This is a genomic window from Canibacter zhoujuaniae (assembly GCF_011752005.1).
GTDB classification, from domain to species: Bacteria; Actinomycetota; Actinomycetes; order Actinomycetales; family Microbacteriaceae; genus Canibacter; species Canibacter zhoujuaniae.
The window spans coordinates 1-57671 of the sequence record NZ_JAAIJZ010000004.1; the positions used below are offsets into that span (position 1 = coordinate 1).

General features: G+C 54.3%; 55 protein-coding genes and 3 tRNA genes (1 of these 58 running past the window's edge). 37 read left to right on the forward strand and 21 right to left on the reverse strand.

Going from position 1 to position 57671, the window contains the following annotated elements; all coding sequences use genetic code 11:
* From HCR00_RS06300 to dnaA, 12 genes are all read right to left on the reverse strand, one after another.
* On the reverse strand, positions 1-3772 hold a 3772-nt coding region (locus HCR00_RS06300; RefSeq protein ID WP_208317315.1), incomplete at its 3' end, for an SdrD B-like domain-containing protein.
* Positions 3773-3953: 181 nt separating this feature from the next.
* A tRNA-Ala gene (locus HCR00_RS06305) sits at positions 3954-4026 on the reverse strand.
* Between the two features lie 82 nt (positions 4027-4108).
* Positions 4109-4501, reverse strand: coding sequence for a cupin domain-containing protein (locus HCR00_RS06310; protein WP_167143786.1), 393 nt, complete (start codon positions 4499-4501; stop codon positions 4109-4111).
* Complete coding sequence (locus HCR00_RS06315; protein ID WP_167143789.1) at positions 4498-5940, reverse strand: NAD(P)/FAD-dependent oxidoreductase; 1443 nt, start codon at positions 5938-5940, stop codon at positions 4498-4500. The genes HCR00_RS06310 and HCR00_RS06315 overlap by 4 nt, the downstream gene beginning before the upstream one ends.
* A 53-nt stretch (positions 5941-5993) precedes the next feature.
* Positions 5994-6070: transfer RNA gene (locus HCR00_RS06320), tRNA-Ile, on the reverse strand.
* 143 nt (positions 6071-6213) lie between these two features.
* Positions 6214-6621, reverse strand: coding sequence for a DUF3566 domain-containing protein (locus tag HCR00_RS06325; protein ID WP_166987848.1), 408 nt, complete (start codon positions 6619-6621; stop codon positions 6214-6216).
* A gap of 15 nt (positions 6622-6636) precedes the next feature.
* Positions 6637-9216, reverse strand: coding sequence for a DNA gyrase subunit A (gene gyrA, locus HCR00_RS06330; RefSeq protein WP_167143791.1), 2580 nt, complete (start codon positions 9214-9216; stop codon positions 6637-6639).
* Positions 9194-11194, reverse strand: coding sequence for a DNA topoisomerase (ATP-hydrolyzing) subunit B (gyrB, locus tag HCR00_RS06335; protein ID WP_166987843.1), 2001 nt, complete (start codon positions 11192-11194; stop codon positions 9194-9196). Before gyrB ends, gyrA begins: the two co-directional genes overlap by 23 nt.
* 149 nt (positions 11195-11343) lie before the next feature.
* Positions 11344-11838 carry a DciA family protein gene (locus tag HCR00_RS06340; protein WP_167143794.1) on the reverse strand — a complete coding sequence of 165 codons (495 nt, stop codon included), beginning with the start codon at positions 11836-11838 and terminating at the stop codon, positions 11344-11346.
* Positions 11835-13067 (reverse strand): DNA replication/repair protein RecF, encoded by a 1233-nt coding sequence (gene recF, locus HCR00_RS06345; RefSeq protein WP_167143797.1) that lies wholly within the window; start codon positions 13065-13067, stop codon positions 11835-11837. The genes HCR00_RS06340 and recF overlap by 4 nt, the downstream gene beginning before the upstream one ends.
* A gap of 21 nt (positions 13068-13088) precedes the next feature.
* Positions 13089-14231 carry a DNA polymerase III subunit beta gene (dnaN, locus tag HCR00_RS06350; RefSeq protein WP_166987835.1) on the reverse strand — a complete coding sequence of 381 codons (1143 nt, stop codon included), beginning with the start codon at positions 14229-14231 and terminating at the stop codon, positions 13089-13091.
* Between the two features lie 419 nt (positions 14232-14650).
* Positions 14651-16144, reverse strand: coding sequence for a chromosomal replication initiator protein DnaA (dnaA, locus tag HCR00_RS06355; RefSeq protein WP_243854581.1), 1494 nt, complete (start codon positions 16142-16144; stop codon positions 14651-14653).
* Positions 16145-16479: 335 nt separating this feature from the next.
* Between dnaA and rpmH the strand changes: the two genes are divergently transcribed.
* The 9 genes from rpmH (at position 16480) to HCR00_RS06400 (ending at position 21837) form a co-directional block, all read left to right on the forward strand.
* On the forward strand, positions 16480-16617 hold the full coding sequence (gene rpmH, locus HCR00_RS06360) for a 50S ribosomal protein L34 (protein WP_166987832.1): 138 nt from the start codon (positions 16480-16482) through the stop codon (positions 16615-16617).
* 13 nt (positions 16618-16630) lie between these two features.
* Complete coding sequence (gene rnpA / locus HCR00_RS06365; protein WP_167143800.1) at positions 16631-16984, forward strand: ribonuclease P protein component; 354 nt, start codon at positions 16631-16633, stop codon at positions 16982-16984.
* Positions 16971-17276, forward strand: a complete 306-nt coding sequence (yidD, locus tag HCR00_RS06370) for a membrane protein insertion efficiency factor YidD (RefSeq protein ID WP_166987827.1) — start codon at positions 16971-16973, stop codon at positions 17274-17276. The genes rnpA and yidD overlap by 14 nt, the downstream gene beginning before the upstream one ends.
* Positions 17277-17289: 13 nt before the next feature.
* Entirely contained in the window at positions 17290-18246 is a 957-nt protein-coding gene (gene yidC, locus HCR00_RS06375) for a membrane protein insertase YidC (protein WP_166987825.1), read from the forward strand.
* Positions 18246-18725: a Jag family protein gene (locus HCR00_RS06380; protein WP_167143803.1), complete on the forward strand. Its 480-nt coding sequence runs from the start codon at positions 18246-18248 to the stop codon at positions 18723-18725. The genes yidC and HCR00_RS06380 overlap by 1 nt, the downstream gene beginning before the upstream one ends.
* A gap of 18 nt (positions 18726-18743) precedes the next feature.
* Positions 18744-19376 carry a 16S rRNA (guanine(527)-N(7))-methyltransferase RsmG gene (rsmG, locus tag HCR00_RS06385; RefSeq protein ID WP_167143807.1) on the forward strand — a complete coding sequence of 211 codons (633 nt, stop codon included), beginning with the start codon at positions 18744-18746 and terminating at the stop codon, positions 19374-19376.
* Positions 19377-19486: 110 nt separating this feature from the next.
* Complete coding sequence (locus HCR00_RS06390; protein WP_167143811.1) at positions 19487-20398, forward strand: ParA family protein; 912 nt, start codon at positions 19487-19489, stop codon at positions 20396-20398.
* Entirely contained in the window at positions 20399-21496 is a 1098-nt protein-coding gene (locus HCR00_RS06395) for a ParB/RepB/Spo0J family partition protein (protein ID WP_166987815.1), read from the forward strand.
* A gap of 17 nt (positions 21497-21513) precedes the next feature.
* Positions 21514-21837: an LPXTG cell wall anchor domain-containing protein gene (locus tag HCR00_RS06400; protein WP_167143814.1), complete on the forward strand. Its 324-nt coding sequence runs from the start codon at positions 21514-21516 to the stop codon at positions 21835-21837.
* Between the two features lie 94 nt (positions 21838-21931).
* Here HCR00_RS06400 and trxA read toward each other — a convergent pair whose 3' ends face one another.
* From trxA to HCR00_RS06415, 3 genes are all read right to left on the reverse strand, one after another.
* Positions 21932-22255 carry a thioredoxin gene (gene trxA / locus HCR00_RS06405; RefSeq protein WP_167143817.1) on the reverse strand — a complete coding sequence of 108 codons (324 nt, stop codon included), beginning with the start codon at positions 22253-22255 and terminating at the stop codon, positions 21932-21934.
* 48 nt (positions 22256-22303) lie between these two features.
* Positions 22304-23245 carry a thioredoxin-disulfide reductase gene (gene trxB / locus HCR00_RS06410; protein ID WP_167143820.1) on the reverse strand — a complete coding sequence of 314 codons (942 nt, stop codon included), beginning with the start codon at positions 23243-23245 and terminating at the stop codon, positions 22304-22306.
* Positions 23246-23335: 90 nt separating this feature from the next.
* Positions 23336-25483, reverse strand: coding sequence for a DUF6049 family protein (locus HCR00_RS06415; protein WP_167143823.1), 2148 nt, complete (start codon positions 25481-25483; stop codon positions 23336-23338).
* 59 nt (positions 25484-25542) lie between these two features.
* Here HCR00_RS06415 and HCR00_RS06420 point away from each other — a divergent pair, with 59 nt between their 5' ends.
* From HCR00_RS06420 to HCR00_RS06455, 8 genes are all read left to right on the forward strand, one after another.
* On the forward strand, positions 25543-26976 hold the full coding sequence (locus tag HCR00_RS06420; RefSeq protein WP_167143826.1) for a CCA tRNA nucleotidyltransferase: 1434 nt from the start codon (positions 25543-25545) through the stop codon (positions 26974-26976).
* A gap of 152 nt (positions 26977-27128) precedes the next feature.
* On the forward strand, positions 27129-27488 hold the full coding sequence (rpsF, locus tag HCR00_RS06425) for a 30S ribosomal protein S6 (RefSeq protein WP_243854582.1): 360 nt from the start codon (positions 27129-27131) through the stop codon (positions 27486-27488).
* A gap of 3 nt (positions 27489-27491) precedes the next feature.
* Positions 27492-28082: a single-stranded DNA-binding protein gene (gene ssb, locus HCR00_RS06430; RefSeq protein WP_166987800.1), complete on the forward strand. Its 591-nt coding sequence runs from the start codon at positions 27492-27494 to the stop codon at positions 28080-28082.
* Between the two features lie 90 nt (positions 28083-28172).
* Positions 28173-28430, forward strand: coding sequence for a 30S ribosomal protein S18 (rpsR, locus tag HCR00_RS06435; RefSeq protein ID WP_166987797.1), 258 nt, complete (start codon positions 28173-28175; stop codon positions 28428-28430).
* Between the two features lie 11 nt (positions 28431-28441).
* Positions 28442-28891 (forward strand): 50S ribosomal protein L9, encoded by a 450-nt coding sequence (gene rplI, locus HCR00_RS06440; RefSeq protein WP_166987794.1) that lies wholly within the window; start codon positions 28442-28444, stop codon positions 28889-28891.
* Positions 28892-29686: 795 nt separating this feature from the next.
* Positions 29687-30988, forward strand: a complete 1302-nt coding sequence (dnaB, locus tag HCR00_RS06445) for a replicative DNA helicase (RefSeq protein WP_243854587.1) — start codon at positions 29687-29689, stop codon at positions 30986-30988.
* Positions 30989-31101: 113 nt separating this feature from the next.
* Positions 31102-31656 (forward strand): hypothetical protein, encoded by a 555-nt coding sequence (locus tag HCR00_RS06450; protein WP_167143830.1) that lies wholly within the window; start codon positions 31102-31104, stop codon positions 31654-31656.
* A gap of 86 nt (positions 31657-31742) precedes the next feature.
* Entirely contained in the window at positions 31743-32030 is a 288-nt protein-coding gene (locus tag HCR00_RS06455; RefSeq protein ID WP_166987788.1) for an ABC transporter ATP-binding protein, read from the forward strand.
* Here HCR00_RS06455 and purB read toward each other — a convergent pair.
* Positions 32027-33406, reverse strand: coding sequence for an adenylosuccinate lyase (purB, locus tag HCR00_RS06460; protein WP_167143833.1), 1380 nt, complete (start codon positions 33404-33406; stop codon positions 32027-32029). The two genes, HCR00_RS06455 and purB, sit on opposite strands and share 4 nt — an antisense overlap.
* A gap of 162 nt (positions 33407-33568) precedes the next feature.
* Between purB and HCR00_RS06465 the strand changes: the two genes are divergently transcribed.
* The 10 genes from HCR00_RS06465 to HCR00_RS06510 all read left to right on the forward strand — a co-directional run bounded on the left by HCR00_RS06465 (position 33569) and on the right by HCR00_RS06510 (position 42957).
* Complete coding sequence (locus HCR00_RS06465) at positions 33569-34702, forward strand: aminotransferase class I/II-fold pyridoxal phosphate-dependent enzyme (RefSeq protein ID WP_167143836.1); 1134 nt, start codon at positions 33569-33571, stop codon at positions 34700-34702.
* Entirely contained in the window at positions 34695-35906 is a 1212-nt protein-coding gene (locus tag HCR00_RS06470) for a thiamine pyrophosphate-dependent enzyme (RefSeq protein ID WP_167143839.1), read from the forward strand. The genes HCR00_RS06465 and HCR00_RS06470 overlap by 8 nt, the downstream gene beginning before the upstream one ends.
* Positions 35903-36883, forward strand: a complete 981-nt coding sequence (locus tag HCR00_RS06475) for an alpha-ketoacid dehydrogenase subunit beta (RefSeq protein ID WP_167143842.1) — start codon at positions 35903-35905, stop codon at positions 36881-36883. The genes HCR00_RS06470 and HCR00_RS06475 overlap by 4 nt, the downstream gene beginning before the upstream one ends.
* Positions 36884-36898: 15 nt before the next feature.
* Positions 36899-38203, forward strand: coding sequence for a dihydrolipoamide acetyltransferase family protein (locus HCR00_RS06480; RefSeq protein ID WP_167143844.1), 1305 nt, complete (start codon positions 36899-36901; stop codon positions 38201-38203).
* Positions 38204-38363: 160 nt separating this feature from the next.
* Positions 38364-39143: an L-threonylcarbamoyladenylate synthase gene (locus HCR00_RS06485; RefSeq protein ID WP_166987770.1), complete on the forward strand. Its 780-nt coding sequence runs from the start codon at positions 38364-38366 to the stop codon at positions 39141-39143.
* Between the two features lie 137 nt (positions 39144-39280).
* Complete coding sequence (locus tag HCR00_RS06490; protein WP_167143847.1) at positions 39281-40318, forward strand: LOG family protein; 1038 nt, start codon at positions 39281-39283, stop codon at positions 40316-40318.
* Positions 40319-40328: 10 nt separating this feature from the next.
* Complete coding sequence (locus HCR00_RS06495; protein WP_166987764.1) at positions 40329-40817, forward strand: YajQ family cyclic di-GMP-binding protein; 489 nt, start codon at positions 40329-40331, stop codon at positions 40815-40817.
* 12 nt (positions 40818-40829) lie between these two features.
* Positions 40830-41309: a DUF3151 domain-containing protein gene (locus HCR00_RS06500; protein WP_166987761.1), complete on the forward strand. Its 480-nt coding sequence runs from the start codon at positions 40830-40832 to the stop codon at positions 41307-41309.
* 18 nt (positions 41310-41327) lie between these two features.
* Positions 41328-42617: an adenylosuccinate synthase gene (locus HCR00_RS06505; protein WP_167143850.1), complete on the forward strand. Its 1290-nt coding sequence runs from the start codon at positions 41328-41330 to the stop codon at positions 42615-42617.
* Between the two features lie 22 nt (positions 42618-42639).
* Positions 42640-42957 (forward strand): chorismate mutase, encoded by a 318-nt coding sequence (locus HCR00_RS06510; protein ID WP_243854583.1) that lies wholly within the window; start codon positions 42640-42642, stop codon positions 42955-42957.
* Between the two features lie 41 nt (positions 42958-42998).
* Here HCR00_RS06510 and HCR00_RS06515 read toward each other — a convergent pair whose 3' ends face one another.
* The 3 genes from HCR00_RS06515 to HCR00_RS06525 all read right to left on the reverse strand — a co-directional run bounded on the left by HCR00_RS06515 (position 42999) and on the right by HCR00_RS06525 (position 45007).
* Entirely contained in the window at positions 42999-43631 is a 633-nt protein-coding gene (locus HCR00_RS06515; RefSeq protein WP_167143853.1) for a hypothetical protein, read from the reverse strand.
* A gap of 96 nt (positions 43632-43727) precedes the next feature.
* Positions 43728-44642: a 3-methyladenine DNA glycosylase gene (locus HCR00_RS06520; RefSeq protein ID WP_167143856.1), complete on the reverse strand. Its 915-nt coding sequence runs from the start codon at positions 44640-44642 to the stop codon at positions 43728-43730.
* The gene (locus tag HCR00_RS06525; protein ID WP_167143859.1) at positions 44639-45007 is read right to left on the reverse strand and encodes an RNA-binding S4 domain-containing protein; all 369 of its coding nucleotides are present in this window, start codon (positions 45005-45007) and stop codon (positions 44639-44641) included. The genes HCR00_RS06520 and HCR00_RS06525 overlap by 4 nt, the downstream gene beginning before the upstream one ends.
* A gap of 104 nt (positions 45008-45111) precedes the next feature.
* Between HCR00_RS06525 and HCR00_RS06530 the strand changes: the two genes are divergently transcribed.
* The 9 genes from HCR00_RS06530 to HCR00_RS06570 all read left to right on the forward strand — a co-directional run bounded on the left by HCR00_RS06530 (position 45112) and on the right by HCR00_RS06570 (position 54855).
* On the forward strand, positions 45112-45744 hold the full coding sequence (locus HCR00_RS06530) for a YigZ family protein (protein ID WP_208317316.1): 633 nt from the start codon (positions 45112-45114) through the stop codon (positions 45742-45744).
* Positions 45745-45785: 41 nt separating this feature from the next.
* On the forward strand, positions 45786-46946 hold the full coding sequence (locus tag HCR00_RS06535) for a DNA polymerase III subunit delta' (RefSeq protein ID WP_167143862.1): 1161 nt from the start codon (positions 45786-45788) through the stop codon (positions 46944-46946).
* An 8-nt stretch (positions 46947-46954) separates the two neighbouring features.
* Positions 46955-48481: an alpha/beta hydrolase gene (locus HCR00_RS06540; RefSeq protein WP_167143865.1), complete on the forward strand. Its 1527-nt coding sequence runs from the start codon at positions 46955-46957 to the stop codon at positions 48479-48481.
* Between the two features lie 64 nt (positions 48482-48545).
* A tRNA-Thr gene (locus HCR00_RS06545) sits at positions 48546-48618 on the forward strand.
* 195 nt (positions 48619-48813) lie between these two features.
* The gene (locus HCR00_RS06550; protein ID WP_166987737.1) at positions 48814-49224 is read left to right on the forward strand and encodes an SRPBCC family protein; all 411 of its coding nucleotides are present in this window, start codon (positions 48814-48816) and stop codon (positions 49222-49224) included.
* On the forward strand, positions 49221-49712 hold the full coding sequence (locus tag HCR00_RS06555; protein ID WP_167143868.1) for a MarR family winged helix-turn-helix transcriptional regulator: 492 nt from the start codon (positions 49221-49223) through the stop codon (positions 49710-49712). Before HCR00_RS06550 ends, HCR00_RS06555 begins: the two co-directional genes overlap by 4 nt.
* Before the next feature lie 285 nt (positions 49713-49997).
* Positions 49998-50648, forward strand: coding sequence for an N-6 DNA methylase (locus HCR00_RS06560; RefSeq protein ID WP_167143871.1), 651 nt, complete (start codon positions 49998-50000; stop codon positions 50646-50648).
* Positions 50645-52276, forward strand: coding sequence for an Eco57I restriction-modification methylase domain-containing protein (locus tag HCR00_RS06565; protein WP_167143873.1), 1632 nt, complete (start codon positions 50645-50647; stop codon positions 52274-52276). Before HCR00_RS06560 ends, HCR00_RS06565 begins: the two co-directional genes overlap by 4 nt.
* Positions 52276-54855: a DEAD/DEAH box helicase family protein gene (locus HCR00_RS06570; protein WP_167143876.1), complete on the forward strand. Its 2580-nt coding sequence runs from the start codon at positions 52276-52278 to the stop codon at positions 54853-54855. Before HCR00_RS06565 ends, HCR00_RS06570 begins: the two co-directional genes overlap by 1 nt.
* A 149-nt stretch (positions 54856-55004) precedes the next feature.
* Here HCR00_RS06570 and HCR00_RS07035 read toward each other — a convergent pair whose 3' ends face one another.
* Positions 55005-55604, reverse strand: coding sequence for an Abi family protein (locus HCR00_RS07035; RefSeq protein ID WP_208317318.1), 600 nt, complete (start codon positions 55602-55604; stop codon positions 55005-55007).
* A gap of 372 nt (positions 55605-55976) precedes the next feature.
* Entirely contained in the window at positions 55977-57608 is a 1632-nt protein-coding gene (locus HCR00_RS06580; protein ID WP_243854584.1) for a helicase HerA-like domain-containing protein, read from the reverse strand.
* Between the two features lie 52 nt (positions 57609-57660).
* Here HCR00_RS06580 and HCR00_RS06585 point away from each other — a divergent pair, with 52 nt between their 5' ends.
* On the forward strand, positions 57661-57671 hold the beginning of the coding sequence (locus tag HCR00_RS06585) for an exodeoxyribonuclease III (protein ID WP_167143883.1). Its footprint extends 838 nt past the window's final position; 11 of the gene's 849 nt are visible here — the first part of the coding sequence; it begins with the start codon at positions 57661-57663; its stop codon lies beyond the right edge, outside the window.

The window sequence follows — 57671 nt, forward strand, 5'->3', positions numbered from 1 at the left end:
GTTCAGGCAACCGCTCAGGCGCAGGCACACCAGCAAGAGCTTCCTTCCAAGCAAGCTCAAACTTAACACCCGGCCCCGGATCAACACCCGCAACAGTCTTCAACACCTTCACAACACCAACCGTCGGGGTGAGGCCGGCATTGCGAATATCGTGACGGTGGTTAGGGGTTAGAGTGAACTTCTCAGTTGCTCCCGAGTTGCCGCGCACATCTTTCACGTGGTTGGCAATATTGGCAGCACCATCACCAAGAGTGGTGAACCTCTCACGCTCGTTCTTTGTGAAATTCACAAGGTAGTCACCACGGGCATAGACATCGAAGCTGTATTCGCCGTTGTCTCCGCTCTGCACCGCTGGAATCGGGGCGCCATCCGGATGCTTGGCGGGAGTGCCGTCAGCATTTACCAGTTCGACCGTGTATCCCGGCAGCAGAGGCTCATCAGCGTCACGATTACCGTTTTGGTTAAGGTCGTGGAACACAATGCCACTAACACTGTAGTCAACCACTTCAGAGCGCACCGAGTTGCCCTGCAGGTAGTTTACGCCGTCACGCGACATTGCAACAGTATTAACAGCCTTCACACCGCTATCAAGCGCCCGAGTTTCGGCAGTAAACGGTATTTTAGCCTGCGCCACGATGGACACATCAGTAGTCGCAGGAATAGCCGCACCCTCTTTCAGGTCGGCACGAATGCTCTTCACCTGTGCCCAAGCATCTGCGGTATCACCAAAAGCAGCGACAAACTCATCTTTGGTGTACCAGCGCGAATCTCGCACTGAGGCAAGAATATCCCCGCTCTTGGCCTGCTCAGTTACTGAATACATGAAAGTAAACAGATCGTTTGCCGAACGGTCAACACCCCGCTGCACGGTATTATTCTGTTCCACATCCTCTAGCGCACTAACAAGCGGTGTGACATATGCGGAGTGGGTAACAGTTTCTACCGTGCCATCGGCGTTCACCTTCTGCCAGGTGCGCGGTGAATAGACGCGTTCATTGGGGCTGTCGGCTGTATAACCGTCAACAATTGAATAATCCTCAAGCGACGGCACAACATCAATCAAATGCAGACTAGAGACAGGAAGCCTGTCACCATTGGATACTTCGAGACGATAGAACAAATCACCGCCTAGATCTTGCACGGGCGCGTCAAAACTCCAGTTTTTGCCGTCCACAGAAACATACTTCTTTGCAAGCACTTCAAGCGGTGGCACAAAATTCACATAACGCGTGTTGTGCAGGAAGAATTCCTCTCGATCACCGTCTCCGTCAAGATCGAGTTCGTCGCGATAGCCACCCGCGCCATTAACATCAGAAGCCCGAGGGCTGCCGTAATCGGTGTTGTTCTGCCAGGTCCAGAAGAAATCAATCTCGTTTCTGCCCTGTTTTGCATACAGTGTGGTGTCAAGCACCAGCTCAACTTTTGCAACTTCTCGATTTCCCTGCGGTTTTAACTCCTTCGGGAACTCATAGATCAAACCGGTGCGACCCGTGTTCAAATAGTTAGGCACAACCTTCGGTTCAATATAACTGTCTCCAGTTCTATGTGGATAATGAGACCACCCGTTATATTGCGTATATATCGTGTTAACGTACTCAACACCCGGCGGCAGCAGCACAACACCCTCTAACCCGGTAAAAGTTTCCTGATTGGTGAAACTAGTACTGTTAAACGGCTGGTATGAAAAATTAAACTTCTTCATGCGGCCACAGTTATCTGGAGTAAGTTGCCTTCCTGCGGGAACCTCAGCCTCACAGTTTATATAGGGCACTAGATCATAGTTGCTGTTCGCAACCATCCGAACACGCGGATCAGAGGACGACACCCTAACCGCGTTCTGGTTACTATCCGTCCTAGTCTCAACCGGAAAGTTAGTTATTGCCTTACCGTCAGTGTAGGTTACAGTGCCGTCGGTATTAACGTTCTCAATCAGTTCGTACTGCACACGCTGGAAAGTGAAATCTGCGTGGTTATCATACTGCTCTGCGGTGTAATCACCCTTTGCCCAACGCGCCCACTCAGCTTCATTCGGAAGGGCGTAGAGATTTAATTCCACGTCAAAGTTATCAAGCTGCAGCGGGCCATTTTTAAACCGCAGTTTTAGCTCATTAAACGCCCGCCCCCTGTCATTAATTGTGACAGGCTCACCCAATGAGGTAATCTCAGCGATTTCTGTTTCAGTGCCATCAGGGCCGACCCCTACGAGATAGGGGCGCGCAGTCAAAACTCTTGCCTCAGCCTCATCTCTTGTTAAATAGGTTCTTTGTGCGTTAATCGCACCAACTCTTAAGCGTGCTTCGTTAAAGTAGAGTCGCGGGTCTAGATTGTAGTCTCGAATTTCACTCAGCTCGGTAATTTGACCACCACGCGCCGGTGAGGTGTGCTCGAAGTTTGCGCCATTATTCTGATCTCTTACACTGAGCTCCCAAGTAAAACCGTCTCCAGAACGGTCAAAACTCCGATTAAGGCCTGCATAACGGTGGAAAAACTTACCGTTGCTATAAACATAATTGTTATACGGAACGTTTTTTGAAGTGTAGATAGTTTGGCTAGAGTGGAAAAAAACACGTCGCTCGGTTATGCGATACGCATGATCCCACTTCACCTCAGGCAGCACTTTTTCACTGGGTAGACCCTGATCGATAGTAGTAACTGCTCGGTTTCGGTAAATTACCGCATTGGAGTAGTCACTTCGCACCGGCTGACCATCAGTTGACACAGGCAGACCGGTATAGGTCAGCCGTATGTAATCACAGATCTCGTTCTTATCTTCTGAGAGCTGAACCGTTTTTGAGGCCGACTTACCGTCTTCGGCGAGCACCCAATCACGGTTCGTAGAATGAGTCGTATCAAGAGTTGCACCCTCAGGGAAGTAGTCCACTATGGTTGCGGTTGTGCCGCGATAGACGCCGACACCCCTATCTTCGCCGGGCAGAGGCACATTAGTCACACACAATCTGTACCGTACCGTATTACCATACAAGGAGAGATTGGCTTCACCAAAGTCTCCTGGCACCTTCGTGACATTCTCTAGTGTCTTTTCAGCAGACCACTCATCATTGTGAGTAATTGTGGGACTAAATATATAGATACCGCCCTCACCGCGGACCGTCTGCCCTGCACTATCTGGATGCCAGCTATACGCCTGCCCCTCTTTACGTGAGGTGTATTCAGAACTCGCACGCCCCGTAAAAGTAACCGACTGCTCCCGCAAAACCTCACCCGCAGCGTCACGCACAGAAGCGTTTACCGTCGCAGTGGTGCCGTCTGGGGTAACAAAATTCTTGAACTGAAACGGGAAAGGATACTCATAAGAGTTAGACCCCTCGAGCGCCTTAAAAGTGTATTCTATCCACCACTTCTCAGGGTCTTCACCACGCTCTGTTTTCTCTGCGAAAGCAGAGCTTGGAAAAGCCGGATCCGCAATATATTTATCGTCGGTGTTGGGGTTAGCCGGATCTACCGGATTGCCCTTCAACACCTCAACGCGCACAACCGCATGCGGGATGGGATCCAGATTGCTCGTCTCAAGACGCACACTCGCCGGGATGCTCTCACCCGAAGGGTATTCCAACCTCGGCTGCAAACCATCCTGAATAACACTGTCAGAGGTGCCTAACCGCATCACCAGGTCTTGTGCCTCCACTGCCTGCGCTGCGGGGATAGCAGCGGGGCCGACAACGCCAGCAGCAACCAGCACCAACCCTAAAACAGCTACCAGTAGCCGCTTTAAGACAGCAGAAAATCGTGTCTTGGAAACTTCAGTAGACATAGGGGTACCTTCATCTGGGGGACAAATAACTCAAGTATACTCCCCCCCCCCCCGGTAATCATGAAAAGGAACTTACAGCGCAGTTTTGACTGCGCTGTGGCGAGAGCAGCAAAAGGTTATTCCAGGTTCACCTTCAGAAACGAAAAACCCCCGTGATCTCAACGAAATCACGGGGTGATTGTGGACCCTGGGAGAATCGAACTCCCGACATCTTGCTTGCAAAGCAAGCGCTCTACCAACTGAGCTAAGGGCCCGCTGTCAGTGACAACTCGAATACTCTAACACGAGTTGAAAAGCGCACGCAAGCTAGTCTATCTCGCTCGGCGTGTCGCCCGACTAGACGGCAAAGTAAATTTTCCGGATGCGCTCGGTGACCGTCCACTTTGTGCGCGTGCCTGCAACAAGTCGCACAACATCACCGGCGGCCACTGTGAGCACACGGCCAGTTTCCGCCGGGTGCCCGGGCACCTCTAGCAGCTCAATAGTTGCGGCACCAGAGATGACAACAAAAATCTCATCGATTTCAGTGTCTGTCACTTCGCCGGCAGAAAGCTCCCAAATGCCAACCTCAGTTGTTGCGCCAGCTCTCGCACCGGTAGTGCCCAACTCCAAAACACCCTGGCGAGGGGACCCGCTAACCACGCTGGCCACCTCCACATCGTGCAGCTCAACACTTTCCGTCAGCGCATTAACAACCCCGTTTACGCCCTCGGGCATCGCGATGCTCATGAATCAAACCCCATCCCCACAGCATCCATGGTTTTTAAAAATAGGTTGCGCTTCCCGTCGTTGCGATCCGCCCGATCAAAAGACCAGCGGAACATGTTTACTCCGACAGCGGCGAACGGTTCCGGTGGGAACGGCAGCGGCACCTCCTTCACCATATTCAGTTCGGTGCGCTCAGTCTTGCGCCCGGCAAAACGGTCGACAATCACATCTGCGGCAAAGTGCGTGGCGCCGACACCAAGACCGGTAAAACCCGCAACATACTGAATGCGCCCACCAAAGGCCTCACCAAAGAAAGCGCAGAAACGGGTGCTTGAATCAATCACACCCGCCCACCGGTGTGTGAAGCGCAGACCCGCAAGCTGCGGGAAAGTTGTAAAGAAGTGCGAAGCCAGTTTGTTAAAGGTCTCAGCGCGATCCTCATATTTACGGCGGATCTTACCGCCAGCATGATAAACCGCATCATAGCCGCCCCACAGAATTCTGTTCTCTTTAGTGAGGCGAGAATAGTGGAACTGGTTTGCCAGATCGCTCAGGCCCTCACGACCCTCCCACCCGATAGCGGCAAGCTGCTCATCAGTCAGCGGCTCTGTCATCAACACATAGTCATAAACCGGAATAGTGTGAAAGCGATAGCGCTTTAACAGCGCAGGGAACACATTCGTGCACAGCGCCACACGGTCTGCGGCAACGCTCGCACCCTGCAACTGCAGGCGGATCGGCGCATCCCCAGATTTTGCGGTTACAAGATCTAAAACACGAGAGTTTTCATAGATCTCAACACCTATTTTCGCGGCGTGACGTGCCAGCCCGTAAGCAAGTTTTGCGGGATGCACAATAGCGTTTTCGCGTGCAGAATACATGCCGCCAAGGAAGGTCGGCGAGTTGATTCTGCTGCGCACCCCCTCAGTATCTAACAACACAGTATCGGTGGCTGCTGCATCCTCAGGATCTTCGCCCTCAAGGTATGCGAGCTGATACTCTTCGTTTGCCACCTCAAGCGCGCCGGTGCGCTCCCAATCGGCATCGATGTCGTTCTCGATCAGGAACTTTTCGATCGCATCAAGATTTTCAACGCCCAGCCGGTGCAACTGCGCAAGCTCATCCGGCCAGCGCGCCTCAGCGTTAGGCTCACCGTGCGTGATGCTCGCTTCGCAAAAACCACCGTTGCGCCCGGAGGCCGCCCACCCGATACGCTTTGCTTCAAGCAGCACAACTTTCGCATCAGGATGCTCTGTCTTTAGTTTGATAGCCGTCCAAAGCCCGGCATAGCCGCCGCCCACAACCGCGAAATCTGCGAGAATATCCTCATCGAGTTGGGCGTAGTGCGGCGCGTTCGGCTGCGCATCTTCCAGCCAAAAGCAAGAGAGTTTTGAATTCTCTAGCGAGGCATCGACAACGCTCATATCCGGCTTATTAGCTTCAAAAACAGTCTGCTTCACGTCTCTAGCTTATCGCCATAAAAATAAAAACCCGCGATCTCTCGCGGGTTTAATGGTGGGCCTACCTGGACTTGAACCAGGGACCTCTTCATTATCAGTGAAGCGCTCTAACCGCCTGAGCTATAGGCCCGTAACCAAGGATTTACTTTACACGAACAATAGCAGATTGCGCAAACTGCAAACGGAGAGTCTCGGAGTGTTGCGCCGCGACCCAAGTCTTAAGCACGGGGCGATCTTGCGGATCAGGAACGGTTACCCTGATCCGCAAGCAAATTAATTGCTGGTAAAGCCCAACTGGAACCCGCCGAGCGCGCGCACCAGTGAGTTGTAAATAACCGCTGCAAGCCCACCAAGCGCGGTGCCAACTACGGTGTTCAAAAGACCGCAGATAAGCGCAAAACCCATCACCTGCGGCAGCCCTAAGATATTCGCAATATCAAACTGTGTGCCGGCCGCATCTGATAGCAGACCAGAGATGCGATCGAATACGCCGGTCTGCAACAGAACGAGATAAATAAGCGCAGTTGCAACAACAGCCGCCACAGCCAAACACAGTGAAATCACAAAAGAGTATTTCACCGCCGACCAGAAATCAACATAAGCAAGCTTAAGTCGAACCTGTTTTGCTGGAGCACGGCGGCGTGCCTTGGTAGCAAGCTGTTCAGCTACTTCTTCATTCATTTAATTTCCCAGTTCTTAAACGGTTTCTTCGGTTTCTACGGCTGCTGTGTCTGCATCAGCCACAGCATCTAAGCCGCGCTCAGGGTTGCGGGCGATACCTATAATCTTGTCACCTTCAGGGAAGCGCGCGAAAACGACACCCATTGTGTTGCGGCCCTTTGCAGGCACTTCATTTACATTAGAGCGTACTACTTTACCGCTCTGCAGCACGACAAGCACCTCATCAGTCTCATCAACAATGCAGCCGCCCACAAGATCACCGCGTGCCTCATCAAGCTTGGCAACCTTGATACCAAAGCCGCCACGCTGCTGCACACGATATTCATCAACTGCGGTGCGCTTAGCATAGCCGCCCTCTGTGACAACAAACACATAACCGTCATCTGCCACTGTTGCCGCGCTCAGCAGCTCATCACCGGCGCGGAATTTCATGCCGCGCACACCGCTGGTCGAGCGGCCCATCGGGCGCAGGGCGTCATCGTTTGCGTTAAAACGCACGCTCATACCCTGCTTTGAGATCAACAGCACATCATCGGTGTTTGCAGCAACCAGAGCCTGCACTAGCTCGTCACCATCGCGCAGCTTAATGGCGATAATCCCGCCGGTGCGGTTGGTGTCATACTCTGGCAGCGCGGTTTTCTTCACCAGACCGTCACGCGTAGCTAACAGCAGATACTTATCTGCGTGATATGCGTCAAGCTCAAGGATCTGCGTTACCTGCTCATCCGGTGCCAGTGCGAGCATATTTGCAAGGTGCTGACCCTTCGCATCACGGCCTCCCTCAGGCGCCTCCCACGCTTTCGCACGGTAAACCCGGCCCGTGTTGGTGAAGAACAGCAGCCACTGGTGGGTGGTGGTCACGAAGAAGTGCTCAACGATATCGTCTGAGCGCAGTGCCGCGCCCTTAACGCCCTTACCGCCGCGGTGTTGCGAGCGATAGTTGTCGATCCGGGTGCGCTTAATGTAACCACCACGGGTAACGGTGACAACCATTTCCTCCTCTGGAATGAGGTCTTCCACCGACATGTCGCCGTCAAAACCGTGCATAATTTCGGTGCGTCGCTCATCACCATAGCGCTTCACAATATCGTCAAGCTCGGCAACAATAATCGCACGCTGCTTGGTCGGATCGGCGAGAATACCTTCGTATTCTTTAATCTGCGCCTCGAGCTTTGCCGCGAGATCCATAATTTTTTGACGTTCCAGCGCAGCGAGACGGCGCAGCTGCAGCGCGAGAATTGCGTCAGCCTGGATTTCGTCAACACCGAGCAGCTGCATGAGCCCCGCCCGCGCCTCGTCAACCGTCGGTGAGCGGCGGATCAGCGCAATAACCTCATCAAGGGCATCTAGCGCTTTCAGGTAGCCACGTTGAATATGCGCCTCAGCCTCTGCTTTTTGCAGGCGGAACTTTGTGCGACGCACGATCACCTGCACCTGGTGGTGCGCCCAGTTGGTGATGAAACCGTCGAGCGAGAGAGTGCGCGGCACACCGTCAACAATCGCCAGCATGTTAGCGCTGAAGTTTTCCTGCAACTGTGTGTGCTTATAAAGATTATTCAGCACCACCTTTGCTACCGCGTCGCGCTTTAACACGATAACGAGCCGCTGCCCGGTGCGACCGGATGACTCATCGCGGATATCCGCAATGCCCTGAATGCGCCCCTCTTTTACGAGATCAGCGATTTTTACTGCGAGGTTATCGGGGTTTACCTGATACGGCAGTTCGGTTACCACCAGGCAGGTGCGACCCTGAATCTCTTCAATATTGACAACCGCCCGCATAGTAATTGAACCGCGGCCGGTGCGATACGCCTCACGAATCCCTTTAGTGCCCAGAATCTGTGCGCCGGTTGGAAAGTCTGGGCCCTTCACACGCTCGATCAGCGCTTCAATTAGTTCTTCTTTGCTCGCGTCTGGGTTTTCGAGGTGCCATTTTGCTGCCTCTGATATTTCACGGAGATTGTGCGGCGGAATATTTGTTGCCATTCCCACGGCGATACCGACCGAGCCGTTCACCAGAAGGTTTGGGAAGCGCGCGGTGAGCACGGTCGGCTCCTGTGTGCGGCCGTCGTAGTTGTCCTGAAAATCGACAGTGTCTTCGTCGATGTCGCGCACCATCTCCATAGCGAGCGGCGCCATCTTAGTTTCGGTGTAACGGTGTGCGGCGGCGCCATCGTTACCGGGGGATCCGAAGTTACCCTGGCCGAGTGCGAGCGGGTAGCGCAGCGACCACGGCTGCACAAGACGCACAAGGGTGTCATAGACCGCACTGTCACCGTGCGGGTGGAACTGCCCCATCACGTCACCAATAACGCGCGTGCACTTTGAAAAAGCTTTGTCTGGGCGGTAGCCGCCGTCGTACATCGTGTAAATCACGCGGCGGTGCACCGGCTTGAGACCGTCCCTAACGTCAGGAAGCGCACGCCCCACGATCACGCTCATCGCGTAGTCGAGGTAGCTGCGCTGCATCTCGAGTTTTAGGTCGACCTGTTCAATATTGCCGTGATCGTGCTCACTGCCATTGGTTTCTGGCGTGTAGTTGTCACTCACGTTGCCACCCTCAGTTTCATTATTAGATGTCAAGGAAACGCACATCCTTCGCGTTTTGCTGGATGAAACCACGACGGGCTTCAACGTCTTCGCCCATCAAGGTTGCAAAAATTTCATCTGCGGCGGCGGCATCGTCCATGCTCACCTGCAGCAGCGTGCGAGATTCAGGGTTCATTGTGGTTTCCCACAACTCTTCGTGGTTCATTTCACCAAGACCCTTATAGCGCTGCACGCCCGACTCTTTCATAAGTCGCTTACCGGCGCCGCGCCCCGCTTCGAGAACACTGTCACGCTCTTCGTCGCTGAAAACAAACTCGTGCTCTGCGTTTGCCCATTTAATTCGATACAGTGGCGGCTGCGCCAGGTAAACATAGCCCTGCTCAATCAATGGGCGCATGTAGCGGAACAGCATTGTTAATAGCAGTGTCGTGATGTGCTGACCGTCAACGTCAGCATCGGCCATCAACACGATCTTGTGATAGCGTGCCTTCTCAATATTGAAATCTTCGCCGATACCGGCACCGAATGCCGTGATCATCGCCTGAATTTCACTGTTATTGAGTGCGCGATCGAGACGCGCCTTCTCAACATTTAGAATTTTGCCGCGCAGTGGCAGAATCGCCTGAGTTTCAGGGTTGCGGCCGGTTTTAGCCGAGCCACCGGCTGAGTCACCCTCCACAATAAAGATTTCTGAAATACTCGGATCTTTGCTGGAGCAGTCTGCAAGCTTGCCGGGCATTCCGCCAGACTCGAGCACACCCTTACGGCGGGCTGTTTCACGTGCTTTGCGTGCCGCAAGTCGCGCTGTAGCTGCGCTGATCGCCTTGCGCACAATCATTTTTGCGTCAGCCGGGTGTGAGTCGAGCCAGTCGGTGAGTTGTTCAGTCACAATGCGCTGCACAAAACCCTTTGCCTCGGTGTTGCCGAGTTTAGTTTTGGTTTGACCCTCAAACTGCGGCTCATTCAGCTTGACAGAGATAACTGCTGTGAGCCCTTCGCGAACATCGTCACCAGAAAGATTGTCGTCCTTTTCTTTCAAAAGACCTTTGTCACGCGCATAGCGATTCATAAGTGAGGTTAGCGCCGCACGGAAGCCCTCTTCGTGTGTGCCACCCTCATGCGTGTTAATGGTGTTTGCGTAGGTGTGCACACTCTCTGAATAAGCGGTGGTCCACTGCATCGCAATTTCAGCGGAGATCGTTTTATTTTTATCTTCTGATTCAAACGAAATGATCTCATCATGCACAAGCTCGGCACGCTTCGCTTTATTGAGGTGCGCGACGTAGTCTTGAATACCGTTCTCGTAATAGAATTCGTTGCGCGGTGGCTCAGGGGTTACCAGCTCACCGTCTTCATTTTCAACCGGTTCTTGCGCACGCAGGTCGGTAAGTGTGATGCGCAGACCCTTATTTAGGAACGCCATCTGCTGGAAGCGTGCCCTGAGCGTTTCATAATCGAAAATGATGGTTTCAAAAATGTCTGCGCTCGGCCAGAACCGAATCTTGGTGCCTGTTTCGTCGGTGGCTTCGCGTTTTTCAAGCGGCGCATCTGTCACGCTCTTGGTAAACGACATGCCCCATTTGTAGCCCTGCCGTTTAACCTCAACCTCCATGCGCTCAGACAGCGCGTTTACAACTGATGATCCAACACCGTGCAAACCGCCTGACACTGCATACCCACCACCGCCGAACTTACCGCCAGCGTGCAGCACGGTGAGCACAACCTCAACAGTGGATTTGCCCTCAGTTGGGTGCGTATCCACCGGAATACCGCGGCCGTTGTCGATAACCTCAACGCCGCCATCTGCCAAAATTGTGACGTGAATGGTGTCACAGTAACCGGCTAGCGCCTCATCAACGGAGTTGTCAACAATTTCATAAACCAGGTGGTGCAAACCGCGGGGACCGGTAGAACCGATGTACATACCCGGGCGCTTTCTAACAGCCTCGAGACCCTCGAGCACCTGAATTGACTGGGCTCCGTATTCAGGCTTCTGGGCTTCTTCGTTTGCGGTCGAATTCATGCAGCTAACTTCTCTTTCAGAAATGACCCTTGAGAGGCCAAACATAACCCTGGGGGCACAATTACCCTAATCCTATCAAAATTAGGGCCTCCTAGGGGCTTTTTTAAGCTGTCTAGTGGGTGATTTTTGGGATAGTGAGACTCTGATTTTTACCCGTAAGTATCGCGTGGCCCTCTGCCCGGCACAACGCGCCTGCCGTGCCGCCATGAAACGGTGCCCGGTGCCTTCACCTCAACCGTGCGCACCTGGGCATCCGGGTATTCCTCTTTCAAGCGCTTCACAATGGTGCTGCTGAGCAGCCGTAATTCAGTCGCCCACGCGGTGGAGTCACACGCAACCACTAATTTGCCGTTAACTAAACCCTGCACTTCTGTGTGGGCCGCTACATTTGAGCCGACGATTTTTTCCCAGTTCGCAACAACTGCAGCATTTGCTAACCGCACCGTGAAGCCTTCGCGCTGCATAAACGAGTCGACTATCTTCCCGATCGGTTGTGGATCCCGCCCTCGCTCAAACGGTTGCGTTTTTGCCCGCTGCTGATTTTCCACGCGGCGCATCTCATCAACTGTTTTGCGGGTGCCACCCCACACTTTGACACTCAGCAAATACTGCTCTTCCAGGCGGCGGCGAATTTTGTCGTTCATTCAACACCGGCCTTTGCAAAAACAGTTTGCGGATCAGCGCTAACCTCTGATTTAACCAACCGGCCACCGCTAATAATAAAAGTCTGCCAGGGCATGCCCGATGGAATATCTGCGGCAACAGCGGCGGTTATGATCACCTGCTCATAGTCACCGACAGCCGTCATCAAACTTTCGCGTCGTTTGGCATCAAGCTCAGCAAAAACATCGTCAAGAATCAAAACCGGGTCTTCGCTATTAAGCTCGGCACGCATAAGTTCAGCTATTGCCAGTTTCAGACTGAGTGCAACCGACCATGATTCACCATGACTTGCATACCCCTTCACAGGTAGGCCGTTTAGCTCTAACTGTAAATCATCACGGTGCGGGCCAATCAGTGTTTGACCACGCTCAATTTCAGCTCTTTCCAGGCGGTCAAGCTGAAATTTAAAATCCGCGCTCAATGTTTCACGTGAAACATTGCTCAAGTGATCAAAAACCTCAGAGCCATCTACCCCCGCGTATGCCCCCGCAACATAGGGGCGTGATTCTTTTGCTGTTGCGGTTTCATAAAGGGCTAATCCCGGTCTGTGATCCGCCCCAACAAGACCCTTATAAGCTTCTTTTAAATAAGGCAGTAAATCATCAACAAGCCGCCGCCGTTCCGCCATCACCCGTGTGCCCAAAAGCAGCAGATGAGAATTCCAAAATTCCAGATTCTCCCGAAACCCTGACTGGTGTGGATTGCCGCGAATAGCGCGCAATAGCGATGACCGTTGTTTTACAACGCGTTCGTATTCTTGTAACACCCCGGCAAAAATCGGATTGCGACTAACAATTGCAGAGTCTAGAAAACTGCGCCGCGCACTCGGCTCGCCGCGCACTATTTGTAAATCTTCAGGAGCAAAAACAACTGTTGTGAGGTAGCGTGTGAGCTCGCGTGGGGCAATAGAGTTACCGTTGAGCTGAGCTTTTTTGCCGCGCCCACTCTGGAGCTGCACATCCATTGCTTTTGTTGAGCCGGTGTGTGCAACAGTAACTCTTAAAACTCCGGTGTTCTCACCCGCTTTTAAAAGCGGCGCATCACTCGATACACGATGTGATGAGAGTGAGTCAAAATAGGCAATACCCTCAATTAAGTTGGTTTTGCCCTGCCCGTTATGGCCAAGAATTAGAACTTTGCCCGCATCAAACTCAACCTCCAAATTTTCATAATTTCGGAAGTTGTGTAACTCTAATCTCTTAATCCACATGTGCCTAGAAGGCGCAAACTTTTATCGCTGCAAGAGATTTGGCTGCAATAGATAGCGGAAACTAGTGTCGTCAGCCGAGTCTTTGCTGCGCTGCCCTGAGATTAACACCGGGCCAGGCTTTCCTGGCACGCTCGTTGCAGTGAATGCAATACGAGTAAATTCACTGTTTGCGCCGTTTAAGCCGTCGCGAAGAAAACTAGGGCGCAGTGAAATAACCACATCGTCACCTACGAGGTGTGTGTCAACCGACTGTGTTGCGCGACCGGCCTCGCCGCCTGTTCCTTCGAGAGTCACCTGCCCGTCAACAAAGTTAAATCTGACAGCTGCGTGCTGCTCAACAACGATTGAAACTAGATCTACTGCCTGGCGCAGGTCACCGGTGTTAATAACCGCGAAGTTTTCAACCGTCTCTGGAAACAGACGCTCAACCGGCGGGTAGTTACCAGAAATCAGTGTCGAGGTTATTGACCTGCCATCACCAATGAATCCGATGAGCTGCCGATCACCGTTTTTCTGGATCACAATTTTAATAGTTTCGGCTTTCGCCAAAAGCTTTGAGACCTCATGAATGACCTTTGCGGGCACCAAAGCTTCGTGCTCTGTTTCAGCATCGTGATTTTCCCAATCAATCCCGCGCATCGCAACCCGGTAGCGGTCTGTTGCGGTTAGGGTCAGCACGTTTTCTTTTGTTTTTAAGTGCACACCGGTAATAACGGGGGTTACATCTTCGCTTGATGCAGCAGGAAATACTTGATTTACCGCAGTAACAAAATCAGAGCCGCGCACTTCACCTGTAATCTCTGTCAGGTCTGGAATTGCTGGATATTCTTCAACCGGCATTGCTGGCAAATTAAATGAAGCAGCCCCAGAGCTAATTTGCAACTGGTTTGCGACCAGCTCAAGTTCAACCGTATCGCCCGGCAGCTTATTTGCAATTGTTGCAAGCAATCGCCCCGCAACTAGAACACGACCAGATTCATTAATCTCAGCCTGCACAGTTGTTTTTGCTGACACCTCAAAGTTAAAAATTGAGAATGTGACGTTGCCATCGTGTGCCTCAAGCAGAATGCCACCGAGAATTGGCTGTGCTGCACGTGCTGGCAACATTGCTACTGGAAAACCAACAGCTTCTGCAAACACTTCACGGTTCATGCTAAAACGCATTGCGATGCTCCTATATTTAAGTGCTTGAAACCCAACACACTGAATGTAACTGTCTTTAATTTTTACATACGTGTATGTGATTTTGTAATTTCCCTTGGGTGACAAGGACTAACGAAAAATTTGATCAGCTTTGTAAATAACAGTTAGTAGTAATAGGGGCTGTGGATACTGTTGATAACTAGCTTGTGCCCTTAAAAATCAATTGAACTACACATTTGTAAGTTGTTTATTAACAGTTAATAGCAATGTTTACCGCTAAATTACGCAGATGTAATTAGTTGTCCACAATCCACAGATTGTAGGTGTTAATACACAAAAAGTCACAGAAAATTTTGGTTATCCACAGGTGCCGTGTTTAAATCACGATTTTTGGAATAAATAATTAAGTTGGGCATGAGCTGTTTAAGAAGCTAAATTCTCTATTTTCCCGGTGATTTGATTCGTGTTGTGAGCTCTGAGATTGTTGTGTAAACCTTCGCATCGCTCCCGAGCAGCTGTGAAATTTTCTTTGTTGCGTGTAGCACAGTTGAGTGGTCGCGCCCGCCAAAGAAAGAACCTATTTTGGGCAGTGACAGACTTGTGAGCTCCCTGCACAGATACATCGCAACTTGGCGTGCGAACGCAATATCTTTTGACCTCCCAGGCCCGGTTAGCTCATCATTTGAGACACCAAAATACTTTATGCAGGCATCGATAATCTCTTGCGGTTGAATGTCTGCGGCTGCATCGTCTGGCAGACTGCCTTTTAGTGCGGTTTGCACTAATTCAAGGGTGACATCCTCTTTATGCAAGCTCGCAAACGCAGTAACGCGCAATAGAGAGCCCTCAAGTTCGCGAATATTAGAGGTAATTTTGGAGGCGATGTATTCAAGCACATCGTTACTGAACTGCAGATCGTCACGCTGTGCTTTTTTCTGCAGAATTGCGATACGGGTTTCTAGGTCGGGAACATGAATATCGGTTGATAAGCCCCATGTGAAGCGTGACAGCAAACGCTCTTCAAAACCCTGCAACTCCCGCGGCTGCACATCACTCGTTAAAACCACCTGCCGGTTGCTGTCGTGCATCGCATTAAAAGTGTGGAAAAACGTTTCTTGAGTTTCCATTTTGCCGCTGAAAAACTGCACATCGTCAACAAGCAGAACATTATATTCGCGCCAGCGAGTGTTAAATTCTTGACCTCGACCCTGCGAAATTGAGTTGATGTAGTCGTTGGTAAAGTCTTCAGCATTCACATAACGCACTTTTAGATCAGGGTTTAATTCGAGCGCATGATTACCGATCGCGTGCAACAGGTGTGTTTTACCAAGCCCAGAACTACCGTATATAAAAAGCGGATTGTATGAATTTCCGGGCGCTTCTGCCACGGCCAGCGCGGCTGCGTGCGCAAGATTATTTGTTTGCCCAATAACAAAACTGTCAAATGTGTGTTTTGGATTCAGCTGTGTTTCAAGATTTGGTGTTACAGCGCGAGTTTCAATATTTTGGGGGCGGATCGCCGGCGCTGCTGGATTTACTGTAACCGGTGCAGCAGCTGTTTCTGCCTGTTTTGCAGTTTCTGTGTGCCCCCACGGATTTATCGGTTTTACCTCATTAACTGGGGTGGGATCTTTTGCTATTTCCGGTGCTGCTGTTTTTGGTGTTTCAGAAAGTTCAGGAACTTCTTCGAGATTAATAACTGTAATGTCGTTGAGATTACTGGCCTCGGGGATTTGTTTGAAAGCCTCAATGATTTGCAGCCGCAGGCTCATAATGATACGGTGCGTGAATTTTAGATCGACTTCAAGGAAGAGAAAACCATCTGCGCTGCCCTGTGTGCGAGCAAGACGCAATTGAGCCCAGTATGAGGGTGTGACCGCGTTGTTGCGAAGAATTGCGATAACTTGATCCCAAATGTTTGCTTCAGTGCCCAAAATAATGCCGATCCACAAAGAGTATTAACAGGAGTTATACACAAAATACTGCAAATTATTACCGTTTTTTGGCGCAATTACAGAAAATTGTGGAAAACTATCACGGAGATATCCACAATACCGCGATGCGCGGCGTGGAAGCTAACCGAATTTTTCTGATACTCCACTAACGGCTGATTCTGCAGTTAAATGCGCCGTGTGTTGTGGAATATTTTTGCCATAACAGGGTGTTTACGCTACAGTTAATTATTTGTATGGTGCATATATTTGTGTCGCCTAGATAGTTGCAACCTTAAAAGGTTGTGAATCCAGTCTTATTTTCATGGAGAATTTTTATGAGCAAGCGTACATTCCAGCCAAATAACCGCCGCCGTGCCAAGAAGCACGGCTTTCGCCTGCGCATGCGCACCCGTGCTGGTCGTGCGATTCTAGCTGCACGTCGCCGCAAGGGTCGCAGCAAGCTCAGCGCATAAGCTATCTGCTGCCATGGCGGGCACGCACCGCATTAAGCGAGGCGAAGACTACCGCCGCATTGTGCGCAGCGGCTACCGCGTGGGAGGCAGGCTCAGCCTGGCCCACGCGGTTTTACTGTCCCCTGAAACACCCAGTCAGTTTGGGTTCATCATTTCAAAAACTGTCGGCAATGCTGTGACGCGCAATCGTGTGCGCAGACGCTTAAAAGAAATCTGCTACCAATCCGTGAAAGATGGCTTTTCTGGTGCGGCTGTTGTTTTTCGAGTGTTTCCAGGGGCGGCAGAAGCTAGTTTTCAAGAGCTTGAAAATGCGATCCGCAAGCAGCTTGAGCGACTAAATCGGGAGCTGATTGATGCGAGTAACTAGATTGATACGGGTGCTTGTGCTGCTGCCGCGCAACTTTGCGATCGGGTTTATGCGTCTCTACCGCGCGATAATTTCTCCGCTTTACGGCGATGTTTGTAAATACTATCCAAGCTGTTCGCGGTACGCTTTAGAGGCATACCAACAGCGATCCTTTGTTATTGCCACAGGGTTGACCGTGTGGCGTCTGCTTCGCTGTAATCCATTCTCCCCTGGTGGCGTCGACCATGTGCACCGGGCAAAACAACCAAACACCGAACTGACTCGCGGCGGTTTTGTGCGACCTGCGAGTTGAAAGGCGTAAGTAAATGGGCTTTTTTGAAACACTGTTGTGGCCGATCCGTTGGGTCGTGGAAGCTGTGCTGGTGCTGTGGCACAACCTCTTCACTGCCTTAGGTCTCGAGTCTGCCTCGGGTATCACCTGGGTGCTAGCCGTCCTCGGGCTTGTTGTTGTTGTGCGCTCTCTGATCATCCCGCTGACACTTAAGCAGATTCGCAGTCAGCGCAAGATGATGGAGCTTGGCCCAGAAATGCGCAAAATCCAAGCTAAATACAAGGGCAAGCGCGATCAGTTCTCGCAGCAGCAGATGCAGCAGGAAACCTTTGCGCTCTATCGCAAACACGGCACAAATCCGCTCGCTTCGTGTTTCCCAATACTGGCGCAGATGCCTATTTTCTTTGCGCTGTTCTACGTGCTACGCAATGCTGCAAATAATGTGCCCGGTATCGGTTTTATGACACAGGAGCTAACAAGCTCCTTCAATAACGCAGTTTTCTTGGGTGCTCCGCTGAAGATGTCGTTTGGTGAGGCGAGAGACGCTGGTGAGTGGAGTGTGCTTATTCTGCTCGGTGTGATTATGGTGCTTATGATCGCCAGCCAGTTCTTCACACAGCTGCAAATTATGTCGAAAAACGTCTCAGACGAGACGAAGGCATCACCCATGTATCGACAGCAAAAAGTGCTGCTCTACGTGATTCCGTTCGCCTTCCTCTTCTCAGGGTTCATCTTCCCACTTGCTTTGAACATCTACTGGTTCTCTTCAAACATCTGGACAATGGTGCAGCAGGCGATAGTTATTAACCAAATGCCAACTCCAGGGAGCGAGGCGTGGCGCAATCGTCAGGCGCGACTGAAGGCTAAAGGAAAACTCACAGACGATGAGGTAGCTGAGCTAAACCGTGTCGAGGGCGTAAAAAACACTGCGGGCCAGCGGCAGCAGCCGATGAGCGCAAAGCGCGCGAAAAAGAAGGGTGGCAATCAGTAATGACTGAGAACGTTCAAAATACTGAAGATCTGTTAGAGCTTGAGGGTGATCTCGCAGCCGACTATATTGAAGGTTTGCTCGATATTCTAGATTTTGACGGTGATTTAGATCTTGCTGTTGTAAACGGTCGCGCCACTGTATCTGTTACAGGCGGGGGTGAAGAGCTAAATCGGGTCGGAACTCCTAAAGTTGTGCAGGCGCTGCAAGATCTCACCCGGCTTGCGGTGCAGCGTGAGACCGGCGAGTTTTCACGGCTGATTTTGGATATTGGCGGATCGCGCCAGGCGCATGAAGAGAAACTGCGCAAGCGCGTTGATTACGCGATTACCCAAATTATTGCAGGGCGTGAAAGCGTTGAATTTAGCGGTCTTTCTTCTTACGAACGAAAGCTCATTCACGATTACGTCGCGGAATGTGGCTATAAATCTGAGTCTCAGGGTGAGGGCGCAGACCGTCGTTTAGTGGTCTCTGCCGCCTAAATTGTTTCACGTGAAACAATGACTGAAGTACGAGAACAAGAGCCGGAGTTTCTTGACGATTTAGCTGGTGCCCACGCCGATAAACTGCGTGAATTTGCGGCAGATCTTTTTAATCGTGGCGAACTGCTGGGGTTAATTGGGCCGTTAGAGCCGGCGAGACTCTGGACAAGGCACATTATTAACTCTGCGCTGCTCGCACCGTTGCTGCGGGAGAACGGAACACTCGCCGATATTGGTTCCGGCGGAGGGTTTCCGGGGATCGTGCTCGCCGCGCTGCGTCCAGACGTGCAGATTCGGTTAATTGAACCGATGGAGCGCCGGTGCGCGTGGTTGCATGAACAGCGCACTAACCTACGACTGGATAATGTTGAGGTGCTGCGCGGGCGAGCTGAAGAATATCACGGTGCTTTTGAGGTGCAGCAGGTTACTGCGCGCGCTGTTACCGCACTCCGTAAGCTGCTTCCGATCACTGCTCCGCTATTGGAAAACGGCGGCGAAATGCTGTTTCTGAAGGGCCAAGGAATTGACGCTGAGATTGCGGCTGCTCAGAAACAACTGCAGCGAGCACGGGTGCGCAACTATGAGGTGCATGTGCTGGGTCAGGAAATTACAGAACCGACCCGAGTTTTCCGCGGCACAGTAGCGCGTTAAACCGTTTGTTCAGCAGATTAGTGTGCGTAACTCCGAGATAAATTCATAGTGGTTATCGCTATGCTTGGAGGAGTATTTATTCACTAAAATTCTGAAGTTAGATAGGGAAGATGTCGCTCGATACCCCGTTAGCAAATGAGATTGCTGAGAAGCTGCGTCGCAAGCGCTATTTGGCAAAAGTGGCGACTCCTCTGCCAGATCAAGTGCGGGTTTTCACGGTCTCTAATCAAAAGGGTGGCGTGGGTAAAACCACCTCAGCCGTTAATTTAGCTGGTGCGCTTGCTCGTCGCGGGGCGCGTGTGCTGGTGATTGACCTTGATCCACAGGGAAATGCTTCTACCGCCCTCGGCGTTGCGCATATGCCAGATACGTCAAGTATTTACGAAGTATTAATCGGCGACGCTGAAATGTCCGATGTTGTGCAGCCGAGCACAGATCACGAAAACTTACTTTGTGTGCCGTCAACCATCCACCTTGCCGGTGCTGAAATCGAGCTGGTCGGTCTTGAACAGCGTGAATATCGTTTAGCTAATGCCCTGCACACCTATCTGACAGAGCAAACAGACCCGTTCCATTATGTGATTATTGACTGCCCTCCCTCACTCGGGCTGTTAACAATCAACGCTTTTGTAGCGGCAACAGAGGTTTTGATCCCGATTCAGTGCGAGTATTACGCACTGGAGGGCCTGTCGCAGCTCATCAACAATATTCAATTGATCAAGAGTCATTTAAACCCACGACTTGAGCTTTCAACAATTTTGTTGACCATGTATGCAACACGCACAAATCTCTCTGCAGAGGTTGCCGCAGAGGTGCGTGAGCACTTCCCCAAGCAGACACTGCATACGGTCATACCACGTTCTGTGCGGGTGGCTGAAGCGCCGAGCTTTAGCCAGACCGTGCACAATTATGACGGCAACAATATTGGCGCTCTTGCATACCTGGAAGCTGCGCACGAAATAGCTGAACGCTTTGCAGAGTCGTCTGAACCAACCCCAGTCGAAGAGAAAGAGGGTCACTAAATGGCTAAAAAACGCAGTGGTTTGGGTCGTGGGATTGGCGCGCTTATCCCCCAGGCACCGGCTGGCGCTGATCGCCCAGTTGATGTTTTCTTTCCTTCAGCTGGCGGCACAGCGGCTGCAACTGCAGACTCTGTTGCAAGCCAACTACAACAGTCTGGTGAGGCTGATGAGAAAACCGGTGTGACGGGGTATCTCAGCAATGCGAAGTCGCAACACGCGCAGGCGGTTAGCGCTGCCGGGCGCACGATCGACGACACAGCGCCCGAGGCAAAAGCACAGCAGTCACTAAAGACTGTGCCGGGTGCGCAGCTCACCGAACTTGCGCTGACCGACATCACTCCAAACCGTGTAAACCCGCGCACCGAGTTTGATGAAGAAGCGCTAAAAGAACTTGCGCACAGCATCAAAGAATTTGGTGTGTTTCAACCTGTTGTTGTGCGCGCCATCGAGCCGCAACCACCGATTGGGCAGCCACGCTATGAGCTCATCATGGGTGAGCGACGTTTCCGCGCGAGCGGGCGGGCAGGCTTAAAAACGATCCCAGCTATTGTGCGTTCGACAGCAGATGAAGACATGCTGCGCGACGCTCTGCTTGAGAATCTGCATCGCGCAGATCTGAATCCGCTTGAGGAAGCATCGGCGTATCAGCAGTTAATGAGCGACTTCGGTATCACCCAAGAGCAGCTTGCGGCAAAAATCGGCCGGTCGCGGCCGCAGATAGCAAACACACTGCGTCTATTGCGCCTGCCAGAGTCTATCCAGGTGCGTGTTGCAGACGGACGACACAGCGCAGGGCATGCTCGTGCGATCCTCTCTCTGCGCGACACAGAGGCGATGGAGAAGTTCTCCGACAAAATTATTGCCGAAGATATGAACGTGCGTGCCGCTGAGAGCTATGCCGCAAAGTTAAAGGCGCCAGGCAAGGCAAAGGTGCGCACCGGCGGTATTAACAATTTTGGTGCAGCATCCAAGCAACTACAAGAACTCTATGAAACCGCCGTCGAAATCAATATGGGCGCAAAGAACGGCCGAATCGTTTTCAAATGGGAGACGTTTGCAGACCTTCAGCGTCTCTTGAAGGCTCTCGGCGCTGACTAATCCAACGAGGAGAAAATATGACTTTCCAAACTCTAACTCAGGCGCTTGCGCAGACAGGCGCTCAGATTGCCGGTATTGTTATTGCGGCGGTTATTCTTGTCGGTCTGGCAGTGCTGCTATTGCTGCTTGCCGCAAAGCGCCGCAAACGCGATGCTGATGACGATGCTGATGCAGCAGGTGCCGCAGCAGCAGACGCAGGAGGCGCTGCAGGTGCTCCCGCAGATGCTGAGGTCACCGCTGCTGGCAGCAGCGCAGCTGCGGTCTCTGACGACTCCAATACCGAGCGCATAATCGATCCGGATGCGATTGACGACGATCCGAGCAAATTCACCAAAGACTAATTAGATTAACGGTGAGAGACAAGAAGAGCCGGGCCCTAGTATTAACCGGGCCCGGCTCTTGTGTTCATTTTACAGAACGAAGTATGCAGGCTAATTAAATAATGCCCTCAAGGTGCTGCTCAATCATCTGCTTTGGCATAGCGCCGATCAACTCACGCACCTCTTCGCCGTTTTTAAACACCTTCATAGCAGGGATAGAGGTGATTCTGAACTGTGCAACAAGGTTCGGATTCTCGTCTACGTTTACCTTTGCAACGCGCAGCTTGCCCTCCTGCTCTGCAGCGATTTCATCGAGCACAGGAGCCACCATACGGCATGGCCCGCACCACGCCGCCCAGAAGTCAACCAGAACTGGAATATCCGACTCGAGCACATCGCTCTGGAAGCTGTCTTCGGTCACTGTAATTGCATTTGACATTGTGTCCTCCTTGAAATGTTTCACGTGAAACATTTATTTTTGGTTTACTTATGCAGCCTTATCTGTGAGATTTGCGAGATAGTGCTCGACATCGATCGCCGCAACACAGCCACTGCCAGCGGCTGTGATTGCCTGACGATAGCTCGGGTCGATCACATCACCCGCTGCAAAAACTCCGGCAACGCTGGTCTTCGAGGTGCGCCCCTGCACGGCAATGGTGCCCTCTGCGGTGAGTTCCAGTTGATTGTGAATAAGGTGAGTGCGTGGATCAGAGCCGATCGCGACGAATAATCCGTCTACCTCGAGCGTGCTTGTTTCGCCGCTCTCAAGGTTGCGCAAATTGAGCGCCTTAAGCTCGTCAGAGCCAACAGCTTCAACCACCTCGGTGTTCCACACGAACTCAATTTTTGGATCGTTGAAAGCGCGATCCTGCATGGTTTTTGAGGCGCGCAGCTCGTTGCGGCGGTGAATCAGATACACCTTAGATGCAAAGCGGGTTAGGAAGGTTGCTTCCTCAACTGCAGAATCGCCGCCACCGACGACCGCCACAACCTTGTCACGGAAAAAGAAACCATCGCAGGTGGCGCACCAAGAAACACCGTGACCGGAGAGTTTATCTTCACCCGGCACCCCTAGCTTGCGGTAGGCGGAACCTGTTGCAAAGATAACGGTCGCAGCCTCATGGGCGGTGCCGTCAGCGGTCGTAATAACCTTGGTCTCGCCATCAAGTGCGAGTTTGTCGACATCCTCGTAGCGCACCTGGGTGCCAAACTTTTCAGCCTGTTCCTGCATTTGCGCCATGAGCTCTGGGCCCTGCACGCCATTCGGGAAGCCGGGAAAGTTCTCAACCTCAGTGGTGTTCATCAGGTCACCACCCGGTGACACGGAGCTAGCGAACAGAACAGGTTTAAGACCCGCACGGGCGGTGTAGATTGCCGCGGTAAGACCGGCTGGGCCTGAGCCAATAATTGCTACGTTGTGCTTGGTCAATGTATCTCCTTGCCTTGTGACATAACCAACGCTACCGGAGTATTCTTTATTCCTCTGTCAGGATAAGCTGTCTAAGGCGTTTGCGACACTTCAATTCGGGCGTAGTGTGCGGCGCAGACCGGCACGGTGTTGTCTGACGGAGCGAACGATACCGAATGTAATAAGCCCAAGGGCTAGAACACCCACGAGGCTCAAACCGATAATTTCGACATTTGTTGAGAGGCGGATTGGGATCACTATGCGCCCGAGACCCTGCTCTCCGGTCGTGTCACTGATGCGCACTGTAAGCCCGGTGTCGGCGCTTGAAACTCGGCTTGAGATGGGCACGGTGAGGGTGACTGTCTCCCCCGGCATAACGGTGACAGCTTTATGTTCTGTGTCTTCGGGAGCAATTGAGATCGCTGCTGAGGTGGGGTGCGCCCGCACAGTAACCTGCGCTGTAAAAGGCAGATTGTTGCGCACCTGCACCGGCACGTTTGCTGAGGATCCAAACAGCTGTAGCTGTGGCGCCGCAACTAAATGGACTCCGCGTGTAAGCAGTTCATCGCGATCGGCAAAGCCGCTTGCAAGATTTAGGAACGGTGTTTCTGTGCCCACCTGCTTCATGCCAAAAAGCGCAAGAAGTCGCGCGCGTTGATAGTCTACGAGCTGCTCTGGGTTAAGGAGCGCTTCCTTCCCAGCGGTTACTTCAGCTTCGCGCTGCAGCGCCTCATCTAGCGCCGCTAGGCGTTTTTCTAACTCGTCGTCAATGACCGCTGTATCGTGTGTGTATTGACCGACACCGCTTACTTGCGCTTCGAGGTTGGTCGTGTCCAGATAGCCAGCAGTGAGCAGGGTTTTGAGCAGCGCAACACCGCGACTATTGTCTGTTAGCTGCGTGCGATCCAGTGTGAGCACAAGCGGCTCATCGGTGCTGTCTGCCGTAGTGAGCCCTGCAAGTAACTCAGTTAATGCAAGGTTGCGGTCAAAAGAGTCAGCTGCGGCGGTTGCTGCGGCGGCATAACCAGCGAGTGTTTCGTCATAGGCGGTGGCGCTGCCGGTTTTTAGTTGTGAGCGCACCGCAGTGTCACTCATTAGCAGGTCACTGCTTGATGCAAGGACGTGCGGAAAACCGTGTGTTGCTGCGTAACCGACCGCAGCAGAGCTTGCGCTACCTGCGGCAAACCAGGCAAGCTGCGGTGCCTCCCAGGTTTCGAGTTCGTCTAGTGTTGGTGCCGAACCCGGAAAAATCCCGTCTTTAGTGATGAAACTAGCGCCCGTCGCCGTTAGCGGAGAGGCGAGCTGTAACAGCTGCTGCGCCGCTAAATCGGTGTCTCCCCAGGGCAGAATATATGTTTCCAGTGCGGTGTTTTCGAGGCGTGTCAGAAAGTCTGTTGCCGCTGCTGGAGCTGCCGCACCGAGTGCTCGGATGCCCACAAAAATTCGAGGATCCACCGCTAAAGTCGCACCCAATTGCTCTGCGGTGGTTAACAGCTGCGGCAGGGGCGCGCTCGGTTCAAAAACTAATGCGAGATCATCTTCTGTTGGGAGGGTCGCAATATTGCTGGGGTAGATAATTGGCACAACAATGCTTAAATTGGGCGCCTCCCCCACTGTTTGCTCCCCCTCACCAGCTGCGGTCTCTTCTGCGGCGGGAGTTGCAGCCGTATTAGGTGCCTCTGCTGTATTAGCTATCTCTGCTGCGCGAGGTGCAATAAGCAGCGGGTGTGTTGCCACTGTCACTGTGCCATCGTGTGCGGTGAGCCGCGCAACCAAACGATACACAGTCGGTCGCTTGTGGTTGCCCTCGCTTAAAGCTGCACGAAAAACACTGTTGTCGATTTCAAGCTGTGTGGTGAGGTGAGCGCCCTCTCGCAACTCCGCAATGCTGTGTGAACCCAGCGGGAGATACCCTTCCGGGATCGGCTCACCGTTCGTAAACTCTGCGGGCAGAGCGGCCGTCAGCGCAGCACGAGATGCACGCTCACCTGTTTCAAGAAAAAGCTCAACACTGCTCGGCTGCTGAAAAGCTGAACCGGTGTTGCTAACCCGCAGATCCAAGCGCAGATCATCGTCTGTGTTCTGCGGCTGCGCGGTGCGGTGCGCGATTTCTAACGCCAGATTTGATGTTTTAACATCGCTCTCAGAGGTGAAAACTGTTGCGTTAGCGGCGGGAGTGAGCGCAGTAAATGCGAGACAAAAGGCCGCAAGGGCTGCACTAAAACGCAGAGCGCTACCACCCCGCACCCACCTAATCATGTTTCGTATTCTACGCGAGCAGCACTTTTAGGAAACCTGAGCGCGGTAACCTAGAACTCATGCGTCCAATTGCTGAAGCCATGTTCGAACTGCACCAGATTGCCGACTCTGAACCGGTGCAACTTCTGGCTGACGCCTTTTCTAAAGCGGGATACGAACTGGCACTAGTGGGTGGCCCGGTGCGTGACGCAATGCTTGGCAGGCCGGTTACCGACCTTGACTTCACAACCAACGCGCTGCCGGATAAAACGCGTGAAATTGTTGCTGCAGTAGCCAACAAAACTTGGGATGTAGGGCGTGAATACGGCACAATTGCTGCGCGCGTTGCGGGTGAAACCGTTGAGATCACAACCTACCGCGCTGAAATATACCGTGATGATTCGCGCAAACCAGAGGTTACTTTTGGCGACACGATTGAAGATGATCTCGTGCGCCGCGACTTCACCGTGAACGCCCTCGCGTTTATGCTCCCCGAACGGCGCATCGTTGACGTTGCGAACGGCATTACGCACCTCATGGAGGGCGTGCTCGACACCCCAAGCACGCCCGATCAGTCATTCACAGATGATCCACTGCGCATGCTGCGTGCGGCACGGTTTGCGGCGCAGCTTAAATTTAATCTCGCCGACCGTGTTACCGCCGCGCTCGCGGAGTATGCGCACCGACTAGAAATTATTTCAGCGGAACGGATCCGTGATGAGTTTGTGAAGCTTATTTCCTGTGACCAGCCCATCCGGGGCTTGCGTATTTTAGTAGCTGCCGGTCTGATGGAGCTGTTTCTGCCTGAGCTGCCGGCGCTGCAGTTGGCGCAGGATGAGCACAAACGGCATAAAGATGTGTACGAACACAGTCTGACAGTGCTTGAGCAGGCGATTGCCCTAGAGCGGGTGCGGTTTGAGGCGGTCGATGTGCCCTTAAGGATCGCCGCGCTTTTACACGATATTGGAAAACCGGCCACGCGACGCTTTGAGCGTGGCGCAGTGACGTTTTATAACCACGACGTTGTGGGCGCAAAACTCGCTAAAAAACGGTTGAAAGAGCTGCGTTTCGATAATGACACCGTGAAGCAGGTTGCTCGTTTGATCGAGCTGCACATGCGATTTTTCGGATACAGCGAGGGCACATGGACAGACTCAGCCGTGCGACGCTACGTGCGGGATGCGGGCGAGCAGCTGGAGCAGCTGCATATTCTGACCCGCGCTGATGTCACAACACGAAACCAGAAAAAGGCACGTCGCTTGGCGGCAGCCTATGACGAGATTGAGCGCCGCATTGCAGAGTTAGCCGAAGCGGAGGAGCTTGCGGCGATCCGCCCCGATTTGGACGGTGAGCAGATAATGCAGCTGTTAGAAATTAAACCGGGTCGTGCGGTGGGCGCTGCGTATAGGTATCTGCTTGAAATTCGGCTTGAGGAGGGCGAGCTGGGCGAAGAGGAAGCAACCCGCCGTCTCCTTGCCTGGTGGAACGAGCCGGAGCAGGCAAAACTGCGTTAGCGAGCGCAGTTTAAAAACCAGATTTATCTCAGCGCGCACAACCTGATAGAGTAATAAGGTTGCCTGTTCTGTCTGAACTGGCAATAAGGCACATTTTGCCCTCCTGTCACGGAAATCCCGTGGCCGTAGAGTCCGAAGGAGGTGGGTCAATAGTGCATCCATATGAACTAATGGTGATTCTCGATCCCCGCACCGATGAGCGCACTGTGCAGCCATCAATCGAGAAGTTCCTTTCTGTAGTTACCGCAGACGGTGGCGAGATTGTGGGCGTTGATTACTGGGGTAAGCGTCGTCTCGCATACGAGATCAAGAAGCAGTCTGAGGGTATTTACGTTGTAGCTAACTTCAACGCAACCCCTGCAGCAACCGCTGAGCTTGATCGTCAGTTGAATCTTTCAGAGTCTGTGATGCGCACCAAGGTGTTGCGCACAGACGAACTAATTGCGCAGAAGGCTGAAGCAAACCGCCGTGAGCAGGCAAAGGCCGCTCGCGCTGCAAAAGCAGGCGCATAACAAATGAACGAGCCAATTATCACTGTCGTCGGCAACCTAGTGGCCGACCCTGAGTTGCGCACTTCGCAGTCAGGCAATCCGTGGGTTACCTTCCGTATTGCATCAACCCCACAAACCAGAGACCGCAATACCGGGAAATGGGTTGACGGTGAAGCGCTCTGGTTGGGTTGCCGTGCATTTGGCACGCTGGCTGAGAATATCGCCAGCACCCTAACCAAGGGCACCCGAGTTATTGTGCAGGGGCAGCTTTCCCAGCGCAGCTACACCGATAACCAGGGGCAGCAGCGCACCAGCCTCGACCTGAACGTAGATGCAATCGGCCCTGAGTTGCGGTTTGCAACTGCGCAGGTTACTCGCAGTGCTGCACGCGGCCAGGGTGGCTTTGGCAGCTCGCAGGGCGGGTTTAACGGGCAGCAGGCACAGTCAGCTTGGGGCAGCGCCGCAGGCGGCGATACCGCGCAGCAAACCCCGTGGGGTAATGCTGGTGGTGCGCAGCAGGATCCGTGGGCAGATGCTGGCAACAGCGCTGCCGGTGGCGACACCGCAGCCGGTGGAGCAAACCAGGATCCGTGGGGCGCAGCGGGCACCTTCTAGTGCTCGCGAAAGTGCTCGTTCAAAACTAGAGAGATAAATTCACCGCGGGCTGCTCGGCAGCTCGTAGATTCTAAACTTTAAGGAAAAATTATGGCAGGCAAGGCAAGCGGCGCAGGTCGCAAGGGCCGCGGTAAGGCAGCAAAGCCTATCGCACCCGCTAAGAAGCAGACCGTTGGAGTAATCGACTACAAGGATGTCGCTACTCTGCGTAAGTTCATCTCTGAGCGTGGCAAGATTCGTTCACGCCGCATCACCGGTGTTTCAGTTCAGGAACAGCGTCTCATCGCGAAGGCAATTAAGAATGCCCGCGAGATGGCTCTGCTTCCTTACTCAGGCTCAGGCCGCTAAGGAGGAATATCATGGCTAAGATCATTCTTACCAATGAGGTGCAGGGCCTCGGATCAGCAGGCGATGTAGTAGAGGTAAAGAACGGCTACGCACGTAACTATCTCGTTCCACAGGGTTTTGCTGTGAACTGGACCCGCGGTGGCCAGGCGCAGGTTGACCAGCTGCGCAAGGCTCGTGAAGCACGCGCGATTGCTTCAGTTGAAGAAGCAGAAGCGCTGAAGCAGAAGCTTGAAGCAGAGAAGATTCGCATTTACGTTAAGACCGGCACAGGTGGCCGTCTCTTCGGCTCAATCCGTCCGGCTAATGTAGCTGATGCGGTTGCTGAAGCTGGTATCGGCGAGGTTGATAAGCGGAAGATCACCGTTCCGTCAATTAAGTCAACCGGCGACCACAAGGCTGTTATTCATCTGCACGACGGTGTTGACGCTAACGTCACTCTGCAGGTTATCTCAGCGAAGTAGGTTTCTTGTCTCGTAAATAGCGAGACCGGACTACTGCAAATTTGACCCGCCTTAAGGTGTGATACTCACATCTTGAGGCGGGTTTTTGTTATTTCGGTGAGTGCTTTTACGATAAACGGCGTTTAACGCGGGTTTGTGACTCTCGATGACCAATTACACCAAGAGGGCAGCAAAAGCGCTTTAGAGGGGATTCTGTGAGGTCAAATTTCAAAGACTGCGGCGGTTTAAAATTTGGAGATTTACGATTCGCTTTCCCAAGAGAGTGGGTGCTGGCAAAGTTTTCCACAGGTGCTGCGCTCTATGTGGAAAACCACAAAGAGCGTGATTTGCTGGCATTTTTTACGTTTTTGGGAAATTCACGCAAGTGTGGGCCGGTGCTGTAAATTTTCCACACGCACATAAAAAATGCAAGTCTAAAGTTAAGGCTTAAGGTTGATATAAATATCTTTAGAAGTTTATATAAATACCTGGTCAGAGGGATAAAAATTATTTACTACAAGGCGGTATTCACAATTTCTCAACATTAATGTGGATAACTTTACGGCGTTTTGCGCCTGTTATTAACAGAGTTATCCACAACTTGAAAATTGTGAATTGCCCCGTTTTCAACGGCGCATTACGATAAAGCAGGGATAAACTCATACACCCCTGAGGTAGTCTCCTTGGTAGTACTTATTCACAGGCTGCTTATTCGATTTGGAGAACCGCATGAGTGACGCGAGCAATTGGGAGCTGCCAGCTGCAGATGCCTGGCAGTCTGATCCAACCCCAAACCAAGCTGGTGGCCCAATCACCATGCCACCGTACGATATGCGAGCCGAACAGGCCGTGCTCGGCTCAATGCTGCTGTCGGGTGACGCATTGGCAACAGTCACCGGAATTTTACGCGGCAGTGATTTTTTTGTCGGCAAGCATGAGGTGCTGTTCGATACGATCCTCAGTCTCTACTCACTCGGCGAGGCGGTCGATCCGGTCAGTGTGCCGGCGATGCTGCATAAAAAAGGTGATCTGCAGCGTGCGGGCGGGGAAGATTACATTCAGTCGCTCACATCGGTGCCACCGCGCACCGCAGCCGTCGAATCTTATGCGCAGATTGTCGTTGAAAAGGCTCTTTTGCGCCGTCTGGTCACCGCTGGCTCGCGCATCACTGAGATGGGCTACCGCGGTCAGGGAGACGCAAAAGATCTTGTCAGTCAGGCAGAGCAAGAAGTCTTTAACGTCATGGGTGACGATAAGAGCGCAGACTACGTGCCGCTTAGTGAGGCGGTGACTGACGCTGTTAATGAGATTGCGAAAGCGCAGAGCATGCCCGACGGGCTGCGAGGCGTGAGCACAGGGTTTCGTGAGCTAGACGAAAAAACAAACGGTTTTCGCGGTGGGCAGATGATTATTATCGCTGCGCGACCAGCGATGGGTAAGTCAACTCTGGCGTTAGATGTTGCCCGTGCCGCCGCCATCAAGAGCAACACAACAACTGTGTTCTTCTCTCTTGAAATGACTCGCACAGAGATCGCAACCCGTCTTATTGCGGCAGAGTCGAGCATCCCTATGGGGGTGCTTACACGGGGTGACCTTGACGATGACAACTGGAGCCGCCTCGCGCAGACGCAGGCAAAAATTAACGAGGCACCACTTTTTATCGACGACTCACCAAATATGACACTGGTGGAAGTGCGCGCAAAATGCCGCCGCTTAAAAGAGCGCAATAACCTCGGCATGGTTGTGATCGATTATCTGCAATTGTTGAGCAGCGGGCAGCGCGTCGAGAGTCGGCAGCAGGAGGTGAGTGAGTTCTCACGCTCGCTGAAGCTGCTTGCAAAAGAGCTTGATGTGCCGGTTGTGGCGCTCTCGCAGCTGAACCGTGCCTCAGAGCAGCGCGCAGACAAGATGCCGGCAATGAGCGACCTGCGCGAGTCAGGCTCCCTCGAGCAGGATGCCGACATGGTAATTCTGCTGCACCGCGACACCTCTTCAGAGCCGGATAATCCAAGAGCGGGCGAGGCAGATCTCATACTGGCAAAGCAGCGCAACGGCCCAACAGGCACGATTACAGTTGCGTTCCAGGGAATGTATTCACGCTTCCGTGATATGGCTTAATGCTGTGTGCGATGCTTAAACCGCTAATGTTTCACGTGAAACATCGCTCTTGCGCTCACAGCCCCGAGCGGTAGGATAGCTTGACGGTTTGCGCAGAATAGTGTGGAGAGAGATTGACTGCATCATCAAAAATTAAGCATGAAACCCGCGGCAAAATCAACCTCGGGCAGACGACCATTTCTGCCGCCTATATCACCGCTGCATTGGTGGTGCTCTTCACAGCACAGTTGCACAACAACCTAGCTTTTGATGTTGTGCTGCTGCTTGGCTCTTTTATTATCTTCTCTCTTGCGCGGGCCGGGCAGCTGATGCTAAACCGCCGTGCGAAAGCGGGTGGGTTTGCCCTTATCGGCTTAAGCATCGCGGTAGACCTGGTGGCCGCTCTGACCCTGCTAATTCTTGGTGGCACCGTTGTGTCAGTTACCACGGGGCTATTAATCTGGCTGGCCGGTATGACTGTGGTGCGTGTGCTTGCGCTGCTTAAAGATGCAGCGACCCCGGTAAAAGAACTGCGTGTTGCGACAGTGTTCACTCTGCTTGCAACACTGGCGGTGTTTTTGGTACGTGCCGATGCGATTGCAGCAATCGGTCTGTTTGGGGCGTACACTGTTGTTATAGGTATTTTCGGCATGATTGCCGCATTTGACCACGGGCGAAACGCCAAGTAACGCGCAGTTAGGCCTGTATCACAATCAAACACAGTGAGTTAGAGACTGTTAACGAAACTGCTTAAAGCAAAACGGGAGAATTTTTAATGTCTAAGCAACAGCAGCCGGTCGAACCGAGCAAGCGCGACCGCCTAAAACCGGTTGAGCTACTCGTTTTCTCCGCGATTATTGCCGTGTTTGCCTCGGCTGTTGTTGCTATGGCAACAAAAGATTTCCGCATGCTTGTGCCGGTGACGTTTATCGCCACATTTATAGTGACCCTAATGGTTGTCGCACTGCTTGGGCTGTCTGCGAAGCCAAACGCTGAAGATGAGCTTGCCCGCAAAGCCCTCGAAGAGATGCACCGCAACGAGGGCTCGGGCCACCACGACTAAATTAGATCGACCAGGGTGCTAGCGATACCCGTGTAGGCAGCTGGCGTAAGCTGCAGCAGTCGCTCTTTCGCCTCTTCGCCGATGTCTAGACCGCTGACGAACTCCTGGAGTTCAGCCTGCCCGATACGACGCCCGCGCGTCAACTCCTTAAGAGCCGCGTACGGATCGGTGATTTCAGAGCGGCCGGCGGTGACCTCAGCGCGAATCACGGTCTGGATCGCCTCAGCAAGCACCTCCCAGTTTGCATCCAAATCTGCTGCGATAGTGTCAGCTGCCGCGTCAATCTGATTGAGCCCGCGCAGCACATTGTCGAGGGCGAGCACGGAGTGCCCGAAACCGACTCCGATATTGCGCTGTGCTGAGGAGTCTGTCAGATCGCGCTGCCAGCGACTGGTCACCAGGGTTTCGGCGAGAGAGCCAAGCACAGCGTTTGAGAGCTCTAGGTTTGCTTCAGCATTTTCGAAGCGGATCGGGTTGACCTTGTGCGGCATGGTTGATGACCCGGTTGCGCCCGCCACCGGTATTTGGCGGAAGTATCCGATTGAAATGTAGCTCCAGATGTCTGTTGCGAGGTTGTGCAGGATCCGGTTTGCGTGCACAACACGGTCGTACAGCTCTGCTTGCCAGTCGTGTGACTCAATCTGGGTTGTGAGCGGGTTAAAAGTCAATCCCAGACTCTCAACGAAGCTCTGCCCGATCTTCTGCCAATTTGCTTGCGGATCAGCGCTAATGTGCGCCGCAAAGGTGCCTGTTGCGCCACTGAATTTGCCGAGATACTCAATTGCATCTATCTGCCGCAGCTGACGCTGTAAGCGGTGCACGAACACCGCAAGCTCTTTGCCCAGAGTTGTTGGTGTCGCAGGCTGGCCGTGTGTGCGGCTCATCATTGCTAGATCCTGATATTTCTGTGCCTGCGAAGTAAGTTCTGTAATTACCGCCGCAAGTTTTGGGCGCCACACTTTTTCAACAGCGTTTTTCACTGTGAGAGCGTAAGACAGATTGTTGATATCTTCGCTAGTGCAGCAGATGTGGGTGAGTTCAGCGATGCTATCGAGACCCTGACGTGTGAGCTGCTCACGCACAAGATACTCAACCGCCTTCACATCATGCTGAGTGGTTGCCTCAATCTCTGCAAGGCGCGCAATCTCTGTCTCGCCAAAGTTTGCTGCCCAGTCACGAAGCTCTGTAAGTTGCGCGTCAGACAGTGGTTTAGACCCGAACATTGAGCGCTTAGTGAGATGCGCGATCCACTCAACCTCGATGTGCACACGCGCCCGGTTGAGCCCGGCTTCGCTTAGATAGTCTCCGAGCTCATTAACAGGCTTGCGATAGCGGCCGTCGAGCGGGCTGATGGGCTGAGGTGGCAAAAGTGACATCGGTTCCTCCGAGCTGGATGCAGGTTTCTAAATCTATTGTTCCCTATTTGCTTAGGCACACTCAAACCTCTTGCAGAAGCCGGTAAAGCGTGGCCGTGCGGCCGCGGCTGCGCTGGGTGAATTATCACGGTTTCGGAATACGCGACGACTACAATAATGAGAATGAATAATGACAGCCTGAAGGTGCGGTTTCGGCCGGAAGTCGCGAGTTTTCCCGCCTATCGGCAGGGTGCGGGGCTTAAGCGCGCGGGTTTTAAACTGTCAAGCAACGAAAGCCCGTGGCAGCCGCTGCCAGCGATCCTCAAAGCTGTGCAAGAAACAGATACTTTTAACCGCTACGCAAATCCGCAACTGCCAGAGTTGCGCGACAAACTTGCAGCCAAGTTTGCTGTCGCTGGTGACCAGATTCAATTTGGGGCTGGATCGGTCGCGATTCTCTACCAGCTTATTCATGCGGTAGCCGGGCCGGGCGATAACTACATCTGCGCCGAACCAAGCTTTGAGGCATACCCACTGCTCGGCCTCGCCTCAGGCGCCGCCCAGTTTGGAGTGCCACTCACCGCAGACGCACGCCTCAACCTCCCGGCAATGAGCCGCAGCATTAACGCGAATACACGCGCAGTTATTTTATGCTCGCCGAACAACCCGACAGGCCCGGTGATAACAGAAACCGAGTTTCTAGAATTTATGGCCGCCGTGCCCGAGCACGTGCTGGTGGTGCTAGACGAGGCATACGCCGAATTCGTCAGAAAAGCAGACGCAGTAGACGGCATGAAACACCTTGCTGCCTTCCCAAACCTAGTTGTTTTGCGCACCTTCGCTAAAGCACAGGGCATTGCCGGGCTGCGGCTCGGCTACGGTTTTGCAGACGCGGGCATTTGGCGGGCTGCTGCTGCGACCGCAATACCGCTGTCAGTTTCAACGGTTGCTGAGGTGGCGGGTATCGCAGCCCTCAGCGACGAAGCACAAACCCAGATGCGGGGCAGGGTGCAGCTGATTGTAAACCGCCGTGAGGCGCTGCTTGATGGGGTGCGCGCGCTCGGCTTTAACCCACCAGATGCGCAGGGCAATTTTATTTGGCTGTCAAACGTTGAGATCTCTCGTGTTGGCCCGAAAGTGTTTGGAGATCCTGGAGCGAAGCTGGCCGAGAGCTTCCGGCAGGTCGATATTTTGGTACGACACATTCCAGGCCGGGGTGTGCGCATCACCGTCGGTGAAGCAGAGAGCGTTGACGCGGTGCTTAACGCGCTCAAAGACTACCTAGCACAGCACGCTGGAGAGGGTAAGGATGACTAACACAGACCCCCAAGCGAGCTTTGATCTTGCCACCGGGCTCAGCGGGTTAAAGGGCGGTGACGATCCTGCGCCTGTGCGCTTCTTAGATGCTGCGGGCAACTGGGATCCGAGCGACTCTGCTGCACCGTTTGCGGCCGCGCTCGCAGAGATTACAGCAGAAGAGCTGAAAGCCTGGTATTCCGATATGGTTGTTACTCGCGCCTTTGACCGTGAGTGCACAAACCTGCAGCGGCAGGGGCATATGGCGCTCTGGGTGCCGAGTGTTGGCCAGGAGGGTTGCCAGGTTGGGTTTGCTAATGCGGCAGACGCAGACGACTATATTTTCCCCGCCTACCGCGAGCACACCGTCGCGCGGGTGCGCGGGGTGGATCTTGTTGATGTTGGAAAACTATTCCGCGGCGCACACAATAGCGGCTGGGATCCGAAAGATCCGAAGAACGGCAACACACACATTTACACCCTGGTGTTGGGTGCGCAGGCGCAGCACGCGGTTGGTCATTCGCTAGCACAGCTGCTGGATGCAAAACAGGCAGCCGGAGTTAACACCATGGATCCGGGCGAGCCTGGCACCGCAACCGGGAAAGCGACGATGGTGTTCTACGGCGACGGCACCACCAGCCAGGGAGATACCAACGAAGCGCTTATCTTTGCGGCGAGTTACCAGACACCAACCCTGTTTATTGTGCAAAACAACAGATGGGCAATTTCGGTGCCCGTGTCTAGGCAGTCACGCACTCCGCTGTATCGCCGGGCGCTCGGCTTTGGAATTCCGGCTGTGCAGATCGACGGGAATGATCCGCTGGCAGCATACGCGGTTGCAAAAACATTCCTAGACGATGCAAAAAATGGTGGCGGCCCGCGCTATATTGAGGCCCTCACCTATCGGATCGGCGCGCACACCACGAGTGATGATCCAACCCGCTACCGCGATGCGGAAGAGCTGAAACACTGGCAGGAGAGCGACCCCATCAACCGCCTGGCGCACTATCTGCGCTCGCAGGGAGTGACGGACGAGTTTTTTGCGTCGGTTGATGACACAGCTGCCTCTGAGGCACACCGCGTGCGGGAGGCACTTTTGAGCATCGAAAAGGGGCACCCCGATTCAATGTTCGCCCATGTTTACGCTGAGAATCATCCGCTGATTGACGAGCAGCGCGCTTGGATGGCGGCATATGAGGCATCGTTTGAGGAGAGCGCAGAATGAGTGTAGAGACGAAAGCCCTTGCGCACGCCTTGAATCAGGCGCTAGCTGATGCGATGGAAGCTGACAGCAGCGTGCTTTTAATGGGTGAGGATATTGGCAAACTCGGCGGTGTTTTTCGCGTCACCGATAAGCTGATGAGCCGTTTTGGCAGTGCGCGGGTGCTGGATACGCCGCTTGCTGAGGCGGGTATCGTTGGCAGCGCTATCGGGCTTGCAATGGCGGGCTACAGGCCCGTGGTGGAGATCCAGTTTGACGGTTTTGTTTACCCCGCCTTTAACCAGATCGTCAGTCAGTTGGCGAAATACCGCAGCCGCACGCAGGGCGCAATCACCCTACCGGTTGTGATCCGCATTCCCTATGGTGGGCATATTGGCGCCGTTGAGCACCATCAGGAGAGCGTTGAGAGCTATTTTGCGCACACGGCAGGCTTGCGCGTGGTTGCGCCAGCAAATCCGAATGATGCATATTGGATGCTCAGGCAGGCGATCGAATCACCCGATCCGGTAATTTTCTTAGAGCCGAAGGCGAAATACTGGATGAAGGGTGAAGTCGATTTTGAGAAGCCAGCCGCTGGGCTCTATGAGAGCCGTGTTGCCCGCGCTGGCAGTGACGTAACCCTCATCGGGTGGGGTGCGATGACTTCAACTCTCTTGCAGGCGGCGCAGATTGCAGAAACAGAGGGCACATCTTGTGAGGTGCTCGACGTGCGCGGCCTGTCACCGATTGATTATGAACCACTGTTTACCTCTGTGCGAAAAACCGGCCGCGTTGTGATCGCACAGGAGGCCCCGGGGAACGTCAGCCTCGGTAGCGAACTAGCCGCAACCATCACTGAACGCTGTTTCTATACTCTTCAGGCACCAGTCTTGCGAGTGAGCGGTTACGATACGCCGTTTCCGCCGGCGATGCTTGAGGGGCTCTACCTGCCAGATGCAGACCGTGTGCTTGAGGCTGTCGACCGCACAATGCACTACTAAGAAAGGCTATGCACGATGAGCGAAAAGGTATTTAACCTCCCAGATGTTGGTGAGGGTCTCACCGAGGCCGACCTCGTGACCTGGCTGATTAAGGTGGGCGACACAGTAGAACTGAATCAAACCATCTGTGAGATTGAGACCGCAAAGAGCCTGGTAGAGCTGCCGAGCCCGTTTGTGGGCACGGTCACAGAGTTAATAGCCCAGGTGGGTGACACAGTGCCTGTCGGAGCACCGCTTCTGAAGGTTGACGACGGGGTTGTTGCTGCGGCGACAGGGGAGAGCGCACCCGTTAGCGACGAGGATGCAGAGATCGCTGAGGCTGTTGCAGATGTTAGCGCAGGTGTGAACGAAGAGAAGCAGGCTGTGCTCGTTGGTTACGGGAGCCAGGTGCCTGCGCGCAGTCGGCGCAGAAGCGGGGGAGAGCCGCTGCTTGGCGCGAAACCGTCGGTTGCAGATTCATCACCCGTTTTGGTGAAACCACCGATCCGTAAACTCGCGAAAGACTTGGGCGTTGATCTTGCGAGTGTGCGCGGCTCGGGGATCGGCGGCGAAGTTTTGCGCGACGATGTTGTGCGTCACGCCTCGCAGGCGAGCGTGTTCCGCAACCTGGATACGCCCGAAGCGGCGAGCTCTCGTGAAGAGCGGATTCCGGTCAAGGGTGTGCGGAAGACGATAGCGAATGCAATGACTGCAAGCGCCTTCAGCGCTCCACATGTGAGCGTTTTTACTGAAATAGATGCGACGCGCACGATGGAGTATGTCAAACGTTTGAAAGCATCGCCTGATTTTGCCGGGGTGAAAGTGTCGCCTCTGTTGGTGATGGCGAAAGCGATTATTTGGGCGGTGCGCCGCAACCCAATGGTGAACTCAACCTGGACAGATGAAGAGATTATCGTTCACAATTTTGTGAATTTGGGGATCGCTGCTGCAACGCCACGCGGGCTCCTTGTGCCCAACATCAAAGAAGCGCAGGATCTGTCGATGCTCAATCTGGCGAAGGAAATCGAAAAGCTAACGCTGACTGCGCGCGAGGGCCGCACCACGCCTGAGGAAATGGCTAATGGCACGATTACGGTTACCAACATCGGCGTTTTCGGAATGGACACCGGCACGCCTATCCTGAACCCGGGGGAGGTTGCGATCGTTGCCATGGGCACGATCAAAGAAAAGCCGTGGGTTGTGAACGGTGAGATTCTGCCGCGCATGGTGACAACCGTGGCGGGCTCCTTCGACCATCGCGTTGTTGATGGTGATGTTGTGTCGCGCTTTATTGCCGATGTTGCCTCGGTTATTGAGGAGCCCGCACTCCTGCTTGACTGAGTACTTTGCGTGACAGCGCTGCTAATTGTTTCACGTGAAACAATTAGCGGCAGCAGAGTTAATCATGAGGTTCTTGGTGCAGCGTTAGCGGTGCGCACTAGTTGCGCAACTGCCGTTGCTAAGATTTAGTAGTTATACCGATTTAATTCAAGGAGCATCTGTGAGCACTGCGCGTGTGACGTGGAATGGTGAACTGGTTCAGGAAGCAGTAGATCTGCTCGATGAGGGCGGCAAAATTATTGTCAGCCCAACCAAGGTTGGTTACATCATTATGACAACAGACCTGGCGGGTCTGGAACGCAAGTTTGATGTTAAAAACAGAAAGCGCAACAAGCCTGGTGTGGTGCTGTGCGGCTCGATGGAACAGCTCAAAGAGCTTGCTGAGATGACTCCGGAGATTGAAAAGTTTTACCAGATGCACTGGGATCAGGATGTGCTGATGGGCTGCATTCTGCCGTGGAAAGAAGAAGCTAAGCAGAAGTACATCCCGGAGGGCGCTGCTGAGTTAATGACGGATGTGCGCGGCACCAGCTGCTTTGTCATCCGCTTTGGCACCCCAGGCGAGCAGATTGTTGCTGAGCGCTGGGCGAAGAGCAACGCGCTGTCTTTCGCAAGCTCAGCAAACCCTTCAGGGCAGGGCAACCGCGGTCTTGTTGAGGGGATCGGTGAGCGGATCGAAAACGGTGTTGACCTGATTATCGAGGGCAATGACTACGTTGCATCGATCCAGCCAGACGCAACCCCAGAAACCCGTTACGAGCAGGGCGTGATGGTGTCGTTTGTTGATGACGATGGCAACCTCGTGCCTGAGCAGCACGGTGAGCGGGATGTTACCCCAGCTCCGATTCTGATTCGTAAGGGTGTGTATCTGCCGCAGATCCTCGAAAATCTCGCAGAGTGCTTCAATAGCTGGGATTACAGGCACGGTCATTACTACTAAGCCGACACAGTAAAGGTGTTTAACAGCCCGGTTCGCGCGAATCGGGCTGTTTTGTTTGCGGCATAGCTAGACAATAACTACCGCGCCCAAAGCGGCGTTTCGGGCAGCCGATATAGATGTGCAATAGGCTGTAATCTATGACGCAAACAGTTGAGCTGCAGCAGCTCATTGACCAGTTGCTGCAAACCGCCGGGGTGCAGCAAAACGAGAACTTGGTGCGGCAATTAGTGGACACCTCCCTCGGGCTCGGGAGGGATCCGGCCAGCCGCCTGAATATGAAAATATCTGCTGCAGCACTGCAAGAGATGCGCGCAGCCTTCAACATTTTTGAGCGCTTTGCTGAGGTGCCCAAGGTTAGTATTTTCGGATCTGCCCGCACCGCGCTCGACGATCCAACAGCCGAGCAGGCGGAAACGGTGGCGCGTCGCATGGCGGATTTGGGTTGGATGTCGGTGACCGGCGCAGGCCCCGGCATTATGGAAGCAGCCGCACGCGGTGCTGGGCCGCAGAAGGCGCTGGGTGTTTCGATCCGCCTGCCCTTTGAAGAGGAGCCGAGCGAAGTGCATGCGAACGGCAATCAGCACGTCGCGATGAAATACTTTTTTACCCGCAAGTTGATGCTTGTGAAAGAGTCGCGCGGATTCGTGTGCCTGCCCGGTGGCTTTGGCACCCTCGACGAAACTTTCGAGCTGCTCACCCTGCAGCAAACCGGCAAGATGATTCCTGCGCCAATAGTGCTGCTCGATCGACCGGGCGGCACCTTCTGGCACGGGCTGCAGAAGTATGTAACCGAGGAGCTTGAAGCAGGCGGCTTGATAACAAAAGGTGATCTCGATCGCGTGTTAATCACCGAATCGGTAGATGCGGCAATCACCGAAATTACAACATTCTGGCGCAACTATCACTCGATTCGCTGGATCGATAACACCCTTGTATTCCGGCTGCGTAACGACCCAACAGAAGCAGAAATAACACAATTGAATGAGCAGTTTGGGCCTCTGCTTGAGAGCGGCCAGTTTCAGCGCACCGCTGCCCATCCGCTGGAAATCAAAGACATGGATGTGCCGGATCTGCCCAGAATTAAAGCGGTTTTCGCGAAACGGAAAGTGGGCGAATTGCACCGTGTGATCCGCACCCTGAATAACTTCAAGACACCCGCAGTTTCGCTCGACTAGAGTTGTTAGCATGGCTGATTCATCATTTGACGTAGTAAGCAAGATCGACCATATGGAGGTCGAAAACGCGACCAACCAAGCGCGCAAAGAGCTTGAGCAGCGTTATGACTTTAAGGGTGTTGGGGCTGAAATAACGCTCAGCAAAGAGCAGATTTTAGTGAAGGCAAACAGCGAAGAACGCGCCCTCGCAGCGCTTGATGTGCTGCAGTCAAAGTTTGTGAAGCGCGGCCTCTCACTAAAGTGTCTCGACGCAGGAGAGCCATACGCGAGCGGTAAGGAATACCGGATCGAAGCAAAGCTAAAAGAGGGGATCGACCAGAAGACCGCGAAAGAGCTGAACAAGCTCATTCGCGATGAGGGGCCGAAGAGCGTGAAAAGCCAAATTCAGGGTGACGAGCTGCGTGTTTCTTCAAAGAGCCGGGACGACCTGCAGGCAACTATCGCCCTGCTGAAAGAAGCAGATGTTGAGGTTGCCCTACAGTTCGTGAACTTCCGCTAAGGGGTCGTAAACATGGTTGAAAACCTACTCGCGCCCGAGCCAACCCTGCTCCCAGACGAGCCAGAAGTGCGTGACGCGCTCGCGGCTGTCACAGGCGACGATGCGGCACGCTTGAGTGCTGTCGCTAAGGTGGTGCAGCAGCATCCAGAATCCTCCTTAGCGTGGGCGGAGCTTGCGAACCTTGCCGCAGTGGCCGGCGACGACTTGAACGCCTACGCCTACTCGCGAATTGGCTACCACCGCGGCCTTGATGCCTTGCGGAAGAACGGCTGGGGTGGTGTGCGACAGGTGCCGTGGCGGCACGAGCCAAACCGCGGAGTGCTGTTGGCTTTTTATGCGCTAGCGCGATCCGCAGCAAAAATTAGCGAACAGGGTGAGCCTGCGCGCCTTGTTAAACTATTGGAGGACTCAGATTCAGCCGCGATAGCTGCAATCGAGGCTGCATTAAAAGAACAGGGATACCCTCTCTTAACCGCCGCTGACGCGGCATAGCGAAAGGAGCGCGCCCAGATGCCTGCTCTGTTGATTTCCGGCGCCCAATGGGGTGACGAAGGTAAGGGTCGTGCTACCGACCTGCTCGGCAGCAAGGTCGATTACGTAGTTAAATTCAACGGCGGTAACAACGCCGGTCATACGGTTGTTATCGGCGATGAAAAGTATGCCCTGCATCTGCTGCCATCTGGCATTTTAACCCCCGGTGTTGTGCCGGTGATAGCTAATGGCGTGGTTATTGATCTTGGGGTGCTAAAGCAGGAGCTCGACGCGCTATCGAGCCGCGGGGTTGATGTGTCGCGTCTGAAGGTGAGCGCTAACGCACACGTGATAACCGCGTATCACCGCACACTCGACAAGGTTACAGAACGCTTTCTCGGAAAGCGACAGATTGGCACCACCGGGCGCGGTATTGGCCCCACTTACGCCGATAAAATCAACCGCGTCGGCATCAGAATCCAAGATATTTTTGACGAAAGCATTCTGCGTCAAAAGGTTGAGGCTGCGCTCGAGTTTAAGAACCAGGTGCTGGTCAAAATCTATAACCGCCGTGCAATTGAGGCAGACGAGGTTATTGCAGATCTTTTGAGCTATCGAGAGATGCTTGAGCCGATGGTGTGCGACACTTCACTGCTGCTGCACCAGGCGTTGGAAGACAATAAAACTGTGCTGTATGAGGCAGGGCAGGCAACCATGCTCGACATCGATCACGGCACATACCCGTTTGTGACCTCATCAAACGCGACAACCGGTGGTCTTATCACCGGTTCGGGCATCGGCCCGCAGCATCTGACCCGGGTCATCTCGGTGATTAAGGCATACACCACGCGAGTTGGTGCAGGGCCCTTCCCGACAGAACTCTTTGACGAGAACGGTGCATACCTGGCTGAAAAAGGTCACGAGTTTGGCACCACCACAGGGCGCCCGCGCCGCTGCGGTTGGTATGACGCACCGATTGCGCGCTATGCTGCGCGAATCAACGGCGTGACAGATTTTGTTTTAACGAAGTTAGATGTGCTTTCCGGGTTGGAAAAGATTCCGGTGTGTGTTGCATATGATGTGAACGGTGTGCGATATGAAGAAATGCCGGTAAACCAGAGCGACTTCCACCACGCGAAGCCGATCTATGAAGAGTTTGACGGCTGGACGGAAGATATCTCAGACGCCCGCACTTTCGAGGATCTCCCAGAGAACGCGCAGAAGTATATTCGTGCGCTCGAGGCGATGAGTGGCGCGCGTTTTAGTGCGATTGGTGTTGGCCCCGAGCGTGAGCAGGTGGTAGTGCTGCACTCGCTCACCGACGACTAACAAGCTGCGACAGAGGTTTAAATTGGCTGACCAAGAAGCAACAACGGCAGCAGACGTGACGCAGCAGCTAAAGCGTTTGCGCGGCTCAATCGATAACATTGACGCGGCGCTTGTGCACATGCTCGCCGAACGTTTTCGGTGCACACAAGAGGTTGGGCTGCTGAAGGCGCAGCACAGGCTGCCGGCGAGCGATCCGGCCCGCGAAGACTGGCAGATTGCGCGGTTAAAACAGCTTGCGATAGACGCTAATCTCGACCCGGAGTTTGCCGAAAAATGGTTTAACTTCGTGGTTGCCGAGGTGATTCAGCACCACAAGCGAATTGCCGCTGGTGCCGAATAGCGGCTTGCGGGCTGAGGTGTGCCGCTGTGCCCGGTAGTGAGTTAGTCTAGATCCGCACTAAAATCAGGCAGATCGTCAAGGTTAATATCAAGCTCGTCGAGAGCGTCAAAATCATCGTCGAGCTCGTCATCATAGTCTTCTTCTGCCGCATTCTGCGATCCGCGCGCGGCCGCAGCAGCGCCGAAGCTACCCAGTTCTGCCGCAGAAACACCGCTAGCTGTGATGAGAGAATCTAAGGCAGCGAGCATAGAATCTGCATCAACATCTGCGCTCGGGTCGGCGCTGACCGGCTCATCATCGCTCTCAGCGGTTAGGGGGTCAGCTGATTCCTCGCTGTTTTCATCCTCTGCGGCCGGGTCATCTGTGTCCGCGCCATCTGTGTCAGCGCCCGTGTCATCTGCAGAGTCGCTCAAATCTATGTGGTCAAAATCAGGATCGAGGCGATCGTCGAGAATCTCCTCCTCAAGATTCCAGATAGGCTCGCCAAAATCGCTCTCATCAAGCTGCTGCAGCAGATCCGCAAGCTGCTCGTCTTCTTCAGCAACCAACTCACGGGCGTGCGCCTGCACTGTCTCGCGCGCAGATTTAGCGCCCAAATCAGCGATCGCATCTTCTAGTGCCGTGCGATAAACTTCGACAACTTCGTTGATCTCTGCCTGGCTGAAGCGGCTCATCATGCTCCTCATCTGGTGTGAGTGGGTAGAAATAGCCTATCTAAGATATGGGGCGCACGAAAAAATTTTGCCAATAGTAACTTGCAACCGTAACTATCAAGCAGCGTGTGCGCGAGCGAGAGCGATTGCGTCTAACACCCGCTGTCGCAGCTGATTGCCGCGCAGCGCAAACCCACGCTGCAGCTCAGCATACTGTGCGCGACCTGCCGGGGTCTCAATCGGCACAGCTGCGTAGCCGTATTCGCTGATGTCATAGGGCGAGGCCTGCATATCAACCAGACGAATATCACGAGCCAGCTCGAAACAGTCGAGCAGCAGCTCGCCCGGCACGAGAGGCTCTAATTTTGCAGCCCACTTGTAGACGTCCATACCAGCGTGTAAACAGCCCGGCTGCTCAGTCTCAGGCTGGGTTTCGCGGGTCGGATTGAGTGTGTTTAATGGCGCTGCCGCGGGGGTAAAGAATCTGAAAGCATCAAAGTGCGAGCACACAATATAGCTGTCTTCTACAACCCGATCGGTCGCTAGGTGCCCTATCCGCAAGCGCAGGCCGCGGTGCCGCAGCTGTTCCGGTGTTAGTTTGTAGACCATCGCCCACTCGTGCAAGCCAAAACACCCAAAGCGCGGTGTGCGCTCAAGCGTCTGGCGCAGTAGGTTTTCAATGTAGTCGACGGTGCGCCCGCGCTTCTCCATAAACGCTGTCACATTCACCCACGCATCACTGCTTGTTTGCGGATCAGCGCCGCTGTAGTACTTCCACCCGCTGCGAGATGCGGCGCCATTTTCCAGAGTTACCCCAGCACCCGGATGCCAGGTTTTTATTTGGGCGGGCTTAAAAGGATAGTAGGTGAAAAGAAAATCCCAGATGGGGTGTTTTTCTCCGCGTGCCTTGCGCTCAAGATGCGCCCTCGTAAACTCGGTTGCGCGCGCAATATGGGCGCGCTCGCGCTCACGCCACACCGTCTCGGCTAGACGCTCACGATCCGCCCCCGATCGTGCTGCTGTAGCAGTCACCGCACAAAACCTCTGAGCGCGTCAAGCTGGCGGCGCTCACGCTTTGACGGGCGACCTGCGCCGCGCTCGCGGACAATCTCTGCGGGCCGTTCGGGTTTTGGCGGCAGTTTCGGAGTGAGATCGGTAAAGAGCGCAGCTGCCTCTGCCGCGCTGCCACGCTTGGTAGCGAAAGCCTCAACTCGATATATGCGCTCAACGGAATATAGGGTTGATCGCACAGTGTCGCCGAGTTTTAGATTATGCGCAGGTTTAGCGGTAGCACCGTTGACCTTAATATGACCCGCTTTGCAGGCGGCGGTTGCCTGTGAACGGGTTTTCGCGAGCCTTGCAGCCCACACCCACACATCGACACGCACACCTGACATGCAATCCAGTTTATGCAATAGGGCGCCAAATATGTTGTGCCTGACGCAGTGGGGAAGTAGCGCGCGTGGGCGGGTGGTGCCTAAGCAGCTGCCACAATGGAATTATGTCTGCCTACAAGACGATCGCTGAGACCGTGGATACTGAGCTGGAAATTCAACGCTCCCGATTTTTGACACGGTTAGTGCGGGTTGAGAGCGAAGAGGCGGCGCGCGAGGTGATCGCCAAGGTAAAAGCTGAGCATCCGCGTGCCCGGCACCACTGCACAGCGTTCGTGATCGGTCAAGATGCAAGACTCGCCCGCTCGAACGACGATGGTGAACCCTCGGGAACGGCGGGAGCGCCAATGCTGGAGGCGCTGCAGGCGGCGGGTTTGAGCGATGTTGTGGCTGTTGTGACCCGCTATTTTGGTGGTGTGTTATTGGGCGCTGCCGGGCTCACCCGCGCCTATCGTGCCGGAGTTGCCAGCGCCGTAGATAAGGCGCGCACTGTAATTCGGCAAGAACAGCAGCGGGTTACCGCAACAGTCACATACGAACAGGCAGGCCCGCTCACCGCAGCAGCACGCAGACTGGGGATCGCTGTCGGAGATGCAAGCTACAGCGATGTTGTTGCACAAGACTTCTGGCTCACAACAGACACAGATGCGGATCACCGGTTTCTTGAGCTTGTTGCTGCACACACCGCCGGCACCGGGCGAGTGGAGTTTAAAGAGATGCAATTCAGGGATCAAACTTAAGCCCGATATCAATTAATACACCACTAAGTTAGGCTTACAGTATGAATTTTTGGAGCGAGATTGTGGGCCAGCAAGACGCTGTTGCGGCGCTCGATCACGCTGCGAGCCCGGAGGGCGCTAACGATCTCGCGCACGCCTGGTTGATTACCGGGCCACCCGGGTCGGGCCGGTTTAATCTTGCGCTGCGTTTTGCTGCCGCACTGGTGGCACGTGACACAAGTGATGCTGCGCGCGCTCGCGAATACAGTGCGGTAGCTGCGGGCACACATCCTGATGTGCTGGTTGTGCGCACACAAACAAATCAGCTCGGCGTTGAGCAAATACGTGAAGCGGTCACCAGCGCCTATTATGCGCCGGCGGTGAGCCCCCGCAGAGTCATTGTGATTGAAGATGCGGATCGGATGAATACGGCTGCCGCAAACGCTGCTTTAAAGGCGCTGGAGGAGCCACCGCAAACCACAGTTTGGATCCTTTGCACACCAGCAGAGGCAGATCTTTTGCCAACAATTCGATCACGCACCAGGCTGGTGCGCCTGGTGACCCCCGATAGTGAGCAGGTCGCGCAGCTGCTGTGTGAGCGTGACGGAGTAGAGCCGTCGTTAGCGAGCCGGGCAGCGCAGCTCGCGCAGGGGCATATTGGTATGGCCAGGCGCTTGGCGATAGATGCAGAGGCAATGCAGCGGCGCGAGAAAACGGTGGAAATTGCGCTCGGTGTGCGCACTCTGCCAGAAGCGATGGCGGCCGCTGTGCAGCTGAGCGAAATTAGTCTTGCTGATGCAGAGGCGCTGGTAGCCAGGCAGCTGGATGCGGAACGTCGCGAGCTAATGCAGCAGATGGGTCTGCAGCTTGGAGATCCCGTGCCGGCAGAGATTCGTCGTGATATGAAGGCGATCGATGACACCGAAAAGGGGCGTCTGTCGCGCGGCAAAGTTGATGCGACAGATCGGGTGCTGCTTGACCTGTTGGCGCTCGCACGCGACCTTTTAGTGTTGCAGTTGGGTGCTAAACAGCCACTAATTAATAGTGCGTATCGTGACCGGATCGCAGAATATGCGGTACAGTCGCATCTAAAGGAAACATTGCAGCTTGCTGACACGCTTGAAAAAGCGCGGCAGCGGGTGGTGCGAAATGTGCGTCCTGAATTAGTTTTAGAGGCTGTTTTCGCAGCCATTGTGGCATATCGATATAGCAATAGAAAGTAGGTGTAACTGTGAGCAACCGAGGTTTTGGCTGGCGAAGTTTGGCAGCCGGCTCAGTGATTTTGCTGAGCCTGACGGGGTGCGTCTCAAAGGCGAGCGTTGACGGTTCTGCTGGATCTGCAGGCGGTGACATGCCGGCAGATTTCACAGAGCAGGAGGTTAAGTGGGAAGACTGTGGTGAGGGCCTAGAGTGTGCGACTGTGTTAGCGCCACTCGACTGGAACAACCCAGATATCAACGGGGAGACTGTTGAGCTTGCTCTGATGCGCAAGCCGTCAACAAACCCGAACCCGAAGGGCACACTATTTTTGAATCCGGGCGGCCCCGGCGCATCGGGTATTGAGTATCTAGAATATTCAGACGCTGCAGAGACCCTGCTTGATGAATTCAATCTTGCTAGCTGGGATCCACGCGGTGTGGGTGATTCAAGCGCGATCGAATGCTACACAGATAAAGAGCTTGACGATGCGCTCTTTAGTGTCGACCCGAACGACGCAGAAGCTGGCACGCAGGAGTGGCTGGATGATGTGTATGCCGAAAACCAGAAAATGGGTGCCGGCTGTGAGCGACACTCTGGCGAGCTCTACAAATATGTGGGCACAGACTCAACCGTGCAGGATCTCGATCTTCTAAGGGAGCTTGTCGGTGACGAGAAGCTGAACTATCTCGGTTTCTCTTACGGCACGTTTATTGGCGCGAAATATGCGGATCGATTCCCGAATAAAGCCGGGCGACTCGTGCTAGATGGGGCGCTTGATCCAACCGCTGACACAGCTGATGTTGTAGCTGTGCAGACAAAAGGTTTCGAGCTGGCGCTGACCAACTATCTCACCGCCTGCGTTGAGGGTGACTGCTGGTTTGATGGCACTGTCGATGATGGGAAGAAGATCATCGCAGATATGCTGGCTAAGGTAAAGGCAGAGCCACTAACCGGCAGTGATAGGCGTCAGGTGGGTGTTGATACCCTTCTGACAGCGATCGCCACACCGCTATACAGTGAAAACAACTGGCCGCTGTTAGATGACCTTTTCTCTGAGGTGCTCGAGGGCGGCGCAGATACAGCGCTCTATCTCGCAGATTTTTACTACAGCCGCGACAACGAAGATGGCACATACTACGATAACTCGCAGCAGGCGTTCATTGCGATTAACTGCCTCGACTACACGCAGTCAAAGCCTGATCTTGCGGCGATGCGTGCCGACGCTGAACAGCTTGCCGCTGCAGCACCACTCTTTGGCCCCTACCAGGGTTACAGTGATGCAAGCTGCTGGGGTTGGCCAGCTACCGCTGCCGATACGCGCACAGCTGTGACAGGTGCCGGAGCGCCTCCGATTATCGTGATTGGCACCACAGGGGATCCTGCTACACCGTATGAGTGGGCGGTTGCGCTTTCTGAGCAGCTTGAGAGCGGCACCCTGCTCACCTTCAAGGGTGAGGGCCACACTGCTTACGGTGGCAGCAGCAGCTGCATCAATAACGCGGTAGATTCTTACTTTAAGACGGGCGCAGTGCCTGAATCGGGCACCGTTTGTGACTAGCAGAGCGCCTGCGCTAAAGTAAATAATTGTGCCCTAGGGCACACATGCACCGCTTGCGGTGCTGGCCAACTTAGCTCAGTCGGTAGAGCAGCTCCCTCGTAAAGAGCAGGTCACGGGTTCAATTCCCGTAGTTGGCTCCGATAGAACGTCACTCTGGATACAAAGATTTCCGGCCCGGCCGGGAAGTGTCCGGGGTGGCGTTTGCCGTTTTGGAGCGTTATTTGGGGTGGGGAGACCCGTCTTCGGTTTGTCGTCTTAATGATCCGCCAATAGCCAACCAGACAATGCCCCTCAGCTCCCATCCGTCAGCGTCTTTTGCTAATATATGTGACATGTCATCTATATCTACCTTTGCTGCAGAGCACACCATCGCAGCCCCACTAACGGCCATTCACGCAACATTGTGCGACATCGAAAACACCCCCTCCTGGAACCCGGCCTTCACCTCAGCGAAAGCCACCTCCACCCCTGGGAAATTCTCCATTCAGGCTCTGGGCCTACTACGCGGAACACTCGAGCTCAACCAGCAGGCTAATACAGTTCGCATGACCATCACACTGCCCGGCCTGCGAGAAGAAAGCTCCTGGCACCTCAGCAGCCAAGGCGCACGCACGCGGGTGCGCCACGAGATCTTCCAGCAGGGCCCACTGGTGGCGCTCATCGGCCAGCATGAGGCTAGCTTGGTCCCCGGCAAGCGATTGAGTCGACTTGCACAGGTAGTAACGACTGGAAGCCTCGCATGAACCGGGCCTCACAGCTATCAGACCACCCCCAACAGCTGCGCTACCTCATCCTCGCACTGCAGCGCCAGGGAAACCGCCAGCTCAACGCCGCTTTTGCCCACTTAGACTTGACTGCCGCGCAAGCCGAGGCCTTAGAAATCATCCACACATGCGGCCCGCTGAGCACCAAGGAAGTCGGCGCCTATCTGGTGTGCGAGCCAGGCAGCCCCAGCCGCCTGCTGGCAACGTTGGAAAGCAAGGGGCTCACCGTGCGTTCCACTTCCGACAGTGATAAACGCGCCACCATGCACTCACTGTCTCCCACTGGCAAGAAGGCTGCGCAGGAGGTGCTTTCCATCCAGCAAGATTTTAACCGCCAGCTTTCCCTTGACGTACACCATGTGGAATCCTCCCACCCGAACGACTTCCTGCAGCAGCTGACGGAACTCGTACAGGAGCGGGACCTGCGACAATCGCTCAGCAATCGCTTTCCAGAGCTGTTTGGTTAGCGGCACCCCAACGTCATCGGGCACGACCGTGAACCTGCCGCGGCAGTTATCGGCGGGCACCGCCGCTGCAGGCTTTCGGTTTGTGTTCATCCACCCCGGCCTGCGGTGTATAACCGGGGTGGCGTCTTCGCTGTTCTGGAGCTACACGGCCTTGCCTTGCTCTTGCGGGAGTATTGAGAACCGATAATGTGAAGACAGCGTGGCTTTTCGCGGTCGCTTCGAGTGTCGAGCTGAGGCGGTCAAGGCGGCGGCGATGTGCCACACTGGAGCAGGCGAGGAGAAGATGTGAACGAGCAGGTGCAGCTAGTTAAGTCGAAGCAGCGTGTGGCCGACCATGGCGAGGTTTTCACCCCGGAGTGGATGGTCAACGATATGCTCGACCTGGTTAAAGACGAGTCGGAGCGTATAGATGCGCGCGTGCTGGAGCCGGCCTGTGGTGAGGGTGCTTTCCTGCAGGAGATTCTGCGCCGGAAGCTCTCGACTGTGCAAGCCCGCTACGGTAAGAACGATTTTGAGCGCCGCCACTATGCACTCCTGGCCCTCATGAGCACCTATGGTATTGAGCTGCTCGCCGATAATGCTGAGATTTGCCGCGCTAACCTCCTGGCTATCTTCACGGATTTTATCGGTGAGGATCCTGACGGCACGTGGGCGGCGGCAGCTCGCGCAGTTCTTGCGCTCAATATTGCGCAGGCTGATGCTTTGACCATGGCGACCCCAAGCGGGGAGCCTCTAACATTTGCTGAGTGGGGTTATCTCGGAGCGGGTAAGTTTCAGCGGAGAGACTTCCAGTATCAGGATCTGACAAAGCGTGCAGCTTTTGGGGAAGACACCCTGTTCGGCGCCATGGACATCGCTGACATCTTCACCCCGGATACCTCGTTCCCTCCAATGACTGTGGCCGAGCTTGCCGCTAACGGAATGCAGCAGACATGAGCATCTCAAACCTCCTTCTGAGCAGCCACAATCCGGATGTGCTCACCTGCATCGCGAACCTCTCGAACGATGAAGTGTTCACGCCTCCAGAGATGGCTGCAGCGATGCTTGACCTCGCCGCTGAGGCATGGGCGCGTGACCATGACGGGGAGAGTTTGTGGGCGAACCCGAACGTTCGCGTGTTGGATCCGTTCGTGAAAACCGGGGTATTTCTACGGGAGGCGACCCGCCGTTTCAACGAAGGCCTCATTACCGTTATTCCTGATGCTCAGGAGCGGGTCAACCACATCCTCACCAAGCAGATTTACGGGATTGCTATCACTGAGCTCACTGCCCTCATGTCCCGCCGCAGTGTGTACTGCTCGAAGTACGCTGACAGTGAGCACTCCATCTGCACGGCCTTTGACACTCCAGAGGGTAATATCTGGTTTGAACGCACCGAGCACACCTGGGATGACAAAACCGGCACACGCGAAAGCCGTATTGATCCACTCTCCGGCAAGGAAATCTTTATCCGCACTGGCCGGCGCTGCTCGTACTGTGGGGCCGGGGAAGAGGACTATGGGCGCGGCGAGGACCTCGAGACCCACGCCTACGCCTTCATTCACACTGATGACATTAAGCAACGCATTAGCGAAATATTTGGAGACGACATGCACTTTGACCTTATCGTCGGCAACCCTCCCTACCAGCTCTCCGATGGAGGTTTTGGCAAATCGGCAGCCCCCATCTACCAGAACTTTGTTGAGCAAGCTAAGGCCCTCGATCCTAGGTATCTGACGATGATCGTTCCCTCACGATGGTTCGCTGGAGGCAAGGGTCTAGATGAATTTCGCGCCGCAATGCTCAACGACCGACGGCTCCGCGCTCTGGTCGACTACCCCAAGCTTTACGAGGCCTTCCCTGGCGTGAAGATCCGGGGCGGAGTCTCTTACTTCCTGTGGTCACGTACTTATGATGGACCATGCAGTATCCAGACCATGTGGGATGGGAAACCCACAGGCCCAGCGGTGGAACGCTACTTGAACGAATTTGATGTTCTGGTTCGACGAAACGAAGCAGTGCCGATCCTGAAGAAGGTCCTGGCCCGGCGCGAGGAGTCGATAGAAGGCCAGATTTCATCGCGTAAGCCATTCGGATTCCGGACCTTCTTCCACGGGAAGGAATCACCACGATCCATGCAGGACCCGATCAAGTTATTTGGCTCGCAGAAGATTTCGTGGATTGAACGTGACGAGATCCCGGCCCATCCAGAATGGATCGATGACTGGAAAGTGTTCATGACAGCAGTTCAGGGCACGAGCGCGGCGGTGGAGACAATGTTCCTGAGCCGCCCAATCATTGCTGAGCCCGGAACCGCATGTACTGAGACGTATATCATGGTAGGAAGCTTCGATTCGCGCGAGGAAGCAGAGTCACTTGCCAGCTACCTTCGAACTCGCTTCGTCCGCTTCCTTGTATCACTAAGGAAATCAACACAGCACGCCACCAGGAATGTTTATTCTTTTGTTCCCGCCCAGTCCTGGGACCGCGAATGGACGGATGAGGAATTGTATGCCAAATACGGGCTGACCGAGGAGGAGATCGCGTTCATTGAGTCGATAGTGCGCCCGATGGAGGATGACTGATGCCCAGGCGGGATGAGGAGCTGCTTCCCGCAAAACCCTCAGCGCGGCTGCGGATCTACGCCTGGTCTCCGAAGAATCCGCCAGCCAGCTATGCGGGGCTCATCAAGATCGGCCAGACGACCAAAGAGGATGTGCGCGAGCGGATCCGCCAGTCGCAGGGGCAGATGCAGCAGGAGTTCACCCTGCACGCCGACATCATTGCTGAGCGTGAGGACGGCAGCATCTTTCGTGACAAGGAGGTCATCCAGCGACTGAAAGCAAAGGGGTTTGAGAACCCACACTTTGGGTCAGCGACCGAGTGGGTGCGCTGCAAACCCGCTGATGTGCTCACTGCTATCGCAGAACTGCGCACCGGCGTGGAGTACACGGGCGAGCGCTACCAGACCTTCGCGATGCGCCCCGAGCAAGCCCGCGCTGTCGAGCAAACCCTTTCCTATTACAACTCCATCTGGGAGGAAGATCCGGGCGCGGTGCCGCGTTTCTTATGGAATGCGAAGATGCGCTTCGGCAAGACCTTCACCACCTACCAGCTCGCCAAACGCATGGGTGCCAAACGGGTGCTGGTGGTGACCTTTAAACCTGCCGTGCAAGACGCCTGGCGTGAAGACCTGGCTAGCCATGTGGATTTTGAGGGCTGGCGGTATCTGAGCGCGAAAACCCTCGATGAGGGTATCGAAGTTAGAGCAGATCAGCCTTTGGTCTACTTCGGATCCTTCCAGGACCTCCTCGGGCGTGACAAGAAGACCGGCCTGATCAAGTCGAAGAACGAGTGGATTCACACCGTCAACTGGGATCTGGTGGTTTTCGACGAGTACCACTTCGGTGCCTGGCGTGACAACGCCAAAGCTCTCTTTGAAGGTGAGGATGAGAAGGAAGCGGCCAAAGAGCTTAAGGCTGAGTATCACGAGGGGCTGACCGCCTTCGATGAAGAGCTCGACGAGCTTGGCAGCGATGAGGATGACTTTCTTCCCATCACGACCCGCTCCTACCTCTACCTCTCTGGCACTCCTTTCAAGGCACTGGCCACAGGCGAGTTCATTGAAGAGCAGATCTTCAACTGGACCTACACCGACGAGCAGCTTGCTAAGCGTCAGTGGGCTGCAGAGCATCCCGGAGAATGGAACCCGTATGCCGCACTACCGGAGATGCGTCTGCTGACCTACCGGATGCCCGATGACCTAGTGGCTATCGCGCATCAGGGTGAGTTTGACGAATTCGACCTCAACACCTTCTTCGAAGCCACAGGCAGCGGTGACAAAGCTAGGTTTGTTCACGAGTCGGATGTGCAGAAATGGCTGGAGCTGATCCGTGGCGAACACGCACCAACACAGATGGATATGCTCAAAGCCGGTGGCCGCCCGCCCTTCCCCTACGCGGATGCCCGGCTGCTTCCCTACCTCCAGCACTCGTTCTGGTACCTGCCGAACGTTGCTGCCTGCCAGGCTATGGCGAACCTGCTCGCCGCCCGACACAACACCTTCTGGCACCAATACCAGGTGATTGTCGCCGCTGGAGCGGGCGCTGGAGTTGGGGTTGAAGCACTCCCACCCGTGCGTGAGGCGATCGGGGATGGGCACGATACAAAGACCATCACGCTCTCGTGCGGCAAGCTCACCACCGGGGTGACCGTCAAACAGTGGTCATCGATCCTCATGCTGCGCAACCTGACCAGCCCGGAATCCTACTTCCAGGCTGCTTTTCGGGTGCAGTCCCCGTGGGCGATCAAGAACCCCGATGGAGATGACCCAAGCCGGGAGGAGATCCTCAAACCCGTGGGGTTCGTTTTTGACTTCGCACCAACCCGCGCTCTGCACCAGATCGCCGACTACGGCACGGGGCTGCATCCGGAGGCGAAGAGCCCCGAGCACGCTGTCGCCGAGCTCGTCAACTATCTACCGGTATTAGCCTATGACGGTGCGTCGATGCAGGAGATAGACGCGGGCGAGGTGCTCGACATCGCCATGTCTGGCACCTCAGCCACCCTGCTGGCGAAGAAGTGGGAGTCTGCGATCCTCGTTAACGTCGACAATATGACGCTCAAGAAGATTATGAACGACGAGCGAGCTATGGAAGCGATCCTTAATATCGAAGGCTTCCGCGCGCTGGGTGCTAACATCTTCGAGACCGTGGTGAACAAGAGCGAACACGTGTCGAAGACGAAGAAGGAAAAAGGCGACTCGCTGACCGCGAAAGAGAAGAAGGAGCTGTCAGCTGAGGAGAAGGAGTATAGGTCCAAGCGTAAGCAGATCCAGGAAAAGCTCATCAAGTTTGCCACCCGGATCCCTGCGTTCATGTATCTGACCGACTTTAGGGAGAATACGCTCTACGATGTCATCACCAAGATTGAACCTGAACTGTTTAAACGGGTCACCGGCCTATCCGTGGAAGACTTCAACCTCCTGGTGAACCTGGGGGTCTTCAACTCCATCCACATGAACCAGGCGGTTTTTGCGTTCCGCCGCTACGAGGACGCCTCACTGTCTTATGTCGGTTACGCCTCCCATGCGGAGCAAAATCGCCGGGAAGACCTCCATAAAGTTGGCCTCTACGACACCGTCATCACCCTCGAAACGCCTTAGACTGCCCTGACTGTCTCAGCCCGGCGCTCGAAATGGGCGCCGAGACTCGCTGTCTTCAATTATCGGCTCTCGCCACTCTCAGAAGAGCCAAGCGGGCCCGTGTTCCGACACGGGTTTTCGAGTTGTTATGAGGCAGTCGAGCAATGTAGCTAAGACCAGAGGTCAAGTTCACGCCAATTCTCAGGTGCCCCGAGGCGGTGGAAGGAGACGAGGTGGTTGTGAGGATAGCTTTCCAGAACACCTGCGAGGTCAGGTACGCCGTTTCCTGTTCCCAAAACAGCATGCAGATACTGTATAAGGCTGAGCTGGCCAAACACAAGATGTGAGACGTTCTCAACTGGCTTCATGCGAGGGTCATCGATCGTCTTTGGTTTAATGTCGAACACTCGCGTGAATAAGCGAGCATGATGAGCCGAATAATTTCGCAAGATATTGAGTGATTTCAGCCATGACTCCAATTGAGGCCCGCGCATATTGCACTCGCGCGCTATCTGATTGCGAGCGGGGTTGGGAGCAAATCTGTACAGGTGGGAGAGCATTCCCCAATCCATGACTTCAACAGCCACCCAGATAGGAAGATCTCCGTCATATTGGCTGCGGTGGTGCTTAACGAAGTCTTCCCGCGAGTTACGCAGCGCTTGATGATATTTCTTTATCCACTCGTTATGCTCAGTATCCTCCTTTTTTCGTTTTGAAGGATTGTTCGCGGTAGCGCTGAGCTTTGATGCATCGAGTGCCAGTAGCCCGATAGCCGATAGTAGTTGTGAGTGCGCAGGGCATTGGCAGCATGAGCGAGATCGTCGATGCTCATTCCTCGTGACTGGAGGATGCTGACCTGTTCCTCATAGCTCTTGAACGGCTTTATCCCCATGCAACCTCGTGAAGATAGAAAGGGACCGGCCCTGGACTGCCACAGAGATGGGCAGCGGAACCGGTCATGTTGACACCTATGCTAGCACACCGATGCTGAGCGCACACTAGATCACAATTGCGCCAAGGGTTTGACAATCTCGGCACATGATGACCAATTTTTAGCGCAGCCAGCCCCTAATTGAGTGTCACGGCGGCAACTACCGAGTGAAACACACTGCAGGAGAGCAGGAAGCCGTGCTTTTGAGACGCTAGCGGCGTTTCAGTAGCGCGTTAAAAACTCCGCGCACCACCTCGCGCACCACTGTTTGCCCGGTGCGGCTGCCCAGCACCTGCTCGAGTGTGCTTTTCTGGCTTCGTGCGGTGGTTCGGGTTGTTGTGCGGCTAGGGCGTGGCAGCGACTCTGGCGGGCCGTAGCTGCGTGCCTGATCCTCAACTGGAACTTCTGCGCTGTTAGTGCCGTTCGCGCTCTGATTCATACGGTTTGCAAGAATTTCGTAAGCGCTTTCCGGGTCAACCGGGGTGCCATATTTTGCGAGCAGCGGTGAAGCTGCAACAGCTGCCGCAATTGTTTCCGGTGCTGTCGGATCCATGCTGCCCTGCGGTGCCCGCATTCTGGTCCATGCGGTGGGTGTCGGCGCACCACTCTCGCTCAACACCGTAATAATAGCCTCGCCGGTGCCCAGTTGGGTAAGCACATTTTCAAGCTTGTAGCCGCTTTGCGGATAGGTTGCAGAGGCCGCTTTTAACGCTTTCGCATCATCAGGAGTGTGCGCGCGCAGCTGATGCTGGATCCGCGACCCGAGCTGCGCGAGCACATCATTTGGAATATCTTTCGGGCTTTGCGTGATGAAGAATACACCCACACCCTTTGAGCGAATCAGTCGCACAGTCTGCACAACCTGGTTCACAAACTCCTTCGATGCGCCGTTAAACAGCAGATGCGCCTCATCGAAGAAAAACACGAGCTTTGGTTTTTCAAGATCACCAACCTCAGGCAGGGAGTTAAAGAGATCGGCGAGCAGCCACATCAGGAATGTCGAGAATAAACGCGGCTCATTGGCGACACCCGGCAGCTGCAGCAGCGACACAATGCCCCGGCCGTCGGAAGCAAGCCGCAGAAAATCGTTTGCGTCAATCTCTGGCTCACCGAAGAAAACATCGGCCCCTGAGGCAGCAAAGTTAGACAGCTCACGTAAGATAACACCCGCAGTTTGTTTCGAGACGCCGCCAAGAGAGGCGAGTTCTTCCTTGCCTGCCGGGCTTGTGAGGTGCATGAGCACGGCGCGGAGGTCTTTCAGATCGACAAGCGGCAGACCGTTGGCGTCGGCGTATTGAAAAACTAGTGACAGGCTCGATTCTTGCGTGTTGTTGAGCCCTAAAATCTTTGCAAACATCAGCGGGCCGAAACTGGTGACCGTTGCGCGAATTGGCACACCCTGCCCGCGCCCACCGAGTGAGTAGAACTCAACAGGAGATGCGGCCGGCTGCCAGTTTTGACCGATTCCTGCGGTGCGGGCAAGCAGTTTTTCGCTCGCCGTGCCAGGCGATGCAACACCAGACAGGTCACCCTTCATATCGGCGGCAAAAACCGGCACACCGTTGGCGCTCAGCTGTTCAAGCAAAATCTGCAGGCTCTTGGTTTTCCCCGTGCCGGTCGCACCCGCAATAAGCCCGTGCCTGTTCAACTGTGAAATTGGAATGCGGATCTGCACCTCAGGCAGCGCCTCCCCATTCACCAGTGCGCCAAGCTCAAGCGCGACCCCCTCAGAGCGGTAACCAGCCTGCACCGCAGCAACCTGCGCGGGGTTTAAAGGCCCCAAACCCGTGCCGGCAGGTGGGGTAGCGTGCGGTGTCGCTGAGTCATCTTGTGGGGTAACCATAGTGACAGAATACCGCCCGCGCCCTCCAACACCGCAGACTAAACTAGTAGCCATGCCAACAAA

What these genes read in the sequence shown, in the direction of transcription:
- ssb (WP_166987800.1), top strand. Translation starts at nt 27,492, where the DNA reads ATGAACGAGCCAATTATCACTGTCGTCGGCAACCTAGTGGCCGACCCT.
- HCR00_RS06480 (WP_167143844.1), top strand. Translation starts at nt 36,899, where the DNA reads ATGAGCGAAAAGGTATTTAACCTCCCAGATGTTGGTGAGGGTCTCACC.
- rpsR (WP_166987797.1), top strand. Translation starts at nt 28,173, where the DNA reads ATGGCAGGCAAGGCAAGCGGCGCAGGTCGCAAGGGCCGCGGTAAGGCA.
- HCR00_RS06415 (WP_167143823.1), bottom strand. Translation starts at nt 25,483, where the DNA reads ATGATTAGGTGGGTGCGGGGTGGTAGCGCTCTGCGTTTTAGTGCAGCC.
- HCR00_RS06465 (WP_167143836.1), top strand. Translation starts at nt 33,569, where the DNA reads ATGAATAATGACAGCCTGAAGGTGCGGTTTCGGCCGGAAGTCGCGAGT.
- HCR00_RS06565 (WP_167143873.1), top strand. Translation starts at nt 50,645, where the DNA reads ATGAGCATCTCAAACCTCCTTCTGAGCAGCCACAATCCGGATGTGCTC.
- rsmG (WP_167143807.1), top strand. Translation starts at nt 18,744, where the DNA reads ATGACTGAAGTACGAGAACAAGAGCCGGAGTTTCTTGACGATTTAGCT.
- gyrB (WP_166987843.1), bottom strand. Translation starts at nt 11,194, where the DNA reads ATGAATTCGACCGCAAACGAAGAAGCCCAGAAGCCTGAATACGGAGCC.
- HCR00_RS06515 (WP_167143853.1), bottom strand. Translation starts at nt 43,631, where the DNA reads ATGAGCCGCTTCAGCCAGGCAGAGATCAACGAAGTTGTCGAAGTTTAT.
- HCR00_RS06475 (WP_167143842.1), top strand. Translation starts at nt 35,903, where the DNA reads ATGAGTGTAGAGACGAAAGCCCTTGCGCACGCCTTGAATCAGGCGCTA.
- dnaB (WP_243854587.1), top strand. Translation starts at nt 29,687, where the DNA reads ATGCCACCGTACGATATGCGAGCCGAACAGGCCGTGCTCGGCTCAATG.
- HCR00_RS06400 (WP_167143814.1), top strand. Translation starts at nt 21,514, where the DNA reads ATGACTTTCCAAACTCTAACTCAGGCGCTTGCGCAGACAGGCGCTCAG.
- HCR00_RS06325 (WP_166987848.1), bottom strand. Translation starts at nt 6,621, where the DNA reads ATGAATGAAGAAGTAGCTGAACAGCTTGCTACCAAGGCACGCCGCCGT.
- HCR00_RS06390 (WP_167143811.1), top strand. Translation starts at nt 19,487, where the DNA reads ATGTCGCTCGATACCCCGTTAGCAAATGAGATTGCTGAGAAGCTGCGT.
- rplI (WP_166987794.1), top strand. Translation starts at nt 28,442, where the DNA reads ATGGCTAAGATCATTCTTACCAATGAGGTGCAGGGCCTCGGATCAGCA.
- HCR00_RS06395 (WP_166987815.1), top strand. Translation starts at nt 20,399, where the DNA reads ATGGCTAAAAAACGCAGTGGTTTGGGTCGTGGGATTGGCGCGCTTATC.
- HCR00_RS06555 (WP_167143868.1), top strand. Translation starts at nt 49,221, where the DNA reads ATGAACCGGGCCTCACAGCTATCAGACCACCCCCAACAGCTGCGCTAC.
- trxA (WP_167143817.1), bottom strand. Translation starts at nt 22,255, where the DNA reads ATGTCAAATGCAATTACAGTGACCGAAGACAGCTTCCAGAGCGATGTG.
- yidD (WP_166987827.1), top strand. Translation starts at nt 16,971, where the DNA reads ATGCGAGTAACTAGATTGATACGGGTGCTTGTGCTGCTGCCGCGCAAC.
- yidC (WP_166987825.1), top strand. Translation starts at nt 17,290, where the DNA reads ATGGGCTTTTTTGAAACACTGTTGTGGCCGATCCGTTGGGTCGTGGAA.
- recF (WP_167143797.1), bottom strand. Translation starts at nt 13,067, where the DNA reads ATGTGGATTAAGAGATTAGAGTTACACAACTTCCGAAATTATGAAAAT.
- HCR00_RS06570 (WP_167143876.1), top strand. Translation starts at nt 52,276, where the DNA reads ATGCCCAGGCGGGATGAGGAGCTGCTTCCCGCAAAACCCTCAGCGCGG.
- gyrA (WP_167143791.1), bottom strand. Translation starts at nt 9,216, where the DNA reads ATGTGCGTTTCCTTGACATCTAATAATGAAACTGAGGGTGGCAACGTG.
- HCR00_RS06500 (WP_166987761.1), top strand. Translation starts at nt 40,830, where the DNA reads ATGGTTGAAAACCTACTCGCGCCCGAGCCAACCCTGCTCCCAGACGAG.
- rpmH (WP_166987832.1), top strand. Translation starts at nt 16,480, where the DNA reads ATGAGCAAGCGTACATTCCAGCCAAATAACCGCCGCCGTGCCAAGAAG.
- HCR00_RS06505 (WP_167143850.1), top strand. Translation starts at nt 41,328, where the DNA reads ATGCCTGCTCTGTTGATTTCCGGCGCCCAATGGGGTGACGAAGGTAAG.
- HCR00_RS06455 (WP_166987788.1), top strand. Translation starts at nt 31,743, where the DNA reads ATGTCTAAGCAACAGCAGCCGGTCGAACCGAGCAAGCGCGACCGCCTA.
- HCR00_RS06580 (WP_243854584.1), bottom strand. Translation starts at nt 57,608, where the DNA reads ATGGTTACCCCACAAGATGACTCAGCGACACCGCACGCTACCCCACCT.
- HCR00_RS06530 (WP_208317316.1), top strand. Translation starts at nt 45,112, where the DNA reads ATGTCTGCCTACAAGACGATCGCTGAGACCGTGGATACTGAGCTGGAA.
- HCR00_RS06310 (WP_167143786.1), bottom strand. Translation starts at nt 4,501, where the DNA reads ATGAGCATCGCGATGCCCGAGGGCGTAAACGGGGTTGTTAATGCGCTG.
- HCR00_RS06495 (WP_166987764.1), top strand. Translation starts at nt 40,329, where the DNA reads ATGGCTGATTCATCATTTGACGTAGTAAGCAAGATCGACCATATGGAG.
- purB (WP_167143833.1), bottom strand. Translation starts at nt 33,406, where the DNA reads ATGTCACTTTTGCCACCTCAGCCCATCAGCCCGCTCGACGGCCGCTAT.
- dnaN (WP_166987835.1), bottom strand. Translation starts at nt 14,231, where the DNA reads ATGCGTTTTAGCATGAACCGTGAAGTGTTTGCAGAAGCTGTTGGTTTT.
- HCR00_RS06420 (WP_167143826.1), top strand. Translation starts at nt 25,543, where the DNA reads ATGCGTCCAATTGCTGAAGCCATGTTCGAACTGCACCAGATTGCCGAC.
- HCR00_RS06380 (WP_167143803.1), top strand. Translation starts at nt 18,246, where the DNA reads ATGACTGAGAACGTTCAAAATACTGAAGATCTGTTAGAGCTTGAGGGT.
- HCR00_RS06535 (WP_167143862.1), top strand. Translation starts at nt 45,786, where the DNA reads ATGAATTTTTGGAGCGAGATTGTGGGCCAGCAAGACGCTGTTGCGGCG.
- HCR00_RS06470 (WP_167143839.1), top strand. Translation starts at nt 34,695, where the DNA reads ATGACTAACACAGACCCCCAAGCGAGCTTTGATCTTGCCACCGGGCTC.
- HCR00_RS06550 (WP_166987737.1), top strand. Translation starts at nt 48,814, where the DNA reads ATGTCATCTATATCTACCTTTGCTGCAGAGCACACCATCGCAGCCCCA.
- HCR00_RS06490 (WP_167143847.1), top strand. Translation starts at nt 39,281, where the DNA reads ATGACGCAAACAGTTGAGCTGCAGCAGCTCATTGACCAGTTGCTGCAA.
- HCR00_RS06525 (WP_167143859.1), bottom strand. Translation starts at nt 45,007, where the DNA reads ATGTCAGGTGTGCGTGTCGATGTGTGGGTGTGGGCTGCAAGGCTCGCG.
- rnpA (WP_167143800.1), top strand. Translation starts at nt 16,631, where the DNA reads ATGGCGGGCACGCACCGCATTAAGCGAGGCGAAGACTACCGCCGCATT.
- HCR00_RS06340 (WP_167143794.1), bottom strand. Translation starts at nt 11,838, where the DNA reads ATGAACGACAAAATTCGCCGCCGCCTGGAAGAGCAGTATTTGCTGAGT.